We start from the raw sequence: 56206 nt of genomic DNA, 5'->3' as shown, positions 1-56206 counted from the left end.
CCAGTTCTTCCTTCATGCCGCTCAAATCGGCCAGCGCTCCCACCGCACAGAACGTTGGCGCCTGGGTGTTGCCAAGTTCGATGATGTCTGGCGTCGATTCGGGGCTGGCAAGGGCCGTCTGGAGCTTCGGGACGATGCCGTCCCACTCCTGCTGCTCGATGGTGAGGGTGGATCCCTGGAACTTGTTTTCGAACTCCTGCTTCAACCACGCCTGGGCCTTGTCCGACACGGAGTCTTTCATGAACCAGACCCGCAGCTTTGCCGGAGTGGAGAGGCTGTCCGAAGACGCGGAGCCCGAGGCCTCGCCACATGCGGACAGCAAGGCTGCTGCACCCAGGGCTCCGCCCAGACCGAGCAAACCACGTCGACTAAGTTCTTTCATCGCTTCCTCCACTTTGGACTCACAGGGTCGATTGACCATGCAGCAAACGAAATCATGGAGCGTAGATGCTTCGGAAGAGGGTCAAACTTAGTTCAGAATCGAAGTTAGTTGCGGCTCGGTTTGGCGCGCCCCGGACGCACGCGGCCCACTCGTCAGCGCTCGACGCCGGCCGGCTGGTTCGACGCCGGCACCAACCGTGCGGCCAGATCAGGCGCCGCACCGCCGTCGTCGAACGGGAACATGGGCCGCGCTATCCTGTGGTGGCCCAGCCGGGGCAGGTCCTGGTCCACGCCGCCTGGGGTGAGCGCCAGCATCCAGTCCGCCGCCATGGCGAAGAGCTCTGGCTCGAGGTAGCCGATCTTGACCACCACAACGTCGGCTGTCCGGGCATCCAAGCCGTTCCGGAGGAAGTCCGATTCCAGGTGATACGGCTTGCGGCGCCGGGTCACGATGACTCGCAGGCCGCCGACGCGGATGACAGCCTCGTCAATGGCCACGGGGTCGCCGTGGGCCAGATGCTCCACAATGCCGTCCAGCCGCGCCGGACCGGACTGGGTGGTGTCCACGCGGGCGCCGACATCCACCGAGACGGAGCCTCCGACGCCAGCCGCAATGCAGGCCTCCAGGGCGCCGGCATCCGGGATCGAGGCATAGATCGCCTGGAGCGTTCCGGCCGCGATGGGTGGATGCTCAAGGAGTCTGTGCAGGGTCCAGGTGACGTCCCCGGCTCCCCCGGCAGTGGGGTTGTCCCCTGAATCGCTGATGAAATACGGGCGCTTCGTGCTTGCCTCCGCAGCCGCGAGGCATTCAGCGAGCGGCGCTGAGGGCGCTACGAAACGGAACTCGTCCCGTCTGTTCCACATGTCGACGGCGAGCCCGCCCGCATGGCGTGCGACGGCGTCGGCGTCGTCGCCGGTGACCATCACCACGGCCCGGTTGCGCGGCTCATCGGCCCAGGCATAACCGATCCACAGCGCGGCGTCGAGCACGCCGGGCAGCCCGGCGATCACGGCAACCTCCTCATATAACGACTTGGCCGGTTCCAATCGGGTGCTGGTCTTTTCACCGGGCAGCAGAATGGGGACCGGAACCCAGGCCTTGATCGGGCGGCGGGTGGCCTCCGGCAGTGCCAAGCGCTCCAGCAGGTTCGCGGCGGCGCGTTCCTTGGTTTCGAGCCAGTCCTCGTGCGGTGCCATGCGGTAGCAACTGGGGATGTCCAATTGGTGCGCCAAAGTCCAGGAAACGTTGCCGTGCAGGTCCATGCCGCTGGACACCAGCACGTCCGGTCCGAGCAGACCGCGCAGGGCCAGGAGCAAATCCGCCTCGGGATCATCTATGCCATCGACGCTCATGGCACCGTGGATGTCGAAATAGAGCCCGTCCACCGGGCCCTCCTCCAAGGCATCCGCCACTGCGGTAAGGATCGTCCGCTTCATCTCGGCGTAATCCGCGGAAGGGACGGCCCCGCCCGGGATGGAGCGGAAATGGACAAGCGGCAGCCAGTCCGCCGCCTCGCGCACCGGATGGCCCGGTGTGAAAAAAGGGTACTGGTCCAAGATCTCCTGGCCATCCCGCCGGACAAAGTCCTGCATGCGGGTCCGCGCAGGGGAATAGGTGCTGGCCTCGAGGGCGATTCCGGTAATGAGGATCCGGGGCTTCTTTTCCATCATGCCTGCCACCATATTGAGGTTCGCGGCGGTGCCGCGATGGTCCAGGCCCCCGCCGCGAAAGTTCAATGCCGAATGAAGTTCAACCAGCCCTTTTCGCCCGGAATCCTGCCTAACGTGGGCTCGCAAGTGACGGCAAGCGGAATCCACGGAAGAGGATCGAACAATGCAGATTGGGCTGAGCACGTACAGTTTGGCGGGAGCCTTGGCCGACGGACGGGTGGGCCTTTTGGACCTGCCGGGCTGGGCGGCATCCCATCAGGCCGGCCATCTCGAAGTGGCCGAGGCGGGACTGGGCGTGGACCTTTCCGCAGACCAGGCGGCGGCCGAGGGACTGCGCGAGCGTGCAGAGGAGTCCGGGATCGCCCTGGTCAACTATGTGGTGGGTGCGGATTTCCTCGGCACCGACCCGGCAGCTGAGATCGTCCGGGTGAAGACGCACTTGGACACGGCCCACCGGATGGGGATCAGCCGCTTCCGCCACGACGTTGTACCGTGGGCGTGGCGCCCCACCTCATACGCCGAATACCGCGATGCCTTTGAGAAGGTGCTCCCGGCGTCCCGGGAACTCGCCGAGCACGCCGCAACCCTGGGAATCACCACCAGCGTGGAAAACCATGGCATGGCCTTCAACGTCAGCGAACGGTTGCTGCAGTTGGTGCACGCCGTGGACCGCGAAAATTTCAAGATCACCCTGGACATCGGCAACTTCCTGTGCGTCGACGAGCGGCCGGAATCGGCCGTCGCAAAGCTCCTCCCCTACGCGTCTGTGGTGCATCTGAAGGATTTCTACCGCCGGAAGCGAAGCCCCGGCGGCGGATGGTTGCAAACGCTGGCAGGGGACCATATCCAAGGCTCCGTGTTCGGACTCGGGGACATGGACCTGCCGCGCGTCCTTCGCCTGATCAAGGACTTCGGCTTCAGTGGACCATGTTCCGTGGAATACGAGGGCCGCGAGGACTGCCTCACGGCTACCCCGGAATCGCTGCGCAACGCCGTCACACTGTGGGAGGGCTGCTGACATGGGGTCGCTGAACGTTGGAGTCATAGGGCTGGGGACCATCTCGGACATGCATCTGGACGCTTACCGTGATTCGCCGTCGGCGCACCTGGTGGCTGTCTGCGACATCGACGCTGCGCGGGCCGGGAGCCGGGCCGCGGAATACGGAGCAGCCAAAGTCTTCACGGACTACGAGGAGCTCTTGGCGGATCCCGGGATCGACGCCGTCAGCATCTGCACGCGCAATGACACGCACGCAGAAATTGTGATTGCGGCACTCAAAGCCGGCAAGCATGTGCTGATCGAGAAGCCCATGACAGCCTCTGTGGAGGAGGCTTTGGCTGTTGCTGCTGCCGCCCAGCGGAGCACAGCCGTTTTGCAGGTAGCTTATGTCCGCCGCTTCTCGCCCAACGCCGAGGTACTCAAGCGCTTTATCGACGCCGGTGACCTGGGGCAGATCTACTACGCCAAGGCCACATGCCTGCGCAGGGTGGGCAACCCCGGTGGCTGGTTCGCCGACAAAGGACTGTCCGGCGGTGGGCCACTGATCGATCTGGGCGTCCATTTCATCGACATTTGCTGGTGGCTCATGGGTTGCCCTTCCGTGTCCTCGGTTTCCGGGACGGTGTTCCACAAGATCGGTGCCCGGAACAATATCTCCAACTTCAGCCGGTATCTATCCGCCGATTTCGATCCGGCACGACAACCTGCGGACCCCGTGGAGGACCTTGCGACAGCGCTGATCAAGTTCAGCAACGGCGCAGTGATGCACTTCGACACCAGCTACTCGGTGCACGGCGCGGATGAAACCAGGGTCCAAATCTTCGGAGACAAAGGCGGCGCGCAACTGGAGCCCGCGTTGGAAATCTTCACCGAACAGCACGACACGCTGCTCGACATTTCGCCTGTGCTTGATTCGCCGACTTTTAGCACCGTGGCATACCGCAACGAGGTGGAGCAGTTCCTGGCGACGGCTCGGGGCGATGCCGCCGAGGCCGCTCCGGCCACCCACGGCCTTGAACTCATCAAAATCATCTCCGCGATCTACGAGTCCAGCAGGACGGGCCGCGAAGTGCAGCTGTAGCCGATCAGGCCTCACGTCCGCCGTCGCGCCCGACGTTGCGGTGGAGGTCCCTGTCCAGGCCGTGGCCGCTGGCGAGCTGCGCGAGCAGCTCGCCAAGTTGCGTGATCTGCTCGTCTGTCAGCGGGGCCAGAAGCTCCGCTTCATGCTGCTCGGCAATTCCGCGCAGTTCCCGCAGCATGCGAATGCCGGCTTCCGTGAGGTGGAGTTCATAGTTCCGCCGGTCCGTGCTGCTGCGCACCCTCTCCACGAGGCCGCGGTCCTGCAGCGAGTCGATGAGCGAAACCACCCGGCTGGGGACAGCGCCGAGCCTGTCCGCAAGGGAACGCTGGCTCAACCCGGGGGCTCGTCCGAGCAGGCGGATGACACCTGCGTCGCTCGGCGTGAGGCCGATCTCCCGTGTGCGGTCGGCAAAGCGGGACGACGCCACGGCGCCTAGCTGCGACAAGAGAAAAGCGGTCCGTTTCGGCCGGCCCGGTGTGGCTAAGTCCATGGATTCAGAATACATGCTTGACAGAACAATTCTATAGGTGAACCATTTCAATAGTGATGCAATTACGAAGGTTCAGCACTACGAGAAAGGTTCAGCCATGAGTAGTCGTTCGATTCCCGATGAAGGCCGTCCAACCCGTTCAGGTGGCCCACACCCCGGAGTCCTTGCCCTCGTCAGCCTCGGTATTTTCCTCGCCAGCCTCATCACGTCCGCAATCCTGACAGGCGGCCAAACGTTCGTCTCGCCCTTTGCGCCGTCGGGGCAAGTGGCCGCGTTCTTCCAGCAAAACGTCGTTGCGATGCGGGTCGGCGGCATGCTCCAATTCGGCTCCGCAGTGCCATTGGGGATCTACGCCGCCACCGCCTACGCCCGGCAGCTCCGGCTCGGCGTGCGCGTTCCCGGACCGGCCATTGGCTTCTTTGGCGGCGTCAGCGCAGCCATCTTCTTGATGTTGTCGGGTTCCGTGACGTGGCTGCTGAGCCGGCCCGAAATCACCTCGGATGTGACGCTCACGCATGCATTCGCGTTCCTCGCGTTCATCACCGGCGGGGTCAGCTTCGTCGTCGGAACCGGCCTCCTCGTGGCGGGCATGGCAGTCCCGGCCCTGATCCTTGGCTTCATGCCCCGTTGGCTGGCTTGGACCGGCCTGGTCATTGCCGCACTGTCCGAGTTGAGCTTTCTTTCCATGGCGATCGAGCCCCTTCAATTCCTGCTGCCGATCGGACGCTTCGGTGGCCTTCTCTGGCTGGTTGCCGCCGGCTTCCTGCTCCCACGCAACCGGGCTGCCGCGAACCAAGAGCCCCGCGGACACGCACCCGGCGCAAGCCAAATGCGCGGCCCAAGCCGGACAACGCCATGACGACGGCGGATCCCACCCGGCCGCTGTCCGGCAAGGTCGCGCTCGTCACCGGGGCGAGCCGCGGAATCGGGGCGGAGATCGCAACCGCGCTGGCTGGCGCCGGTGCAGACGTCGTCCTCGCCTCACGTGACAGCGCGGGCTTATCCCAGCGGCTCGCAGCCATTACTTCGAACGGCGGTCAAGCGGTGGCCATCCCCGCGGATGTGGGCAATGAGGACTCGGTGAAAGCCCTGCTGGCCCAGATCCGGGACCGATTCGGCCGGCTCGACGCCGCGGTCAACAATGCCGCAGGCGGCGGGCGGGCCCCGGCGCCGCTGGCCGAGTGGGCAAGCGCCGAGTTCGACAGTGCAATCTCGGTCAACCTGCGCGGAGTGTTCCTCTGCCTGAAATACGAAATCGAGCTCATGCTGGCAAGCGGAGACGGCGGGGCGATCGTCAACATGTCCTCCACCGCCGGCGAACAAGGCGTCGCCGGCATGAGCGGCTACGTGGCGAGCAAGTTCGGCGTCGGCGGCCTGACGCGGGTGGCCGCGCTCGACTACGCCCCGCACGGGATCCGGGTCAATGCCATCGCTCCCGGCCCCATCCTCACGGAGCGGCTTGCAGGAGCGGGCCAGGCAGCCCAGGACCGCGTCGCGGCGGCCGTCCCGCTGGGCCGGATCGGTTCCACGGCCGATGTTGCTGCCGCGGCCCTATGGCTCTGCTCGGACCAATCATCGTTCGTCACCGGAACTGTTCTGGCCGTCGACGGCGGCCGGTTGGCAGGAACGCCCGCGTTCAACACCGGACTGCACAGCTGAGTCCGACCTAGCCGGAACCGTTCCAGATGCGACGCCACCACGGCCGCTTGCCCGCAAGTTCCTGGTTCACGGCTTCCTGAACCGCGGTTGCCTGGGCGGCCGCCGCCCGGCGCTCGCGCCAGCGTTCCAGCTCGACGCCGACGTCGCGGGTTTTCGTGATCACCGGCGGGCCGCCCTGGAGTTGGCGCCGCGCGTCGATGACCCGGGCGTTAAAGTCCTCGACCAAATCGCGTACCTGCTTTTCCGAGTACAGTGCATCGAGCTTTGCATCCAGTTCGGCATCCTCGGTCCGGAGCAGAATGGCCTTCGGGCCAAGGCCGCTGAGGTGCTCGCGCTGGATGAGGCCTTTGACCCACCAATCGGGATCGTAGCGCTCCCCCAGCCCGGGGATCGGCTTGCCCGCGTACTTCAGGTTGTCGAACTTCCCTTGCGCCATGGCGTCGCGGATCAGGTATTCCACCCGCGCGGCGTCGTCCACCTTCTTGCGCTTCTGCCGCTCCCCTTCCTCGGCGGCCTCAAGTTCGGCTTCTTCCTCGGCCGTCATGCCTGTCGCGCGGGCGTTCCGCAGCTCCATGGCTCGCTCCAACCGGCGCTTGAACGCACTGCTTTCGCCGTTCACGGCTAATCACCGCCTTCGCTTGCGGAAATCCTGAATCTGCATCCAAGTATTCCGCAAACGGGAGACTGCCGGGATGGCTCCCGCGACCACGACCTCTGTTCACACCCAGCACAGCTCACTAACCTGACTGGTAACGGCTAGTTCAGGAAGAGGGTCACCATGGACGAACAGGGCATTCTCCACCGCATCCAATCACTGGTGGAGGAGGAGCGGGAACTCCGGGAGAAGGCAGAGGCGGCCCCGCCGGGTCCTGCACATGCCCCTGACCGCGTGAGGCTGGAGCGCATTGAACAGGATCTGGATCAGTGCTGGGACCTGTTGCGGCAAAGGCGGGCCAAGAGGCAGTACGGGGAGAACCCGAACGAAGCCAAACCACGGCCCCCAAAACAGGTGGAGGGCTACACCGGCTGAAGCCGCAGGTGACGCAGGACGACGACGGCGGGACGCTCCCGCCGTCGTCGTCCTGCCGTTAAAGCTCCCTACAGCGCCGCCCACCGGCATTCACACAGGCTCCTGACTAGCCTCGGATACTGAGGTAGATACCTGTGTGGTCCAGCTCGCCAAGCCCCTGGGAAACCATTGTCTGAAATGCACGGCGGACACTGTTGGAAACCGGAAGATCGAGTCCAGCTTCTGCCGCGACCTCGGCAATGAAGGTCAAGTCCTTTAGCTGGTTCTTCGCAGATCCGCCGCCTTCGAAATCGGCGTCGACCCAGCGTTGGCCCTTCTGCCGCAAGACTTCGGAATTTGCCAGGCCACCGGCAAGTATTGACTGCACGTCGCCAAGATCCAGCTCGGATGCCTCGGCTAGCGCCATGGCCTCCGAGATTGCCGTTACTGTTGCGGCCACCACGATCTGGTTGCAGGCCTTGACTATGGATCCGGCGCCCGTTTCTCCGAACCGCAAAACGGTGGAACTGTAGAGCCCGAAGAGTTGCCCGAGACCCTCAACGATGTCCAAAGGCCCGCCAGCCATGATGCTCAGCCGTCCCTCTTCGGCGCCGATAGTACCGCCACTGAGCGGGGCGTCGATGACGGTTACTCCATGGACTTTCCGGCATGTCGCGGCGAACGCCGCGACGGCAACAGGCGACACCGTGCCGTGCACCACCAGGATCGGGTTTTCAATCTTGCCCGTCCTCCAACCCGCAACGAGGCCGTCGGGTCCGTCAAGCAGTCCCTCGACCTGGGGCAGATCGGGTAGCACCGTTAGGACTACCTCGCTGGCGGCTTCCGCCGGAGAGTCCACGGCACGCCCTCCCGGGATCGCCTTGGCCTTGTGAGCCGTACGGTTCCAGAGTTTCAGTGGCACGCCGGCAGCGATCAAGTTCCGGGCAATCGGGGCGCCCATCGGTCCCGTACCCAGAAGGGCCACAGAAAAAGGAACAGCAGGGGACTCAGCGTTAGTTATCTGTGCCATGGCCTAGAACGGGATCAGTCCGGCCAGGGCGGGCAGGAAGGTACTAAACCACGGCACTGCCGCGAGCACCAGAAGTCCGACGAAAAGGGCAAGCAGATACGGCCAGAAGTGTTTGAGGCTGTTTTCCACTGTCTCCCGGGCGGTGGCACACGCTACATAGAAACCGACACCGGCCGGAGGGGCGAACGAGCCTATGCCCATGGAGATGATGAGCACCATGGCGTACTGCACGGGGTTGACGCCGAAATCGGTAGCGATGGGCAGCAGCAACGGAGCGAAAATCAGCACGGCTGGGAGGCCCTCGAGCAACTGTCCCATGATGACGAGCAGGATGACGGTGAACAGCATGAAGAGGACGGGGGAATCTCCAAGGCTGGACATGAGGTCGTGGATTTGCTGCGAGACACCGGCGAGTGCAAGGGTCTGGGCGAGCGGAGAAGCGGCGGCGATGATGAAGAGCACCATGCCCGCCGTCGTCGTCGTTTCCCGCAGCGTGTCACCAAGCAGTCGCTTGCTGCCCCGGCGGTAGGCCGCGGCCAGGACGAATGCGTAGGCGACGGCGACGGAGGAAACTTCCGTCGGCGTCGCGAAACCGCTCAGGATCCCGGCGACCATGCCAACAGGCAGGAGAAGCGTGGGAAGCGCGAAGAACGTGGCCGAACCGCGTGCCCGCCAGCTTGCCTTGGGGCTGGCGACTCCGCCCTGTTTGCGTGCCCGCAGGAACACGAGCACCATGACCACGAGCGCCAGGAATGCAGCAGGCACAAAACCGGCAAGAAACAGCGTGGTGGTCGAAATTGTGGTGATGGAGCCTAGGACGAGAAGGACGATACTGGGCGGGATGGTTTCACCCATGATGGCAGACGCCGATAGTACGGCGACAACCTCGCCGCGCGGATACTTGCGCTCTTCAAGCATGCCGCGCATCGTGGTGCCAACGGCTGCGACGTCGGCAACTTTGGACCCCGATATGCCGGAGAAAATGTACATGGTCACGACCACCACTTGGAGCAGTCCCCCGCGCAGGTGCCCGATAAGGGCGTCGACGAGCTTGGCCAACGGGAGGGTGAGTCCTGCGGAGTTCATGACTGTGCCGGCAAGGATGAAGAAGGGGATCGCCAACAACACGAATCCCTTTGCGCCCGAGGCCATGCCGATCGGAATAGCGCTGACTTCGGAAATTCCTCCGAGGTAGAGATAGATCCCGGAGGCCAGGGCGAGGACGAAGGCGATAGGAAGTCCGAGGAATAGCAGGACGAACAGAATCGCGAGCACCGTGCCAAGGAGGACGTTCGGCGAGGCATAGTAAAAGAGCGGCGGAGCCAGGAGCACGACGACGACAAGCGCCGCCGCGATGCCGGCTGCCGCCAGGACGGCCCGCTTTTGCTGCCGCCTAAGCTTGACGAGCGCGAACCAGGCGATAAGGACCATGCCCAGCGAGAACGGCATGGAGACCCAGAACACCGGGAGCTGCAGGATGGGGGTCTTTTCCTCGATTTGCTGGACCAGCGTAGGAACGAAAAGCGCGAAAGCACCGGCGCTCATCACGAAGACAAGCCAGTCCACCAGCGCAGCCAGATAGGGTTTCCACGCTGCGGGGAGCCTCATGATCAGGGCCTGCACAGACATGTGGGCTCCCTTGGGATACGCTATTGCCCCACCCATGAAGGCGATCGTCAGGAGCGCTATCTCGGAGACTTCCTGGGTCCAAAGAACCGAATCGCCGGTGATCACGCGGAACGTGATATTCAGCAGGATGACGACGAGCTCGGCGAGGATCGCGGCGCCCACAATCCACTCCAAGGTCCGGTCCAGCCAAATCGCGCCGCTCCAGCCCGAAGCGACGTGACCCGAGTGCAGGATCTCTTCAGCATCGGGCGGGAGGGCCTCTTCCAGGTCCCGGGAGGTGAGGGTGTGTTCCATTGTGTCCAGACTTTCGACATTGAGAGCGGAATTGATGTGGCTTGGTGGGCATTGGGGTGGGAACCCTGGAAGGCTCCCACCCCGTGACGGATTACTTGGCGGGCGCGAAGGCGACCGCTTGGTCGAAGAAGTCTTTTCCAATGAGCTTCGAGAAGTCCGGGTACAAGCTCTTCGAGACGGCTTTGAACTCTTCGATGCTGGAAGCGCTGAGCTCGTTAGCCTTCATGCCCTTGGCGGTCAACTCGTCCAACTGCCTCTTCGCTTGATCTGTGTCGTAGGTCGTTTTGAACGAGGCAGTTTCCGTCGAAGCGTCAGTGAGCGCTTTTTGCTGGTCCGCGCTGAGTGTCGCCCATTTCTTTGACGACAAGGCGAGTACCCAGGCGTCGTTGATGTGGTTGGTCAGCGAGACATACTTCTGCACTTCCGAGAACTTATTGGTCCACGGCACCTCGATCGGATTCTCCTGGCCGTCAATGGTGCCGGTTTGCAGGCCGGTAAAGACTTCTGAGAACGCCATGGTGGTGGGGCTTGCACCGAGCTTGCCGAAGAAGTCTGTCCACAACGTGTTGCCCGGTACGCGGATCTTCAGTCCCTTGAGGTCTGACGGCTGGGTAATAGGACGAACAGAGTTGGTGATTTCACGGCCTGTCCTGGTGAGGAAGCTCAGGGCGACTGTGTCCTTCTTGGCGAGCTTGTCCTTCAGGTCTTGACCCGGTTTACCTGCCAGGAACGCGGCCTCTTCGGTGGTGTCCTTGAAGAGGTAGGGGATGCTGATCGCGTTCATTTCCGGCACCACCGAGGCGTAAACCGAGGTTGAGAGGATCAGGGCGTCCAGCGAGCCGCCCTGCAGCCGCGTGACGGCGGCGTTCTGGTCGCCGCTGAAGCTCGTGCCATTGGGAACGACGGTAACCACGACCGATCCGTTGGATGTCTTCTTTACCTGGTCCGCGAAGTGCTGCGCAGACACGCCTACGGAGGAGGTGAGCGGGTCAGGAATCGACAATTGGATCTTGGCGACCGGTGCGGCCTGGCCGCCACTGGATGCGCCGGCGGCGGCACATCCAGCAAGGGCAGTTGCAGCCAAGCTGCAGGCGAGGACTCCGGTGATGGCGCGGGTCTTGGTGTTCATGCGATGCCTTTCTTCATTGGAAGGATGCGATCCGGATGACGGAAGCAAGGAGAGACGAGTCAAACGCCCACGGGGGCGGTCTGGGCGATGAACGCTTCGGTTTCGCGGCGCAGCTCAAGCGCCTGGGAAAGCGAGTCATCAATCACGACGTCGTCCCAGCGGACAATCGCTCCCTTGGCGACGTCGTTGCGCAGTTCCACGTGGTGGGCAAGGGCCACTGGCAAGGCCCCGGTAGCCACCGAGTGCTTGGCCGAAACCAGCTTGCCCCACACCGTAAATCCGCCCTCGCCGTCGAGGAATTCGCCGGCCTTGAGATCCTTCTTTGCGGTGGCGACCACGTCTCCGAAGAAACCAATGGGCGCGCCCGTAGCAATTCCCCGAAGCGCCGCATTTGCGATCGATACGTTGAGTTCGAGGCCGACGTAGTGGTACGGGCGGTAAAGAGCTGCGTACTGGCCGGTGGGGTCCGGGTGCCAGGGATATTCGTTGAAGCAGCCGGAGACGTAAGCGTTTGTTGCCTTGACGACGACGAAGACGCCCTCCTGCGTGTTGTGGCTGATCCAACTGCCATCACGGTTCACGCTGGACATGACGTCCACGCTGCCTTCGTGCGCGAGGGACCCCCCGACGTCGATTGGCCGGCAGATTGTGGCGATCTCCTCGACGTTGCCGGGCGTAAAGCTGAGCCCGGCGTCCGACGGTTCCAGGCCCGCGCCGTTGGCGACGGCTGCCATCTCAATGGCTGCTTTCGTGCCGTCGCGGAACGAGGTGTGCATGTACGGGTTGAGCTGTCCGGAGTCCGTGAGTTCCTTCGAGAATTCCCAGTTCTCCCAAACGTTGTCCGGGTTCATCTCGTGGTAGTGCTCAAGGTACTTGGCACCCTTGCCCGCGCAGACCACGTCGAATCCGCTGGTACGCGCCCAGTCCACCAATTCCATGATGAGGGCCGGCTGGTCGCCGTAGGCCATCGAATACACGACGCCGGCGGCTTCTGCGCGCTTGGCCAGAGCCGGGCCAGCCAACGCGTCAGCTTCAACGGTCACCATGATGATGTGCTTCTTGGTTTCGATGGCCCGCAGGGCGTGCCTGATTCCCACGATCGGGTTGCCCGTGGCTTCCACGATCACGTCGATGTCCACGTCGAACAGTTCGTCCGCGTTGGCCACGATAGCCGTGGTTCGGTTCTTGAGCGCCGTGGCAATGTCGGGGGCGATCTGCTCGGCCGGCCATTCAACCAAGGCGAAGGCCCCTTCTGCGCGCTTCACGTTGATATCGGCGATGGCGACGACGTGAATCCCCGGAATGTTGTTGGCCTGGGCGAGGTACATGGTGCCGTAACGTCCCGCGCCAATGAGGCCGACCCTGATGGGACGGCCTTCCTGCTCGCGGTCGCCAAGGAGTTTGTGAAGGTTCACTGGAGTCTCTCTTCATTGGGGTGCGATGCGAAGGAAACCTGGCCGCTTGAGCGGATGGCACAACTTCTTCGTCGCATACTGGCTGAAATCAATCCGGAGTGGAACCGGTTCCACTTTTGTACCACTCGGTGCTAAGCTGTGTCAACGGCTCCGAGCCAAGCGCATCCACGAGGAGGACTGCTGGCCACATGGAGCCGAAGCATGGACTTACGCCCAATGAATTCCCCCAAGGAGGAGTGGTGAAGAAGGCTCCGACCATCCGCGATGTCGCGGCGACTGCGGGAGTATCGGTCTCAGTGGTGTCACGGGTGCTGAACCCGGACTCAGGTCCCGTTGCGCCGGCTAAACGGCAGGAAGTCCTCAGGGTCATCGATGAACTGGGGTACCGTCCGCGGGCCGCGGCCCGCGAACTGAGCGCGGGCCACGCGCTCACCATTGGACTGGTGGTCACCGACCTCTCCAACCCGTTCTTCGCACGGCTCGCGGACCGCATTGTCTGGGAGGCCCGCGGCCATGGCGTCCAGGTGGTCTTGATGACAACGCAAGAGGATCCGCACTTGGAAGCGGATTCACTGGACACCCTCCTGGACCGCTCGGTCAGCGGAGTGATAGCAACCCCAACCGGTAGAAACATCGAAAAGTGGGCGCGTCTTCAGGATCTGGGGGTAAACGTAGTGTTCGTCGACAGGACCATCGAGGAACTCGCCGACGTGGACGTTGTCAGCATCGAGAACTTTGACTCCGCCCGACGCTCCACGGAGTACCTCATCGGCCTCGGCCACACCCGGATAGCACTCGTGACGGGCCCACGCAGCACGTCGACGGGGCGGTCAAGGATCAGCGGATACCGGGCCGCCCATGAGGACGCATCCCTCGCCGTCGATCCCCTTCTCATCCGCGACGTGCCGTTTCGTGGAGACTCGGGCGGTGACGCCGTCGGCTCCCTTCTTGCCATGTCGCAGCCCCCAACCGGTCTCATCGTGGCCAACACCGCCCAGGTTCAAAGTTCGGTCCGGCGGCTGGTCCAGGGCGGGATAAAGATCCCGGAAGAGCTCTCCTTGATCGTCTTCGATGACAACCCCTGGACCGAGCTGATGTCGCCGCCGCTCAGCGTCATCCGACAGCCGCTTGACATGCTCGCAGTTCATTCCCTTGAGCTCGTCCTGGGTCGAATGCAGGGCAAATTGCCCGACGGTCCCCGCCTCATCGAGGTCAAGGCCGATTTCCTGCCCCGCAACAGCTGCGCACCACTCACCCAAACCGCTATTCACTAAGGAGAACCCATGCCCGTCGTCGTCACCGCCACATTCACACCCAAGGATGGATCGTTCGACCAGGTCGTCGCCGCCCTGTCTCCGGCCATCGCGGAAGTCCATCGGGAGCCCGGCTGCCTGCTATACGCCATCCACGACTCACCGAACGGCCAGATCCTCATGATCGAGAAGTGGGAGTCCGCCGAATTGCTCGACGCCCACGGCGACGGCGAGCCGGTCAAGAGGCTCAACGCGGCCCTTGACGGTCTCCTTGAACGCCCGGTCGACGTGATGCGCCACGAGCCGATCCCTGCGGGCACTCCGCTCCAAGGCGCGCTCTAGAAGCAAGAAAAAACACAGGACGACGACGGCGGGAGGCTCCCGCCGTCTTCGTCCTGCTTTAGGATCCGCTCTACAGCGCCGACCAGCCACCGTCGGAAGCGAGGATGGCGCCGTTGACGTTGGTGCCGTCATCGCTGAGCAGGAAGGTGATGGACGCTGCCAACTGCGCGGCAGTCGCCGGGGTGGGGACAGTGGCCTGCATCAGCGGACCGAGGCGTTCGGCGGCCAACTGGGATCCCCACACCGCCTCGATGTTCGTAATGGTTGGCCCGGGAGCAACGGCGTTGAAACGCAACCCTTTCGGCCCGTACATCACGGCCGAGTTCTTGGTCAGGCCGACCACGGCGTGCTTCGACGCCGTGTAGGTGGCACCTGCGGCGGAGCCGCGCAGCCCGGCCTCGGAGGCGACGTTGACCACGGAGCCGGCGCCAGCCTCCAGCATCAGGGGCACCACCGCGCGGGTCAAGCGCATGAGGGCTGTGACGTTGATCCGGAAGACCCGCTCCCACATGGCGTCGTCCACTTCGTGAATCGGGGCGAAGTTATCCATGATGCCGGCGATGTTGGCGAGGGCGTCCACGCGGCCGCCGGCGGCAACGACGACGGCGGCAACGGTCTCCTCGGTGGAGATGTCTCCGGCCACGGGCACGAGGTCCAGGCTTCCGTTTTCGTCCACCAAGGCGTCCAGGCGCTCCTTGCTGATGTCGGCGGCGATGACCCGCCCGCCTTCCTTCGCGACGCGCAGGGCCGTAGCCTGGCCGATGCCCGAGCCCGCCCCGGTGACGATCACTGTCTTCCCGGCAAAACGGCCAGTGATGGCGGCTTCCTGCCATGCAGTCTCGTTGCCCATGTTGTTCCTCCCGAACGTGTTCGTGGCGTTTCCTTCACTTTATGACACTACGTGTCATTATGTAAGAGTGGATACTGGAGAGATGCCCTCAGACCATACGAAGCCCGGCGTCGGGCGCTCCACCGGACGCCCGGCGACAATTGATCCGGACGCCGTGGCCGGCGTCGCGCTCCGTCTTTTTGCCGAGAACGGCTACGAACGGACATCAATGGAGGACATCGCACGCGCAGCGGGAATCGGACGGAAGAGCCTCTACCGCTACTTCCCGAACAAAGCTGACCTCGTCTGGGGTGGCATGGAACCGGTGGTGGAAGCCTCGGGACAGGTGCTGGAGAACGCTCGCGCAGCGGACCAGTCCGACGGCGACCCTTCCGACAGCGGCATCCTCGCGGGACTGCGGGCGGCCGCCATCGCCGGGGCTTCGGCGATCCCGGACCTTTCCGTCACGCGGGGGCGCCTGCGCCTGATCGCAGAGCACCCTGAGCTGGCGAGCAGAAGCTACGATGCCCTGGCCCCACAGCGGGAACGGGCGCGGCTTTACCTCGTGGCGCAAGGCGTCAGCGAAAGCGCGGCGGGCTATCTGTGCGCAGCCTATCTCGGGGCGACCTTCGAGGCCTGGATGCAGTGGGCCGCCGGCACGGATGCTGACCCAGTCCCGTATTTGGTAGAGGCCCTGCGAGTGCTGCGGGTTCCGGCCGTCCGACCCGGCGGATAACCTATGCCTGGGAGGGCAAATGACCGTTCGAAGCGCGGGAATTCTGTTGTACCGTCGGAGCTCCACGGCGGAACTGGAAGTCTGGATAGCCCACATGGGCGGCCCGTTCTGGGCCCATAAGGATGCACGCGCCTGGTCCATTCCCAAAGGTGAATACCTCGAAGACGAGGATCCCCTTGTGGCCGCCAAGCGTGAATTCGCCGAGGAGATGGGCACTCCCCCGCCGGCCGTCGAATATCACCAGCTGGGCATCTTCCGGCAACCGTCGGGCAAACTCGTGGCGGCTTTCACTGCCGAGTCGGACTTCGACCCCGTGAGAATCGTGAGCAACACCTTCGAGCTGGAATGGCCGCGAGGATCCGGCATCGTCCGGAGCTACCCGGAGATCGACGACGCAGTTTGGGCCACGGAGGCAGTCGCCCGCGCCAAACTGGTGAGCGGGCAGGTGCCGATACTTGACGCGTTGATCCGGCACCTTGGGAACCACTAGGCCTGGACGATCGACTCGATTGGCCGCGGGGAAAGTATGGGATCCGCGTGACGGTGGAGAACCTTCCACTCACCGTCTTCCCGGCGGAAGATCGTCGTCACCCGAAGGGGTATCGGGGATACCTCATCAGACCCGCCAACCTTGGCCCGTGCCCATTCGATTTCGACGATGTACGCAAGCTCCGTCCCGACGTAACCCGAGATTCGTTCGAATCTGATGGGCTCGCCCTCCCTCAGCCCGGAGGACGCCCGATCCATGGTCGCCTCGACCGCACTCGAGCCCCGGACAGGCGGGCCGAGCGGATTAGCGAGCGTGACGTCGTCGCTCTTTGAGAAGAGCTTCTTCTGCTGCTCCGGGTCTCCTTTGACGAACGCATCAAGCGCTCGATGGTATTTCTCCACCATCAGATCGAGATCGGAATCCGGCATTGGTTCCTCCAGCCTCGCTTCGCCCTGGCGCTATACGCCAGGGCCATGTTCGGCCATCGTGGCACCGCTCAACAGGGATGTCCATAGAACGAATCTCCCTGCCCCAGACCGGTCAGGAATGGAGAAGCGGCACTTTCTGGCCGCGCCTAGAATGGCGGTCATGGACAACACCGTCCACGCCAGCTTCGTCCCGCAATGACTTCAGGAGTGAACATGAGCGACTCTTCCAACGAGGGAATCAAGACCGTGCTGCATCCCGTTTCCGATCTCGCCGCGGCGAAAGCTGTGTACACGGCTTTGCTCGGCATACCGCCGCAGGCCGACGGGCCGTATTACGTCGGCTTCGACGTCGCGGGCCAGCACATCGGGCTCGTTCCGGGAGGCGGACCGCAGGCCATGACCTCGCCTGTCGCTTACTGGCACGTCTCGGACATCGAGGCGAAGCTGGCCGAGGTGACTGCCGCCGGCGCTACCCTGAAGGAAGCAGCCCGCGACGTCGGGGGTGGCCGCCTGGTGGCCACCGTGACCGACCCCGACGGCAACGTCCTCGGGCTGCTTCAGGATCCTCAATAGCCAGCCAAACGCCGACGAAGACCGCGAAGACGACCCCGCGTAAAGATGGAGACACGATGAGCACGGCCACGAGCACGGACACGCAGTCGCCTGAGCTGCACACTGCCGACACCCACGATCTGATTCGCGTGCAGGGTGCACGGGAGAACAACCTCAAGGACATCAGCATCGAGCTGCCGAAGCGCCGGCTGACGGTGTTCACGGGCGTCTCCGGTTCGGGCAAGAGCTCCCTCGTTTTCGCCACGATCGCCGCGGAGTCGCAGCGCATGATCAACGAGACGTACAGCACCTTCGTGCAAGGGTTCATGCCGACCATGGCGCGCCCGGATGTGGACCTACTCGAAGGACTGACGACGGCGATCATCGTCGACCAGGAGCGGATGGGCGCGAACACCCGCTCCACCGTCGGCACCGCCACCGATGCGAACACCATGCTGCGCATGCTCTTCAGCCGGCTTGGCCAGCCGCACATCGGATCGCCCCAAGCGTTCTCGTTCAACGTCGCTTCGGTCTCGGGCGCGGGCGCGGTCACTTTCGAGCGCGGTGGCACGACGACGAAGGAGCGGCGGAGTTTCAGCATCACCGGCGGTATGTGCCCGCGCTGCGAAGGGCGGGGCTCGGTCACCGACTTCGATCTGACCGCACTGTACGACCGCGGCAAGTCGCTCGCTGAGGGCGCGCTCACCATCCCCGGCTACAGCATGGACGGCTGGTACGGCCGCATCTTCAGCGGCTCCGGCTTCTTCGACATGGATAAGCCGATCAGCAAGTACACCAAGAAGGAACTCCACGACCTGCTCCACAAGGAGCCAACCAAGATTAAGGTCGAGGGAATCAACCTGACCTACGAGGGCCTGATTCCCAAGATCCAGAAGTCCATGCTCTCCAAGGACCCGGAGGGAATGCAGCCACATATCCGCGCCTTCGTCGAGCGGGCCATCACCTTCACGACCTGTCCCGATTGCGATGGCACCCGGCTTACCGAGGCGGCCCGCTCGTCAAAGATCAAGGGAATCAGCATCGCGGACGCGTGCTCGATGCAGATCAGCGACCTTGCCGACTGGGTGCGCGGGCTCGACGAACCGTCGGTGGCACCACTCCTCAAAGGGCTGCGGCACCTCCTTGACTCGTTCGCTGAGATCGGGCTCGGCTATCTCTCGCTTGACCGGCCGGCAGGAACGCTCTCCGGCGGTGAGGCGCAGCGCACCAAGATGATCCGGCACCTGGGCTCCTCACTCACGGACGTCACCTACGTCTTCGACGAACCCACGATCGGATTGCACCCGCACGACATCGAGCGCATGAACAAGCTGCTGCTGCAACTGCGGGACAAGGGCAACACCGTGCTCGTCGTGGAGCACAAGCCGGAAGCGATCGCGATCGCCGACCACGTGGTCGACCTCGGTCCCGGCGCGGGCACCGCCGGTGGCGAAGTGGTCTTTGAAGGCACCCTCGAAGGGCTGCGTTCCAGCGGCACCCTGACCGGGCGCCACCTTGAGGATCGCTCAACCCTCAAGAAGACGGTGCGGACATCCGGCGGCGCACTCGAGATCCGCGGAGCGAGCGAGAACAACCTGCGCGACGTCGACATCGACATTCCGCTCGGGGTCCTGGTTGTGGTCACGGGCGTCGCCGGTTCGGGGAAGAGTTCGTTGATCCACGGCTCACTGTCCAAGCGGGACGGCGTCGTTTCGATAGATCAAGGGGCTATCAAGGGCTCACGGCGGAGCAACCCCGCGACGTACACCGGGCTGCTCGAGCCCATCCGCAAGGCGTTCGCGAAGGCCAATGGCGTGAAACCGGCGCTGTTCAGCGCCAATTCCGAGGGCGCATGCCCCACCTGCAACGGCGCGGGCGTCATATACACGGATCTCGGGTTCATGGACACGGTCGCCACTCCGTGCGAGGAATGCGAAGGCAAGAGGTTCCAGGCATCGGTGCTTGAATACCGCCTCGGCGGCCGCAACATCGCGGAGGTGTTGGCGATGTCCGTGAAAGAAGCCGAGGAGTTCTTCTCCGCGGGCGAATCCAGGATCCCGGCGGCCCACGCGATCCTGCAGCGGCTCGCCGACGTCGGACTTGGCTACCTCAGCCTCGGCCAACCGCTCACCACCCTTTCCGGCGGCGAGCGGCAGCGGATCAAGCTGGCCACTCACATGGGCGAAAAGGGCGGCGTGCTCGTTCTGGACGAGCCCACCTCGGGCCTGCATCTCGCCGACGTCGAACAGCTGCTCGGCTTGCTCGACCGGCTCGTAGACTCCGGGAAGTCTGTCATCGTCATCGAGCACCACCAGGCGGTCATGGCGCATGCCGATTGGATCGTCGACCTCGGCCCGGGCGCGGGTCACGACGGCGGCCGGATCGTTTTCGAGGGCACCCCCGCCGATCTCGTCGCAGCCCGCTCCACCCTCACCGGCGAGCACCTGGCGGCTTACGTGGGCGGGTGAGCTAGCAAGACGGCGGCTCAGCTCTTGGCTGCGCCCGGTGAGTGGATGAAGAGGCTGGCGAGCGCGGTGAGAAGAAGCGACGCCGCGATGATAAAGCTGGTCTGCATACCGTGGACGAAGTTCGTGCGGTCTGCGATGAGAGCGCCGAAGACGGCGATGGCGACCGCGCCGCCCACTTGGCGGAAGGTGTTGAATACCGCGCTTGCCGTGCCCGCTTTTTCGCTCGGGACGCTCGCGAGTACGACGGCGGTGACCTGCGGCATCGCGATCGATCCTCCCGAACCCGTGAAAATCAAGAAGATACCGACGAGTAGCGGCGACCCCAGCGGCGCAGTGAGAAGCATCGCGGTGAGCCCCACCACCATGGACGTCAATCCGACGACCACCGGCACCCGCGTCCCGAAGCGGTTCGAGAGGGTTCCGCTGACGATGTTACCGACGATGCTGAACGCCGCCGAAGGAAGGAAAGTGAACCCGGCCTGAAGAGGTGTCAGCCCGAGGTGCTGTTGGAGAAAGAGACTGACCACAAAGACGGTCCCGAAGTGGCCAACCATGAACGCGAAACCGACCGAGAGCGAAATTCTCATGCCAGTGGAGCGAAACAGCTCGAGCGGCATCATCGGGTGCCGGCCGCGCGCCTGGATCAAAAGGAAAGCCGCGAGACTAACCCCTGCGAGCACCAGGCTACCGATGACGGGTACCGTGTCGAAGCCCTCGGTCCCTCCCGTAATGAGGCCGTACATCAACCCGGTCAAGGCAACGATCGCCGCGGCCTGGCCTGGCCAGTCGAACGGAGTCGGCCTTCGCGGGGACGTGGCGACGGAAGCCAGGAGTACAAGCATCGCGATGCAGACGGGAAGGTTGATCCCGAACACGAGCCGCCAGTCCAGCGTGGTGAGGAGGCCGCCGACAAGCGGGCCTACGGCTCCGGCGACTGCCCCGCCAACCGCCCAGATCCCGAGGGCATGTGCGCGACGGCGGGGATCGGGAAAGGCTTGCCGAATCAGCGCCATCGACGCCGGCAGCATGATCGATGCGGCACCTCCTTGGAGGAAGCGGGCGGCAATGAGCACTCCCGACGTCGGCGCGAGTGCGCACGCGACCGACGCCACCAGAAACAGTGCGATACCCCATCCCAGCGCCCTTTTCGCGCCGATCCGATCCGACAGGTTCCCTGCGAACAGCAACAACGCGGCGAACATCAGCGTGTAGCCGTCGATGACCCATTGCAGGCCTGCCGTTCCGCCCCCGAGTTCTTTGCCGATGCTGGTGAGCGCGACATTGACGATCAGGATGTCGAGGGTGATCAGGAAGAACCCTAGCGACGCAATGATGAGCGTGAGCCGTGCCCGGGGAGCATCGGCCATGGCTGAGGGAGGAACCGGAGCCGGAAAAGTGGTTTCGGGACGAGTCATGGTTTAAGGAAACAGCCCATGCAGAAAACAAGGGAGTCTCTGTCCTGAGGGGTACTGGCAGTGACCCCCTCAGAGGCGCCGTTACCGCGAAAGTTGAGCGCCGCCGTCGGGCACCCGCCGTCGGGCGCTTAAGCCACCAGCTCCGCGGCAGCGCTGTCCATGTGCTCGAGGATGGTCTTGCGTGCCAGGGATGCATCACCGGTCTCGATGGCCGCCACGATGTCGTGGTGACGCTCGACGCTCATGTTCTTGACGCCCTTTTCCAGTCCGGCGAACATGATGGACATCCGGATGGATCCCTCCAGCGATTCCCAGGAATGGAGCAGGGTCTCGTTGCCCGTGAGACGGCACATGGTGCGGTGGAATTCCAGATCGGACTCGATCCGTTCCTCGAGGCTTCCTTTGGCCGCGGCGGCCATGGCGTCGATGGCGGAGCGCAGCGAAGTGATCACCTGTTGGCGGTCCGGCAACTCGCAGAGCGTGCGCGCAGCAAGGGACTCCAGGGCTGCCCGCACGGAGTAGATATCGCGGATTTCCTTGGCGTCGAGATGGCGGACGGAGAGCCGGCCGCGGGGTCCTGCGGACAGCAGGCCTTCTTGCTCGAGTTGCCGCAAGGCTTCCCGGAGCGTCCCGCGGCTGATCTGGAGCATGTCCGACAGCTCGGTTTCCACCAAATGGCGCCCCGGCGCCAGCTCGCCGCTGGTGATGGCGGTGCGCAGAGCAGAGAGCGCCTGCTCACGCAGGCTTTTCTTTTCCAGTCCCAGAAGGGGTGCTGTTGCTCCGGCCATTATGTCCGTCCTCAATGTCAGTGGTCGACTGTTTACAGTCGGTGTGTTAACTGTTGATCTTACGGCAGGAGCGCGGAACCGGCCCACGCCCGCTCCGCGCTCCTGCCAACGAATTACCAGGCTCAGCCCAGTTCAGCGAGGACCTTCGCCACGATCCGCTGTACCGACAATCCGTAGCGCCCGTGCAGGGTGGGCAGTGCACCGGCGTCGAGGAACTCGTCCGGAAGCGCCACGGGAACCACCCGCTTGCCCAGCCCAGCCGTGACAATGGCCGAGGCCACGGTTTCGAATAGGCCGCCCACCACGCTGTGGTTCTCCAGCGTGACGGCCAGGCGATCGGTGTTCAGTTCCGCCAAGACGGTGGCGGCGTCGAACGGCTTGATAGTGGGGGCGTGCACGACGGCGACATCCACCTTGTGCGCGGCGAGCGCCTCCGCTGCCTGCAGCGCGCGCATGGTCATCAACCCGCTCGAGACGAACACGACGTCGTTGCCGCCGCGCAGCACCTTCGCCTTGCCGAGTTCGAACGTGTAGTCGTACTCGTCCAGCACGGTGGGGACGTTGCCGCGCAAGAGGCGCAGGTACGTCGGGCCGTCGCTGGCGGCCAGCTGCGGCACCGCTTGTTCGATGTCCACGGAGTCGCACGGATCGACGATGGTCAGATTGGGCATGCCGCGGAAGATCGCCATGTCCTCCGTGGCCTGGTGGCTGGGGCCGTAGCCCGTTGTCAGCCCAGGGAGTCCGCCGACGATGTTCACGTTCAGGTTCGGCTCAGCGATGTCGAGGCACAGGAAGTCGTAGGCCCGGCGCGCGGCAAATACGGAATAGGTCGAGGCGAACGGTATTAGGCCGGTCTCGGCGAACCCTGCCGCCGCACCGAAGAGCAACTGCTCGGCCATGCCCATCTGGAAGAACCGCTCCGGGAAGGCCTGCGCGAAAATATGCATGTCCGTGTATTTGCCCAGGTCGGCGGTGAGTCCGACGATTCGCGGGTCAGCTTCGGCGGCCTTCACCAACGCGTGGCCGAAAGGCGCGGAAGAAGTCTTTTGGCCCGGATCCGCGAAGGACGCGATCATGGCCGACGTTTTCAGCTTGGGTGCTGCGCCTTTCGGTGCTGTGCCTGTCGAAGCGGTGCCCTTCGAAGGGGTGGCGATGCTCATCGGCCGGCCTTCCCGTTGGATCCTGCGGTCAGTTGCTTGCGGCAGAGCTGCCATTCGTGTTCTTCGATGCGCATGAAGTGCGCCTTTTCGCGTTCCTCGAGCAACGGCACGCCGCGCCCCACCTTCGTGTCGCACAGGATCACGGAAGGACGCCCGACGGCGGCCGCCTGGGCGGCTGCGTTGTCGAACGCCGCCAGCAACGCACCGACGTCGTTCCCGTCCACCCGCTGCGTGTACCAGCCGAAAGCTTCCCACTTTTCCGTCACGGGCTCGGTACGAAGGACCGTGTCCGTCTTGCCGTCGGCTTGCAGGGCGTTGATGTCTACCATCGCAGTGAGGTTGCCGAGTTGGTGGTGGTGCGCGCCCATGGCGGCTTCCCAGGTGGACCCTTCGTCCAGCTCCCCGTCGGAGAGGAAGTTGTACACCCTCGCTCTGGAGCCCTCTTCGGATTGAGCGCGAAGCCGTAGGCCAAGGGCAATTCCGACAGCGATGGAGAGCCCGTGGCCAAGCGACCCCCCGGAGATTTCCATGCCCGGCGTGTACGTCGACATCCCGGACATGGGGAGGCGGGAATCGTCCGAGCCGTAGCTTTCGAGTTCCTCCACGGGAATGATCCCGGCCTCGGCCAGTGCTGCGTAGTGGCCGATTGCGTAATGGCCCGTGGAGAGCAGGAAACGGTCCCGGCCCTCCCACTCGGGATCATTGGCGCGGTAACGGAGCTGGTCCGCATAGACTGCGGCGAGCATGTCCGCCGCGCCGAGTGCCTGGCCGACATAGCCCTGGCCCTGGACTTCGCCCATGTTGAGGGCGTGGTGCCGGATCCGGTTGGCGGCTGCACCCACCCGTTCGATGCGCTCCATCGCGGTTTCTCCGATTCGCCTAGGTGTGCGTTGGTCCTGTGCCACAGTCATTAGACATTCACCGACTGGGGAGTGCTTTTGGTGGCCTCATCGGCCAATTGGCGCTCCCGCTTGCCCCAGGTTTCGCGGGTAGCCAAAGCTGCCCAGAGACCGATGGCCGCGTACAGGCCGAAGAGCAATGCCGGGCCCATCCATCCCATGGCGACGAAGAGCAGGGTGGTGATGAATGGGGTAAAGCCGGAGATCGTGGCCGAGATCTGGTACGCCAGGGAAGCGCCGGAGGCCCGGGTCTTCGCTTGGAACAGCTCGGGGAACCAGGCGCCCTGGGCACCGGCGAGGGAGTTCTGGCATACGCCGTAGGAGACGGCGATCGTGGCAATGATGAAGATGAACAAACCGGTGTTGACCAGCAGGAACATCGGGATGGCAAAGAGGACCGCAAAGGCGCAGGACCAGATGTAGACGGGACGCCGTCCGATCCTGTCTGTCAGCCGCGCCCAGGCCTGGGTTGCGAAGATGCCGATGGCCGAAGCGATGCAGAGGGCCACCAGGGTCTGGGTCTTGTCTGCCAGGTGCTGGCCGTTCAGGTAGGAAATCATGTATGTGATGGAGACGGCGTAGCCTGCGGTCTCGGCAATGCGGAGGCCGATTCCCTTGACGATGTTGCGCCAGTCGGTCTTCAGCACCTCCACGATGGGCGACTTCACGATTGCCCCGCTCTCCTTGACCTCGTCGAAGACCGGCGATTCCGGGACCTTGGAGCGGATGATCAGGCCCACGACAACCAACACCATGCTGGCGAGGAACGGAATGCGCCAGGCGAGTTCGCCGCCAAGCTGGACGCTGACGAGGAACGTCAGGTTGGCCAGCAGGAGTCCCACGGGGAATCCGGCCTGGACGATGCCGGTGTACTTTCCCTTCTTCTTCCAGGGAGCGTGCTCGTAGCTCATCAGGATGGCGCCGCCCCACTCGGCTCCGAAGGCCAGGCCTTGGACGATGCGGACGAACACGAGCAGCGCCGGCGCCAAGAGGCCCACCTGGCTGTACGTGGGAAGAAGGCCGATCAGGAACGTGGCCACGCCCATCAGGATCAGCGAGGCGACGAGGACGGGCTTGCGTCCCAGCTTGTCGCCCAGGTGGCCGCCGATGATTCCGCCGATGGGACGGGCAGCGAAGCCGACGCCGAGGGTCGCGAAAGCGGCGAGGGTTCCGGTCACGGGATCGCCCGTGGGGAAGAACGCCGTTCCGAAGTACAGGGCAGCCGCGGTGCCGAAGCCGATGAAGTCATAGGTTTCGATGACCGCGCCGACGCCGGAGCCGATGGCGACGCGCCTTGCGTCTTTGGTGCCGTGGACCGGACCGCGCATGGTCAGAGCTTCTTTGCTCATTGGTGAATCCCTTTCGAAGAGCGACTGAGGCTAGATGCTTCAGCACTGTCGACTGTTAACACATGATATGCCAGTGTGACCTGCATCATCTAGGTCTGTCAACAGTCAACTTCAAGGGTTGACTGTTAACAGTTAACTTAGCTACTATGGTTCCCATCACCACTGCCTTCGGGCACGACTGGAGGAAACGAAGATGTTCAACTCCCGACTCGGTTGCTCGTCCATCAGCTTCCGGCACCAGGATCTACCTACGGCATTGCGCACCATCAATGGCCTGGGCTTTGAGGAAATCGACCTCGGCGCACTGCCGGGCGTCTGCGATCACGTTCCCTATGAGCTTGATTCCGACGCCGTCGCCGCCGTGACTGCGGAGGTCGCCGCCTCGGGGTTGCGGGTCCGCTCGGTCAACGGCGACATAGGCGACCTCAATGCAGTGCTCGACGCCGGCCAGCGCATCGCCCGGCAAAGCCACCTTGATGCGCTGCTCACCCTTACCGCGAACACCGGCGCGAAGGCCCTGGTTCTCCCCTGCGGCGCCCTGGGGCACGATCCGGTCCGCAGCCTCGACGAGGACCTGGACACCATCGCAGCCCAGCTCATCGGTGCCGGACAACGTGCGGCGGAGTTCGGCGTCGAACTCTGGACTGAATCCCTGCACTTCCTTCGGTTCTGCTGGAACCTGGGCCGCGCAGAACAGCTGGCCGCGCGGCTGGCGGGCTCCGGCGTCGGGATTGTCATGGACTTCAGCCACATCGTCGCCGCGGGCGAAGACCCACTCGAGTACATCGAACACCATCGGGGCCGGATTGCCCACGTCCACCTGCGGGACGCGGTCCCGGGCAACATCAACCTCAGTATCGGAAACGGCCAGGCGGACTTCGCCGCCGGACTCAGCTCGCTGGCGGCCACCGGCTACGGCGGCCATTTCTCGCTCGAGCTCGAAACCCGCGACGTCACCCACGACGAACGCCCGGCAGCAGCCGCCAAAGCCGCCAGCTTCATCACAGACCTCATCTGACTTTCACAACAACAAACCCAAGGAGCATCATGACCACCACCATCCAGCGCACCGCTGTCCTCACCGGGGCAACCTCGGACCGGGGCATCGGCATCACCACCGCACGCCGCTACGCCAGTGACGGCTGGGCAGTGGTGATCCTGGACCTCGACGGCGAGAAGTCCGCCAAGGTCGCAGCGGAAATCGGCAACCAGTTCAACGTCCCTGCGTTCGGTTACGAGATCGACGTCGCCAACGAAGCTTCCGTCAACGCGGCGTACAAGGCAGTCGCCGCCGAGATCAGCGCAGGCAACCTTCCCGCCGTCGGCGCCCTCGCCAACATTGCCGGGATCACCTCCCCTGTGCCGTTCCTCGAAACCACGCTGGAACTCTGGCACAAGATCATGGACGTGAACGCCACCGGCACCTACCTGGTGACCAAGGCTTTCCTGCCGGACATGATCGCCAGCGGCTGGGGCCGCATCGTGAACATGTCCTCCGTCTCCGCCCAGCGCGGCGGCGGCGTCTTCGGCAAGGTCCCCTACTCCGCCGCGAAGGCAGCCATCCTCGGCTTCACCAAGGCGTTGGCCCGCGAAATCGGCGCAACCGGCGTCACCGTGAACGCCATTACTCCCGGCGCCGTGGACACCAACATCCGCGTCGGCAGCACCGACGAGCAGGAAGCCGCCATCAACGCAGGCATCCCCCTGGGCCGCAACGCCACTACCGAGGAAATCGCCGCCGTCATCACGTTCCTGTCTTCCGAGGAATCCGCCTACCTCACTGGCACCACCATCGACATCAACGGTGGAAGCCACATCCACTAGCAGTCCCCGCATCCGTAGCCGAAAGAGCCCACGATGACCAAAATCTTCAACGATCCCGCCGATTTCGCAGACGAAGCCCTCGCCGGTTTCTGCGACCTCCACTCCGGCCTGGTGCGCCAGGTTCCCGGCGGCGCAGTGCGCCGCCACCGCCCCGAGCAGCCCAAGGTCGCGGTCCTGGCCGGCGGCGGATCCGGGCACTACCCCGCATTCGCCGGACTCATCGGCGCGGGACTTGCCGACGGCGCCGTCGTGGGCAACATCTTCACCTCCCCGTCCTCGCAACAGGCCTACTCCGTCGCCAAGGCCGCGGATTCCGGCGCTGGCGTGGTGTTTACCTACGGCAACTACGCCGGGGACGTCCTGAACTTCGGCATGGCAAGCGAGCGCCTGGCTGCGGAAGGCATCGCCGTGGAAAACGTGCTGGTGACAGACGATATTGCGAGCGCACCGCCGTCGGAATCTGCCAAACGCCGCGGCATCGCGGGTGACTTCACGGTCTTCAAGGTCATGGGCGCCGCCGCCGAAGCGGGAGCCGGGCTTAGCGACGTCGTGCGCTTGGGCAGGAAGGCCAATAGCCTGACCCGTACCATCGGCAGCGCCTTCCACGGCTGCACCTTCCCCGGCGCAGAAGCGCCGCTGTTCACGCTCAAGGACAAGCAGATGGGACTTGGCCTGGGCATCCACGGCGAGCCCGGTTTGTTCGACACCGATCTCCCGCCAGCCAAGGAACTCGGCCAGGAACTTGTTGCCCGGCTGTTGGCGGAAACCCCGCACGGGGCGGGCAACCGCCTCGCCGTGATTCTCAACGGACTCGGTTCCACCAAGCACGAAGAACTCTTCGTCCTGTGGCTGACCGTGGCTCCGTTGCTGCGCGCGGCCGGTTACGCCTTGGTCATGCCGGAGGTCGGTGAACTGGTCACGAGCCTGGACATGTCCGGCGTCTCCCTCACTATCACGTGGCTGGACGCGGAACTTGAGCCGCTTTGGACGGCCCCCGCTGAAACGCCCGCTTACCGGCGCGGCAACGCCGATCTGCTGACCGGCGGCCAGCTTGCCGAGGAAGCGTTCGACGGCGGCCCTGTCGCCGTGGAATTTGCGGCCACCCTGGACTCGCGCAACTATGCCGCGAGCTGCGCGGAAGCGCTCGAGGCGGCCCGGAAAGCACTGCACGACGCCGAATCGCACCTTGGCGACATGGACGCGGTAGCGGGCGACGGCGACCACGGCCGCGGGATGGTCCGCGGCATCGATGCCGCCACTGCGGCAGCTGCAAAGGCGCTGGCCGATGGTGCCGGAGCCGGCGATATGTTGGGAGCCGCCGGCGACGCTTGGGCGGATAAAGCCGGCGGAACGTCGGGCGTCCTGTGGGGCGCAGGCCTCCGGGCATTCGGCGAATCCCTTGGCAATGACGAGGCGCCGGAACCGGCTGGACTCGCCGCCGCCGTGACAGCGTTCGCTGCGCGGATCACTGATCTGGGCAAGGCCGAGCTAGGTGACAAGACCATGGTCGATGCTCTCCTCCCCTTCGCCGAAACCTTCAGGAAGCGCACCTCCGAGGGTGTCCTTCCGGAGGTTGCCTGGACTGAAGCTGCCGCAGCGGCCACCTCGGCCGCGGAAGCCACGGCCTCGCTCCGCCCGCTCAAAGGACGGGCCCGGCCGCTCGCCGAGAAGAGCCTTGGCACGGCCGACCCCGGAGCTACTTCGCTGGCCATGATCTTCACAGTCATGGGCCCGCACCTTGTGAGTGCGAAAGACGCAGCAAAGCACGCCGGAGCGATCGCATGACCACGAAAGGACAGACCATGGGTTTCCGACTCATCCTGGGCGCCGACGAAGCAGGCGTGGACTACAAAGACCGGATCATGGCGGACTTGCGGGACGATCCGCGGGTCAGTGAAATCATCGACATCGGCGTGAACCGCGGCGACTCCCCGGAGGACTTCACCACGCCCTATCCGTACGTTGGGATCAAGGCGGGCGAGCTCATCCGGGATGGCCATGCTGACCGGGCGATCCTGTTCTGCGGCACGGGAATCGGCGTGGCGATCGCAGCGAACAAGGTGGACGGAATCCGCGCCACCACTGCCCACGATTCCTTCTCCGCGGAGCGATCCATCCTGTCCAACGATTGCCAGGTACTCACCATGGGCCAGCGCGTAGTCGGGGTGGAACTGGCCAGCAGGCTGGCACGGGAATGGCTCGGCTACGCCTTCGACCCAGCCTCGGCGTCGGCCGACAAGGTCAAGGTGCTCACGGATTTCGAGGGCTGCTGAGTCCCGTCCCCCGGTCCCAACTGACTCGCATTTGTTGTCGTTTAGGGGTCTCATAACGACAACAACTGCGAGCTACTTGGGTCTTACACCATCCGGGGTGGGCCTGAATTTGGGCTAGGCGTAGGGTGGAATGTGGACGATAGGAGCACTTCATGAAGAAAATCCTCATGGTACTGACCAGCGTTTCCGAGCTCGGTGATACGGGAAAAAAGACCGGCTACAACGTGGCGGAGGCTGCACATCCTTGGAAGGTCTTCAAAGATTCCGGGCACTTCGTCGACTTCGCATCCATCCAAGGCGGCAAGCCCCCGCGCGATGAAGTGGACTCGCAAGATCCCATCCAGGTTGCCTTCACGGAGGACGAGGCCACACGCGCCGGTCTCTACAACACTGCCCGCGTGGACGTCGTTGATCCGGGCCAGTACGACGCAGTCTTCCTCGTGGGGGGCCACGGCACCATGTGGGACTTCCCGGACAGCGAAGGCCTACAGAACCTGGTTGCCAGCGTCTACGACGCCGGTGGTGTGGTGGGCGCGGTCTGCCACGGACCCGCGGGTTTGGTGAACGTGGACCTGGCCGACGGGTTCCGGCTCGTCGGCGGCCGGGAGGTGGCCGCCTTCACCAACGACGAAGAAGTTGCCGCAGGAATGGACAAGGTCATCCCGTTCTTCTTGGCCGACCGGCTCAAGGAACAGGGCGCGATCCACGTCTTCGCCGACGTCTTCACAGAGAAGGTTGCGGTCTCCGAGCGCTTGGTGACCGGGCAGAACCCGGCCTCCGCCGCGGGCGTGGCGAAAGAGATGGAGAAACTCCTCGCGGAGGTCATCCACCAGGAAAAGGCCGAGGAACAGCACGAGGCGGAGGCCTTGCGCGCGGAGAAGGACGCCAAGAAAGAGGCCAAGAAAGCTGCTGCGGCAGGCACAGAGCACTAACATTTCTCATTTGCTCTTGACAAGCGCTCCCTGAACCGGTTCAGTAGACATAACAAAACCGGTTCAGTGACCCCGATCACCAAGTGGCAATGAGGCAAACATGACAGTGACCATCAACGACGTTGCGCAGGCAGCCGGCGTGAGCAAGGGCGCCGTCTCGTACGCGTTGAATGGGCAGCCAGGCGTCAGTGATGACACCCGGGAACGCATTCTCAGGGTAGCCCGGGAACTGGGGTGGAAGCCGAATCTTCGCGCAAAGAGCCTATCTTCAGCCAAAGCCTTCGCCGTGGGGCTCGTGGTGGCAAGGGACCCCAGGCTTTTGGGAACAGACCCCTTCTTCCCCGCGTTCATCGCCGGGATCGAGACCACGTTGGTTGAGCACGAATACGCGTTGGTCCTCACCGTTGCCGCGAGCGCCGACGCCGAAGAACTGGCCTATCGGAAGCTGGCTGCCGACAGCCGCGTGGACGGCGTCATCCTTACGGACATGAGGGTTGACGACTCCCGGATCGCCTTATTGCAGAGCCTCAAGATTCCGGCCGTCACCCTTAACCGGCCCGAAACTACCTCGCCGTTCCCTGCCGTCTGCATGGACGACACCGAAGGCATTGCGGCCGCCGTCGAGCATCTGGTTTCCCTGGGACACACCAGAATTGGGCACGTGGGCGGACCGCAGAGTTACATTCACGGCCGAAGCCGGCGGTTGGCCTGGCAAAACGCCATGTCGAAAGCCGGGCTCGAGGCCGGTTCCTTCATCGAGGCGGACTTCACCGCAGCCGGTGGATTGGCGGCTACCGCGGAACTGCTTCGCTCGGCCCAACGGCCCACTGCGATCATCTACGCGAACGACCTGATGGCCACTGCCGGACAGTCCTACGCCCAGTCCCTCGGACTGACCGTTCCCGATGATCTGTCCATCACGGGCTACGACGACACAGAGCTCGCTACCTACCTCAACCCTCCGTTGACCACTGTCCCCGCCGATCCGCTGCTCTGGGGGCGTGTTGCCGCCCAGCAGTTGCTGAGCCTGCTCGGCGGAGCTCCTGCGGAAGACATCTATCTGCCGTCCCCGAAGCTGGTTGTCCGCGCCTCCACCGGGCCGGCCCCCAGCATGCCGAAAAACTAACCGCCTCCCACGTCCAGTCTTACGAATATCGATTTACCCGCAATTGGGTGGGGTTATTTGCCATTCCCGCTTGAAGGCAATGCCGCCACAGCCTGTCAATTTTTACCCGCAAAAGGAGTTGCAATGAAGCACGGAAAAATTAGTTCGAGATTCCTCTCCCTTACCGCTATTGCCGTTATCGGAGCCGGCCTGGCAGCATGCGGTGGAGGCGCCTCCAGCAACACAGCCTCTGGAGCCAACTCTGCCACCGCGGCCAAGGGTCCCATCAAGATCTGGTACTCCAACAACGAGTTCGAGGTGAAGTGGGGCAAGGACATGGTGGCCTCATGGAACGCTGCCCATCCCGACCAGCAAGTCGATGCGCAGGAAATCCCGGCAGGCAAGAGCTCCGAAGAGGTCATCGGGGCAGCAATTACCGCCGGCAATGCTCCCTGCCTGGTCTTCAACACCGCCCCGGTGGCGGTGCCGCAGTTCCAGAAGCAGGGTGGCCTGGTCCCGCTCGACTCGTTCCCGGACGGCGCCCAGTACATCAAGGACCGCACCGGCGACCTCGCCAATCAGTACAAGTCATCTGACGGCAAGACGTACCAGCTTCCATGGAAGTCCAACCCGGTGGTCCTCTTCTACAACAAGGACGTCTTCGCGAAGGCCGGCCTGGACCCGGAAAAGCCCAAGCTTGCCACTCAGTCTGAGTTCCTTGACACTGCCCGCACCCTCGTGAAGTCCGGGGCCGTTGCCAATGCCGTGTGGCCTTCCCCCACGAGCGATTTCTACCAGCCTTGGTTCGACTTCTACCCGTTCTACGCCGCCAATTCGGGCGGCACTACGCTGCTCAAGGATGGCAAGTCCACCTTTGATAGCGATCAAGGCAAGCAGGTCGCCACTATGTTCCAGACCCTCTACAAGGAGAACCTGGCATCCAAGGAAGCGTACAAGGGTGACTCCTTCGCGGACGGCAAGGCCGGCATGTCCCTCGCGGGCCCCTGGGCCGTCGCCGCTTACAAGGGCAAGGTGAACTGGGGCACGGTCCCGGTCCCGGGTGCTCAAGCCCAGACCAACGGCTCCACCTTCTCTGACGCCAAGAACATCGCCATGTACTCCTCGTGCAAGAACCAGGGCACCGCATGGGAGGTCATGAAGTTCGCCACCAGCAAGGAACAAGACGGCAAGCTCCTCTCCGGTACCGGCCAGATGCCGATGCGCAAGGACTTGGCCACCACCTACGCGGACTACTTCAGCCAGAACCCGGCTTACAAGACCTTCGCCGACGAAGCCGCACGCACCGTGGAAGTCCCCAACGTCTCCAACTCAGTCCAGATCTGGCAGACCTTCCGTGACGCTTGGAGCAAGTCCGTGATCTTCGGCAACCAGAGCATCGACGACGCTTTCAAGGGTGCCTCTGACAAGATCAACCAACTGGCAGCCCAGAAGTAGCAGGCGAATCCCCATGTCACTTCGCTCAGCTGGGGGTCCCGCTACGGGAGACACTGCCGGGCGGACCGTGGACCAGCGGCAGGCGCCCAGGAAACGCAAAAACTTCCTGGGCCGCCAGCCGCTGGGACTGCTGTTCAGCGCCCCCTACGTCATCTTCGTCCTTGGAGTGCTGGCATATCCGCTTGGGTACGCCGTCTACATCTCCTTCCACCAGTTCTTCTTCACCGCTCCGGGCGTCCAGGTTGACCGGCCCTTCGTGGGGTTGGACAACTACATCAGCGTCCTGTCCGATCCTGAAGTACAGCGTTCCTTCGCCAACATCGGCATCTTCCTGGTCATCAACGTGCCGCTGACAGTGGGCCTGTCCCTGGTCCTGGCCAACGCCTTGAACCGCGTGACGCGGCTCAGGACCTTCTTCCGGGTCAGCTACTACGTCCCGTACGTCACGGCGAGCGTCGCCGTCGTCGGCGTCTGGCTGTTCCTGTTCCAGCAGAACGGGCTGGTCAACGCCATTCTGGGCCCGCTGGCCCCGAACCCCTCGTGGTTGACGAACTCCTGGCTGGCAATGCCAACCGTTGCTTTGTACGTGACGTGGAAGCAGTTGGGATTCTTCATCCTGCTGTACCTAGCCGCACTACAGAACATCCCCGACGAGCTCTACGAGTCCGCCTCGGTGGACGGCGGGAACAAATGGGTCCAGTTCTGGAACATCACCGTTCCGGGAGTGCGCTCGGCCAGCGTGCTGGTGACCCTGCTCGCCACCATCACCGGAGCGAACCTGTTCACCGAGCCCTATCTGCTCACTGGCGGAGGCGGCCCGGACGGAGCCTCGACGTCGCCGGTGTTCCTGATGTACCAGAAGGGAATCCTGCAGGGGAATCCCGATGTGGCGGCAGCGCTGGGTGTGGTGCTGGTGATCGGCGTGTTGCTGATCGCCCTGATCCAGAAACGCCTCGTAGGCGGAAAGGAGGACTGACGTGTCGATTTTCAATAAGGCGCCTCTCAGGAATGACGACGACGACGCCCGCCGGCCACGTGCCGGCACTCCCGAAGGAGCGACTTCCGAAGCCCCGACAACCGTAGCTGCCGCCTCCCGCAAGGGCAGTTCCGTGGCGAAGCGCAAGAACCTGGGCGTGGGCAGCTTCGTGCTGCTGGCCCTGGGAGCCTTCGTCTTCCTCTTCCCGTTCTACTACATGTTCATCGGCTCGCTCCAAACCAATCCGGACACCTCCGTGGGTGGCGCGTTCCCTAGTCCGGCAAACATCACCGGCGAGAACTACAGCAACATCAACAACTCGATCGACCTGCTGAAAGGCCTGGTCAACTCGGGTGTTTTCACCGGTGGCGTCATCTTCTTCACTGTGGTGTTCGGGCTCCTGGTGGGCTACGCGCTCGCCCAGATGCAATTCCGCGGTAAAGGGTTTGTGTTCGGGATGATGCTGCTGGTGCAGATGATTCCGTTCCAGCTGCTGCTCATCCCGCTGTACGTCATGATTGTCCGGGACTACGGGCTCGCAGACACGTATCTCGGCATGATCCTCCCGTTCGCGATCAATTCCACCGCAGTGTTCGTCTTCCGCCAGTACTTCATGCAGCTGCCCTCCACCTTGTTCGAAGCCGCCCGCATCGACGGAGCCAGCGAGCTGAGGATCCTCTGGCAGATCGCGATCCCCCTGGTCCGGCCCGCCATTGTCACGGCAGTCCTGCTGACTTTCATCGGCCCGTGGAATGAGTTCCTGTGGCCGTTCCTCGTCACCAAGGACCAAGCCATTCAGCCGCTTGCGGTCTCCCTCGCGAACTACATCTCGAACATTGCCGCCACGGCATCAAACCCGTTCGGCGCCATCCTGGCCGGTGCCTGCGTTCTCGCGGCCCCCGCCGTCGCGCTGTTCATCTTCTTCCAGCGCCAATTCATTTCCACCAATATCGGATCAAGCGTAAAGGGCTAAGCTCTATGACTTCCTCAACTTCAGCACTCCCCACCGTCCCGTTCACGCTCACCCGCACCGGCGTCATCATGACCCCGGAGGACGGGAACGAGTTCGAAGCCGAAGGCGTCCTCAACCCGGCCAGCGGCCGCGGACCCGACGGCGAGCTGTACCTTCTGCCCCGCCTCGTGGCGAAGGGCAATGTTTCCCGCGTCGGGCTCGCCAAGGTGATCGTCGGCGACGACGGCGTTCCGTCCGGCGTCGAACGCCAGGGCGTTGTCCTGGCACCGGACGAAGGGTGGGAACGCGGCCTCAACAACGCGGGAACGGAAGATCCCCGCGTCACCTGGGTACCGTCCCTCGGCCGCCACCTGATGACGTATGTTGCCTACGGACCGCTTGGTCCCCGCCTGGCCTTCGCCCATTCTGAAGACCTGCGCACGTGGGACCGCCTGGGGCCCTGCCATTTCGAGTACCAGGCCGACCTTTCCATGGACTTGAACTTGTTCGCCAACAAGGACGCCGTATTCTTCCCGGAACCGGTCGACGATCCCGATGGCGTCCCCTCCTACGCTTTGCTGCACCGCCCCATGTGGGACCTTGGCTGGATCCGTGAGGGCGAAGGCGAGCACCTGCCGGCCGGCCTCGATGACAACCGCCCGGGTATCTGGATTTCCTACGTCGCAGTTGCCGACGTCGAGAGGGACATTCGCAACCTCGTTCACCTGCGCAAGCACAAGCTCGTGGCCCTGAGCGAGTTCCCCTTCGAAGAACTCAAGATCGGCGGCGGACCGGCACCGATCCGGGTCGATGAGGGCTGGCTCCTGATCTACCACGGTGTCTCCGGATCGATGGAAAAGTCCGCCTTCGACCACCAGCAGAACGTCAACTACACGGCCGCTGCGATGATCCTCGACAGTGACGATCCCTCCATCGTGATCGCCCGCAGCGACAAGCCGCTACTGGCACCGGAAACGGAAGACGAGATCTCGGGCATCGTCCCCAACGTCGTTTTCCCTACGGCAATAGAGAAAATCGGCGAGCAGCTGTTCGTCTTCTATGGCATGGCTGATTCGAAGATCGGCGTGGCGCGGCTGGACCGCGCTTAGGACCGGACCGCCACCAAGGAGCACCCCGCCCCAGCAGTCCAGCCCCTCTTCCACGCCCCTAGGAATTAGACATGACACCTTCTCTTGTTAGTCCACGGCTGAAATCCGCCCCGGTCGCAGTTGTTGCAACGCTGTCGATGCTCCTGGCCGGGGCGGGGGTTGCCTCAGCGGCACAGCCGGCCCAAGGTACGGCGACGCAGCCCGCTGCGTCGCAGGCACTGGCCACGGCGTCGGCACCGTTGACCAATCTGTCCCACCTGAATTTCCTGCTCGACACGGTGCCTCTTCACGCTGTGGATGGCCACACGACGTACCAGATCGGTGAACATCCCGCAGCACAAGCACCGTGGACGTATGCCAACAAGAATTCCGACGGCAGCTACACGCGGGTAGGCGGAGGTTCCAAGGACCCGGCCACAGGCTACTGGAGCCAGGGGGCCTTCAACGCGGACGACATTGCGCGCACCGCCGTCGTCTACTTGCGCCATTGGCAGCAGACCGGCGACGCCTCGAGCCGCACCCGCGCCTTCGACGTGCTGCGCGAGCTGACATATTTGCAGACGTCTTCCGGCCCCAACGCCGGCAACGTGGTCTTGTGGCAGCAAGCCGATGGCACACTCACGCCGAGTGCCAAGCCGGTGGAACTTCCAGACCCCAGCGATTCAGCCGAGTCCTATTGGCTTGCCCGGACTGTGTGGGCGCTCGGCGAAGGGTATGCGGCGTTCAAGTCTGCCGATCCCCAGTTTGCAGCGTTCCTGCAGTCCAGGCTGGACCTCGCCGTCGGGTCCGTGAACAAACAGTCCCTCGCCAAGTACGGCAAGTACGACGTTGCCGACGGCGCCAAGGTCCCAGCCTGGCTGATCACCGGAGGGGCGGATGCCTCGGCGGAAGCCGTGCTCGGACTCTCCGCCTACTCAAAGGCGGCGCCCGACGACGGCGCTGCCGCCACCGCGCTGAACCAGCTCACCGAAGGCATCGCCGCGATGTCCTCGGGATCTGTTCAGCAGTGGCCCTTTGGCGCGATTCTTCCGTGGAACCAGTCCCGAACCCTGTGGCACGCTTGGGGCGGAATGGCCGCGGCCGCCGTCGCGAACGCGTCCCCGTTGCTGCATCGCCCCGATCTGCTGACGGCAGCGGTCAAGGACTCCGCCCAATTCACTCCGCAACTCCTTGCCGCAGGCGGACCGGACAATGCCTGGAGCCCTACCCCGGGTGAGGCGCAGATAGCCTACGGCGTGGACTCGCGGGTTGAAGGACTCGTGGCGACCGCCAAGGCGGCGAATGCTCCCGGGCTGCTGGACGTCGCAGCAGTTGCTGCCGGCTGGTACTTCGGTGCCAACCGCAGTGGAAAGCCTGCCTACAACCCTGCAACCGGCACGGCGATCGACGGCATCGAAACCGACGGCCGCGTCAACCCTAACTCCGGGGCGGAATCCACCATCCACACGTTGTTGTCCATGCTCGCTTTGGATGCCAATCCGGAGCTCAAGGCCAAGGCCCTGGGGATCAGCAGCACCGTGGGGACAGACGGGCTCAAGGTGGCCGAAGCCGAATCCGGAACCATCACCGGCGGTGCAGTGGTCAAGCCTGCCTCCGCATGGACCGGTGAGGCGAACTGGTCCGGCGGCGCATACGTCGCCCTCAACGCGGGTGGCACCCTGAAGATCCCGGTCCCGGTATCGGAGCAGGCACGCAATGCGTACCCGATCGTGAACGAGCGCCCCGAAGCCGCCGGAACGACGTCGTGGACTTCCGGGAGCACTTTCCTGGGCACCACGCCCAACGGTGGCGCGGGCGAGCAAGGCATCACGGCAGCTCCGGGCAAGCTCCTCCCCATCTCCCTTGACCACGCAATACCAGGGGGCCAGGGCAGCGTGACCGCCAAGGCCGGAAGCGACGCGTCGATCGACGGTGTGCTGCTGCAGCCGCAGATCTCCTCGGTGTCAGTCTCCGGTTCCGGGGGCCAATCAACGCTGTACATTAGTGCAGCCCCGGGAAGCATCGAGCGAAAAGTGGACATGCCCCAAGGGTTCCATTTGAGCCAGCAGGCCTTTGACGCTTCCGGCCAGCCCGTCACACCAGGTCCAGACCAGAACGGCGCAGACCACTCCGGCCGCGTCACTGTAGCCCCGGGTGGGTTCACCTGGGTGACCCTGGTCCGCAACTAGTCCCCACCGGCTCCCAGCCTTCGCAAGCTCAGGCCGGGGCCCTCGCCGGTGTGGGCCCACGCCACCGGCTCCCAGCCTTCGCAAGTCCCCATCGCCACAGGAAGAACCCATGCAGAAAATCACCAAAGAAGCCCTGTTCCACAGCTACGAGGGAGCACTCACGTTCAGCAATCCGCTGACCGACACCATTTCCACCGACCAGTTTTCCGCGGAGTATCCCGAGCACCCGGAATGGGCTGTGGGCCCGTTCCGCAAGGACAATTCCCTGACGTTCCGGCAAGTCCAGGACTGGGCCGATCCGACAGGCATCGGCTGGACCGCGGATTCAATCTTCAATCCCTCCGTCATGGAGCGCGACGGCAAGCTCTACCTCTTCTACCGCGCATCCCCGCGCAAGGAATCGGTCTCCAGCCGTATCGGCGTCGCCGTCTACGATCCCGAAACCGGGTGGCAGGACAACCCCTCCAATCCAGTGATCTACCCTACCCAGGACAATGAGATCCTTGGCTGCGAAGATCCCAAGGTGTACCAGGCCAACGGCCGCTACTACATGTTCTACAACGGGATCTGGACGATCGACCGCAGCGAGGAGCAGGCTGGCCAGGACCCGGATGTCTATCCCCTTGGCGATGTAGGCTGCGACATCAATGTTGCAGTGTCCGACGACTTGATCCGTTGGGAAAAGCTCGGCCTGGCTGTCCCTTACGAGGTTTCACGGTTCTGGGCCAAGGGGGCCGTCATCCCCCGAAACGCCCGGGGCGAAGCCGTCAAGATCGGTGGCCACTATCTCATGTATCTGTCCGAGGGCTGCGGCGGAACCACCCATGTGGGACGCTCCGCCGACATGGTGAACTGGACGTTTGAACCCCAGGAGTACCTGGACCTTGGGCCGCTGGGCGGGTCACTGCACGAAGTGGCCTGCGCCATTGTTGACGACAGCGACGGCGAGGTCGACGGCGGCAAGCTGGTGCTGGACTTCTTCTACGGCGACGCGGACGGCCAATTCTCCGCCGCGCAGGCGCTCTATGACGTGAACCAGCCCTTCACCCAGAAGGCGATGCACAGAGGTGGCTCGCTGGCGTGGGGCGGACTCCTCAAGTTCGGCGGAAGCTGGATGTTCGCCCAAGGCTGGGATGCCCCTTCGGGATCGCGGGAGATGTACTTCTACCGCGCGGACCCGAGCTAGTGCCACACCCGGGCGCCATCGGCGCAGTCGTAGGTCTGGACATCGGAGGTTCAAAGACGCGCGGCATCAAATGGTTGGATGGCACTGCTGTTGCAGATACTTCGGCCGGCAGCGCAAACGTCCAGAACGTGAGCCGCACCCAAGCCCGCACCACCCTGGAGGGTGTCTTCGCCACCCTCCAGGGCGGGTCCGTTGCACGGGTGGTGGTTGGTTCCGGAGGGATCGACACCGCCGAAGACGCGAACGCACTGAAGGAACTGATCCAGCCGTTGGCTCCCGACGCTGTCGTCTCCGTTGTCCATGACACGCGCCTTCTGTTGGCTGCCGCAGGATGCAGCACTGGAATCGCCGTGATCGCCGGCACCGGATCGGCGGCCTGGGGCACCAACGGCGAGGATCAAGCGCGCGCGGGCGGCTGGGGTTACTTGCTTGGCGACGAAGGCAGCGGTTACTGGTTCGGTCGCGAAGCGGTGAGGTACAGCCTTGAGCGCATGAACAACGGGCTACGCCCCGACGCGCTGACGAAAGCGCTTTTGAAATCTTGTGGACTCCTCGGTCCGGAGGGTTTGATTGCCCTTTTCCATGGCGACGCGGGGCGCGAGTTTTGGGCTTCCAAATCACCGATTGTGTTTGAGTGCGCGGCCGCGGGGCATACCGCTTCCTTGGACATGATCCTCCAGGCAGGTACCGATCTTGCCTCCTTGGCGGCGAAGTGCGCGGGGCAACTCAACATCGAGGGACCGATCGTCCTCGGCGGAGGTCTAGGCATGAACCAGCCCCCATTACAGGCAGCCATGCGGATAGCCCTTGCCTCACGTGGCATCGACACTTTGCAGGTCCTCACCCGGGATCCGGTCTTCGGCGCACTGCAACTCGCATCCCATTAGACACCGCTGTGATGAGTCTCACTAGCAACAAACGCCGTTCTGGCTTGAGCAGTCCGTGCCTCGCTGTGCACTATGGAAAAGCTGTACGGCGGCTTTCGCATTGGCGCGATAGCCGGATATCCGGATTCATGAATGGAAGCACTGAACAATGACGTTTGAAACTGCCGACTCCGTAACCCTCAAGATTTGGGACCGCTCAACCACCCACCACACGCTGGATGCGCTGGTGCACGACTTCTCCGTGCGGCACAACACCTCCAAGTCCAGCATCGCGGTCACCTGCAGCGGGCCCAACACCTTCACCGTCAGCCTCAACGGCAGCGCGGCCAAGGCCACCGCGTTCGACGCCCACTCCCTGTAACAGCGCCCTTTCGGACGCAAAGCGACGACGGCGGGAGTCACCTCCCGCCGTCGTTCGCGTATCCGGGGTGCGTTCACCCCGCGCCGGGCATGTCAGGCGCGGGAGTGCTCGGAAAGGAGCGCGTCGATTTGGCCGGCCGCCTCCTGCATTCCCTCTTCCATACCCATGTCGATCATCTTCTTCATCTGCTCTTCTGATTCGAAGGTGGACAGGATGGTCATGCGGGTGCGGTCGCCGTCGATCTCTTCTAGGGTCACGGTCGCATGGCCGGCCCCGATCTCCTCGACGGGAGCTCCGTTTTCGTCGGCAAAGCCGTCGTCGAACTCCAGCCTGTTCGGAGCTTGGACGGCTGTGATGCGCCACCAGCCGCCGGCTTTCTCGCCGTCGGGACCGGTCATGTAATAGCTGGCCTTCCCGCCCGGCTCGAACTCGAACTGTTCGAACGTCGCGGGCCAAGTGGGTGGACCCCACCAGCGCTCAAGCTGGCGTGGGTCTTCCCAGATTTGCCAGACCTGTTCGGGGCTGGCATCGAACTCGGCGACGAGCGTCAAGCTCAACGCTTCGGGATTCTTGGTGGAACTGATAACCGTCATTGCGGAACCCTTCCTATTTTTCGGCGAGGATGTCTGCGATCCGATCGACGCGCTGCCGCCAGATCGCCTCGTACTCATCGAGCAGCTGACGGGCTTTCTGCAAGCCATCATGGTTGCCCCGCACGATCTGCTCCCTTCCACGCTTCTCCTTCGTTACAAGGGAGGCGCGCTCCAACACCGCCACGTGCTTCTGAACGGCGGCAAAACTCATGGCGTAGAGGGCTGCCAAGCCGGACACCGAATACTCCCCGACCGTCACCCGACGGACAATGTCCCGGCGCGTGGCATCGGAAAACGCCTGGAAGAGGCGGTCAATTTCGGTTTCACTGTGCTGATCTACAACCATTTGGTTGTAGGATATGCCGATGGCGGAGCGGAGTCAACGGCTATGGATAATCGCACTTAGTCGAACTTCAGCGGAGTCCAACCGAAGGGAATCGGGCCTCGCACTTTGGCCCGCTCCCGATCGGATTCGGCGGACCAACCCTGCCCGGAGCTTGCACCTGGAACACCACAGGCGCCGCGCGCCAACCGGAAACCCACATCCTCCAGGCCGGCATCGGGAGCACTACCCCGCCGTACCGACGCACGCACATTCCAGGCTTCGTCAGCCCAGCCACCGCCACGGAATACCCTGTAGTCTCCGTATCTGGCCGGATCCGCATAATCCCAGCACCACTCCCAGACATTGCCGAGCGTGTCGTAGTCGCCGAACCCGTTGGGAGCCTTTAACGCCACGTCGCTGGGCCCGGGCAGCCCATCCTTCGCCGTCCATGCAATCTCGTTGAGCGGACCATAGTGCGGGCCACCTGATCCGGCGCGGCAGGCATACTCCCATTCCGCCTCGGTGGGGAGCCGGTAGCCGTTGGCCCCGACGTTCCATTCGACGCTCCGGCCCGATCGCGCATATACCGGGCCGAGACCTTCCGCTTCAGACGCCGCGTTGCACCAATCGATGGCCTCGAACCAGGTGACGCCGTGTGCTGGACTCCGTGGGTCCGTCAGCTCGCGTCCGGCGGTTGCGGTGAATTCTGCCCGCGTTACTGCAGTCCTTCCAATCTCGAAGGCAACAAGGTCCGCCTGATTGGTGCGGCCGCTACGTGCATCGCGGAGTTCAATGTGGCCACCCGGAAGGCTGAGGAGCTCTGGCGGCTTGATATCCATGGGATCCAAGCCTAGTCCGCGCTCTCTTCACCTCACCCCGTAACAGCGAGTGTCACGCGAGGCAGGCTTTTGGCCGCGGCTGGCATCCGAGCTCCTGGATTTCCGGGGCTCTGCCGGACCCAAGGCCCCAAAAAGTTGCCCGGCGTGACACAACTACGCGGCCGGACGGGCAATTTTTCCGCGGCCAAGGACCGCAACAACCTCCGCAACCATGGCTTCCGCTTCATGGACCACGTCCGAGTAGTAGTAACGAAGCACGGTATAGCCCTGAACCACGGACGAGTTGGTACGGCGATGGTCTTTCTTTACCTGCCGCCAATCCGCATGGTGACGACCGTCGAGTTCCACCAAAAGCCAACCGTCCAGCAACAGATCCATGTAGCCCACGCCGTCGAGATAGAACTGTGGCTGGACGTGGATTCCGGCCCTCCGGAAGTAGGTCCGGGCCAGCGTCTCGAGCATCGAGTCAGCCCCGCGATCCACCCAGCGTAGAACCTCGCGTGCCTTGCCGTTTCGCTTTCCCGGCAGCCGCTCCCGCAGGAATCCCACTGTCATGTCACCCCGGGCCACTGCACACTCCACCATGACCAAGGATTCCTGCCAGGGCAGGCAGCGCAATGCATGGATCAGGACATCTGCCAGGGAAACCACTGGTCTGTGCGGATGCGCGGGGAGCAGCAAACCACCGTGATGCAGGACGTCGCAGGCACCTTGGTTGCGCCTCTGGTGTACGTGCAACGGCCCGGACTGGTCAATAACCCACAAGCCGTAGAACGGGGCCGCACTGACGCAGGTCCGTATTTGGCGGTTCCGGACAAGGGCAACATCGGCGACGGATGCCGAAGCCAGCGCGTAGACGCCGCGCGCCGGTTGTTCCACACCGCGGCGGACCGCACTCCTCAGCTGGCCGTCGGTGATGCCAAGACGCGCCAGCACGGGCCTTCGCGCCACACCCCCACAGAGGTCAAGCGCCTTTTCAACATCCATATAGCCATCGTGCGGGCCCCGGCAGGTCTGCGTCACCCTCGGCACGCCCTATGTGCAAAACCAAACGTCACGCCTGGCACGTTTTTAGCTGCCGGCCACCACCAACAACCCGGATTTCCGGGCTTCTCCCTGACCCAAGGGGCCAAAAAGTTGCCCGGCGTGACAGATTCCTAGACCTCAGCCACCGGCGCCGCGAACTGGGCTTCATACAGCCTTGAATAGGCCCCACCCGAGGCCAGCAGTTCCGCATGGGTGCCTTGTTCCACGATCTGGCCGGCTTCCATCACCAGGATGAGGTTGGCGTCGCGGATCGTGGAGAGGCGGTGCGCGATCACAAAGCTCGTCCGGTCAGAACGCAGGGCATTCATGGCTTTCTGAACCAGAACCTCGGTCCGGGTGTCCACGGAGCTCGTGGCCTCGTCCAGAATCAAGACTGACGGACGGGCCAGGAACGCACGGGCGATGGTGAGCAGCTGCTTCTCACCGGCGGAAACGTTGCTGCCTTCGTCGTCGAGCACTGTGTCGTAGCCCTCAGGGAGGGAGTGCACAAAACGGTCCACGTACGTTGCTTGCGCGGCCTCCAGAATCTCGGCTTCGGTGGCATCGGGCCGTCCATATGCGATGTTGTCCCGGATGGTCCCGCCGAAGAGCCACGTGTCCTGGAGGACCATGCCCATCCGCGAGCGCAGCTCGTAGCGGGACATCGAGGCGACGTCGACGCCGTCGAGCGTTATCCGCCCGGCGTCGAGCTCGTAGAAGCGCATCATGAGGTTCACAAGGGTGGTCTTGCCTGCTCCAGTGGGTCCGACGATCGCCACAGACTGGCCGGGTTCGGCTACCAGGCTCAGATCCTGGATCAGCGGCTTGTCCGCCGAGTAGGAGAAGGAAATGTTCTCGAACACCAAGCGCCCGCGCGTCACTTCGGGAACAGCCGAGGGCTCAGGATCAGCGCTTTGCTCTTCGGTATCGAGCAGCGAGAAGACGCGTTCCGCGGACGCGACACCCGACTGGAGCAGATTGGCCATTGAACCAAGCTGGGCCAGGGGCTGCGTGAACTGCCGGGAGTACTGGATGAAGGCCTGGACATCGCCCAACTGCATGGCACCGGAGGCTACCTGCAGGCCACCCACCACGGCGATCCCGACATAGACCAGGTTGCCGATGAATGTCAGTGCCGGCATGATCAAGCCGCTGATGAACTGGGCGCCGAAGCTGGCCGAGAACAACTCTGCATTTTTCTCGCGGAACCGCTCCTCAACTTCACGCTGGCGGCCGAACACCTTTACGAGCGCGTGGCCGGTGTAGGTTTCTTCGATCTGCCCGTTCAGCTCGCCGGTGTTCTTCCACTGGGCCACGAACAGCTTCTGCGAGCGCTTGGCAATCAGCACGGTGGTCACCAGCGTCAACGGCACCGTGACCAGGGTGATAAACGCCAGAATCGGCGAGAGCAGGAACATCATGAGGATGACGCCGGCCACCGTGAGCAGGGACGTGACCGCCTGGCTGATGGACTGTTGGAGGCTTTGCGAAATGTTGTCGACGTCGTTGGTCACGCGGCTGAGCAGCTCGCCGCGCTGCACCGAATCGAAATAGCGCAGCGGAAGCCGGTTGATTTTCGCTTCGATCTGTTCGCGGAGCCGGTACACCGTCCGCTGCACGACGCCGTTGAGCACGTACGCCTGAATCCAGCCGAACGCTGAGGCCAGGACATACAAGACCAGCACCCACAGCAGGATCGAGGACAACGCCCCGAAGTCGATTCCGATGCCGGGAGTCAGGTCCATGCCTTTCAACATGTCCGCTTTGGAGCCCTGGCCGGAAGCGCGCAATCCCTCGATGACCTGTTCCTTGCTCACCCCGGCCGGAAGTTGCTTGGAGACAACGCCGGCGAAGATCAGGTTGGTGCCTTGGCCCAGGAGCCGGGGGCCGATCACAGATAGGGTCACGCTCGCGACGGCGAGGAAGAGTACCAGGGTCAGCCACAAGCGCTCGGGCCGCAGCGTGCCCAGGAGACGCTTGGCCGAGGGCAGGAAGTTCATGGCTTTTTCGGCCGGGATGCTCATTCCGGCGAAGGGTCCGCCGCGGCCTGGCCCCATCGGGGGACGCTGCGGGCGGTTGGCGGTACTGGGTGCGCTGCTCATGCCGCCTCCTCCGCTGCCAGTTGCGAGGAAACTATCTCACGGTACGTTTCTGAAGTCTCCAACAACTCGTCGTGGGTTCCGCGCCCCACCAGCCGCCCGTCGTCGAGCACTAAAATCTGCTCAGCATCCGCGATGCTGGATACCCGCTGCGCAATGATGACCATGGTGGCGCCCGAAGTGTGGCGCTTGAGTGCCTGGCGGAGCCTGGCGTCGGTGGCCGTGTCCAACGATGAGAAGGAGTCGTCGAAGATGTAGAGCTCGGGCTGCTTCACGAGTGCCCGCGCGATGGCGAGTCGCTGGCGTTGTCCGCCGGAAACGTTGGTGCCGCCCTGCGAGATCGGAGCATCAAGGCCGCCCTCCATCTCCTCGACGAAGTCCTGGGCCTGGGCGATAGAAAGCGCCCGCCACAGTTCTTCCTCCGTGGCGTCGGGCTTGCCGTAGAGGAGGTTGCTGCGCACCGTGCCGGAGAACAGGTAGGGCTTTTGCGGGACCAGACCAATGTGCCCCCACAAAAGGTCCGGGTGCAGTTCGCGGACGTCGACGTCGTCGATCCGCACCGAGCCGCTGCTCGCGTCGAATAGCCGTGGCAGCAAATTCACCAAGGTAGTCTTGCCCGCGCCCGTGCTGCCGATGATCGCCGTCGTCTGCCCTGCGCGTGCCCGGAAGCTGATGCCGCTCAGGACGGGCTGCTCGGCACCTGGGTAGGCGAATCCGACGTCGAGCAATTCCAGCTCGCCGCGGCCGGCGGTCTCCGTCACTGGATTCTCGGGAGGCCGCACGCTCGATTGGGTCTCCAGCACCTGCCCGATGCGGTCCGCCGAAACAGCAGCGCGCGGGATCATGACGGCCATGAACGTCGCCATCATGACGGACATGAGGATCTGCATGAGGTAGCTCAGGAAGGCGATCAACGTGCCTACCTGCATGGAACCGTCGTCGATCCGGAACGACCCGAACCAGATCACGGCCACGCTGGAGACGTTGAGCACCAGCATCACTACCGGAAACATGAGGGCCATGAGCCGCCCGGCGCGCAGCGCCATCTCCGTGACGTCCTGGTTGGCCGAGGCGAAGCGTTCTGTCTCCATGTCCTCGCGCACGAACGCGCGCACCACGCGGATGCCTGCCAACTGTTCGCGGAGCACGCGGTTCACGGTGTCGATCCGGACCTGCATCTTGCGGAACAACGGCACCATCCGGCTCACAATGAGGCCCACAGCAACGAGCAATACGGGGACGCTCACGGCAATCAGCCAGGACAACTGGGCATCCTGCCGGACCGCCATGATCACCCCACCGATGCTGAGCATGGGCGCCGCAACCATGAGCGTGCAGGACATCAGGACGAGCTGCTGGACCTGCTGCACGTCGTTGGTTGAACGCGTGATCAGCGACGGCGCACCGAAGCGGGTGACCTCCTGCTCGGAGAACTCCCCCACCCTCGTGAAAATAGCGCCGCGCAAGTCCCGCCCCAGGCCCATGGCGGCTTTCGCGCCGAAGTACACAGCCGTGATCGAACACGCGATCTGCAGGAGGGTGATGAGCAACATGAGGCTGCCGGTGCCCAGGATGTACCCGGTATCCCCCTTGGCCACGCCTTCGTCAATGATGTCCGCATTCAGTGTGGGCAGGTACAGCGACGCGATGGACTGCGCCAACTGGAAAATGACGACGGCGATCAGCAGCCGCCGATGTGGCCGCAGATACTGAACGAGAAGTTTCCAGAGCATCGTTCTCCAACTCACGTAGTGATTCGAAGGCCAGTCTACGACTGGTTGCTGGGGGCAACTAGGGCTTTCCCTCAGGGCGAAGCGTAGCGGGATGCGTGCCGCCGTCGTACTCGGACAGTAGGCTGGAAACGCTCGGCAAGATCCGCTACGAAAGGACCGTAGTCATGGCTTACATCACCGTCGGAAATGAAAACAGCACCGAGATCGAGATCTACTACGAAGACCACGGGACCGGCCAGGCAGTGGTCCTTATCCACGGCTATCCCCTGGATGGTTCGTCCTGGGAAAAGCAGACCGCCGCACTGCTCAACGCCGGCTACCGCGTCGTCACCTACGACCGCCGCGGCTTCGGCAAGTCCGGCAAGCCGACCGTCGGCTACGACTACGACACCTTCGCCGCGGACCTGAACACGCTTCTGGAAGCACTGAATCTCAACGACGCCGTACTGGTGGGCTTCTCGATGGGTACAGGCGAAGTGGCCCGCTACCTTGGCACTTATGGCTCGGGCCGGGTGGCGAAGGCCGTGTTCCTTTCGTCCTTGGAGCCGTTCCTCCTTCAGACCGAGGACAACCCCGGAGGCGTCCCGCAGTCGGTGTTCGACGGACTTTCCGAAGCCGTCATTTCCGATCGCTACGCTTTCTTCACCGAATTCTTCAACAACTTCTACAACGCCTCCACTTTCCTCGGAACGCACCGCCTGAGCCATGAAGCAGTCACCGCCAGCTGGAACCTGGCAGCCCAGTCAGGTGCCTACGCCGCGGTGGCCGCGCAGCCCACGTGGCTCACCGATTTCCGCGCCGACATCCCCAAGATCGACGTGCCCGCCTTGATCGTGCACGGCACCGCGGACAACATCCTCCCCATCGACGTCACCGGCCGGCGGTTCGCAGAGGCTCTCCCCGGCGCCGAGTATGTGGAGATCGACGGCGCGCCGCACGGCTTGCTGTGGACGCATGGCGCTGAGGTCAACCAGGCCTTGCTCGGATTCCTCGCAAAGTAGGGAGATTCCTGACAAAAAATTAGGACGAAACTAACTGAATATCGCGGGAACCTTAACTCCTCTGGTCCAGTCTTAATGCAAGCACAGGCGGAACCCACCCGCCGGCGAAAGCACCAAAGCTGCAAGGGGAGCAGGAACGGCCATGAAGACAACCACAGCCCTGGACGAGGTTACCGCCATCAATGGCGTGATCACCGATCAGCAACCCGTTGACTTCCATACTCTGGGGCTCGCGGGCTGCATCGACCGATTGGCCGCGCCGCTCCGCCGACAAGGGACCGAAATCCACTGGGAGACACCGCACCATGGTGTCGAAATCTCGTCCGGCTCCGCTTCCTTGCTCTACCACGCCGCCAAGGAAGTCCTCAGCAACGCGTTCAAGTTCGCGCACGCCCACGACGTCACCGTCCGGCTCGCCGCCGTTTACCACGGGATCCGGCTGACAGTCACGGACAACGGCGCCGGCTTCGACAACCAGGCAACGCCCGCCGGCGCACACCACGGATTCGGTCTCCGCCTCATGTCCATCGCCGTCAGCGAAGTGGGCGGGGACGTCTCCGTCGTCTCCAGTCCAGGCAACGGAACCTGCGTAACCGTCACTTTGCCACTCGACTGATAACTGCCGATGCCCGACGGCGGCGGGCCCCGCCGTCGTCGTCACGCCACGCACCTTTTTGGTCGCTCCAACCTCCCTCCGACCGGGAATTCCGGGCCGATCCAGGTGCCGCGCCTCCAAAAACGTGCTCAGCGTGACGCCTGAGACATGACACCTGAGGAAATCGCCTTAGGAGAACTCCTTCAATGCCTCTGTGAGCAGCCCGCCCGGAGAACCCAGCCGCACGTGGACGCCGTCGGAGGCCACCAGTTCGCCAGCGATCACGACGGCGGTGACGTCGCTCGCCGTCGCGCTGAACGCGAACTGCTGCGGCATGGAACCGGCTGTCCGCACCGAGTCCGGAGCCACGGCCATGAGGTCGCACACCGCACCTACCTCAAGCGCAGACCCTATGGGTGTAGCCATGGAAGCCGTTGCTCCGATGGTGGCCGCGTGCAGCAGTTCCCGAGGTGAGAACCTGCCCCGTTGGCCGGAGCCGAGGCGTTCTCCGTGTTCCAAAGCGCGCATTTCGACCCAGGGATCGATCACGGCGTGTTGGTCGGTGCCCAGCGCGATGGTTGAGCCGGCGTCGGACAAGGCGCGAGCTGGTCCGATCCCGTCGGCGAGGTCGGCTTCGGTGCTGGGACACATCACCACGGTGGCGCCCGCGTCCCCGAGGAGCTGGATGTCTTCCGGCGTCAGGTGGGTCGCATGGACGGCGGAGAGCCGCCGGGACAGCAGGCCGTGCCGGGCAAGAAGTCCGGTGGGGGTGACTCCGTAAGCCCGCAGGCAGGCCTCGTTCTCAGCCGGTTGTTCGCTGAGGTGGATGTGGAGCGGAATGTCGGCAGGCAGTTGCCGCGCGACGGTCTTGAGTGCCTCCTCGGGCACTCCGCGGACGGAATGCAGGGCCGCTCCCACGCCAACCATTTCCGGCGGAAAGGTCCGCACTACCTCTGCCCGCAGTGAAGCGAGCCGGTCCAACCAAGCCTGGGTATCGGCGTCGCCAAACCGTGCCTGTTCCGGGCTCAGCGGTGTCCCGATCCCTCCCGCAAGATACAAGGTGTCCAGCAAGGTCAGACGGATCCCGGCCGCCACGGCCGCCCTCGCCAACGCCAATTCCATCGCGTGCGGCTCCGGGTAAGGCGTTCCTTCTCGCTGGTGGTGGACGTAGTGGAACTCGGCCACGCTGCTGAAGCCCGACACCACCATTTCAGTGAAGACTGCCGTAGCGAGCTTCTCGTATTTCTCCGGTGTCAGTTCCGCCGCGCTCCGATACATTTGCTCCCGCCAGACCCAGAAGTCACCGCGTCCATCATGCGTCCGCCCGCGCAGGATCCGGTGAAAAGCGTGCGAATGGGCGTTGGCCGCGGCGGGGAAGACCACACCGTTCAAGATTCGGTCACCCGTCTCGGGCTGGACCGCTGTAGAGATCCCGGCGATGCGGCCCTCGCGCACTTCCAGCCGAACACCGGTGGCTGCAACCGCGCCGCCGGCGCTGCCGCCGTCGGGGTTTACCAAGGCCGTTTCGCACCAGAACCCGCTCACAGGAGTCCCTCCAGAACGTCGGCAAGGGCCGCGGCGCCGGCTGAGGCGTCCTCGTCGGCCACGTATTCTTCCGGGGAATGCGAGATTCCGCTCGGGTTGCGGACGAAAAGCATCGCCGAGGGGACATGTCCAGCCAAGACTCCGGCGTCATGCCCGGCGCCGGTTGCCAGCACCGGCGCGCCGGGCAGGAGCTCGCCGATGCGTCTGCTGAGGGCGGAATCAAAATGCACGGTGTCGCTGTAGGACTCCTCGGTGAGGCTGACGGTGCATCCCTCGCTCGCCGCGATTTCCCGGGCCGCACGGTAGATCGATTCGATCAGTTGTGCCGTCACGGCGTCGTCGGGATGGCGAGCGTCAAGCCACAGATCCACGCGCGAGGCAATCACGTTGGTGCCCCCGGGAACCGGGGTCAAGCGACCGACCGTGGCCCGCGCATCCGGCTGCTTCGCCGCGGTGTCACGGACGGCGACGACGATCTGCGCGGCCGCGACCATCGGATCGGCACGGTCGGTCATGAGCGTGGTCCCGGCGTGGTTGCCTTGGCCGCTGACGCTCAGCTTCCAGCGGCCATGGCCCAGGATGGAGCTTCCGACGGCGATGGCCGGGCCGCTTTGGCCCAGCCCCTTCCCCTGTTCGACGTGGAGTTCGACGAAGTCGCCGATTCGAGCCAAGGCTTCCGGATCGGGGCCGACGTGCCGGGGATCCAGACCATTGCGACGGGCGACGTCGGCGAAAGTGTTGCCGTCCACGTCGCGAAGGTTCAGCGCCTTGTCGACGTCGATGGCGCCGGTCAATAGGCGCGAGCCCAGGCAGGCCACGCCAAAGCGGGATCCTTCCTCTTCCGGGAAGACCGTGATGGCCAGGGAACGCCCCGGCTCAAGACCGCGGGAAACGAGGATGTCGACGGCGGCGAGGGCGGAGGCGACGCCGAGCGGCCCGTCGAAGGCCCCTCCTCCGGGGACGGAGTCCAGGTGGCTTCCTGTGACGAGGGCGCCGTCCTGGGGTTTTCCCCACCAGGCCCAGATAATGCCGTTCCGGTCGGTCTCGACCCGAAGGCCCCTCCGTTGGGCTTGCTCGATGAACCACTGCCTGAGGTCGAGCTCGGGCGTCGAATAGACCGCCCTGGAGTATCCTCCGCGGACCGCATCGCGGCCCACGTCCTTGATTGAGTCAAGGAGCTGATTGACGGTTTCCACGTGTTCCTCCGATTAATGAAGACTGCCACCAAGTAAAAACCACATGCCACCCAATGACAAGACCCTGAACGTAGAAACACGACAATTAACCGGCCCGAAACACTACCGATACACCCTGACGTCACAGGATGTCTCAAATCCCGGAACTTCAGACAATTTCCACAAAACTATTGCCATCCGATGAAAGTTGATTTTTACTTAGTGGCAAGACATGGTGATCCAGACCACTTGAAAGCAGGCCAAGCAGTGGCAGCAGATTCCTCCACACGGACGGTCGAAAGGGCTTTGGCCCTCCTGAGCGCGGTCTGCACCGATGGCTCCATCAGCCTGAGCGACGCAGCACGCGTTGTTGACTTGTCGGCCAGCACCGCACTCCGTCTCCTCCGCACCTTGGAAGGCAGTGGATTCGTGAAGCGGGATCCGGGCGGAAACTTCCGTCCCGGCGCCAGCGTGATCCAATTGGGAGCCCTCGCGTTGGGACAGGAGTCCCTCGTATCGCTCTGCACGCCACACATGAAGCGGCTCGTGGCTGAAACGGGCGAGTCCTGCTATTTGAGCATTCCCGGTCCTGGGGAAACCGGAATCTACATTGCCATCGTCGAAGGTACCCGCTCTGTCCGGCACACCAGCTGGGTCGGCAGGAGCATTCCGCTGGAAGGATCGGCCGCTGGCAAGGTCCTCACCGGCGGGCAGAACGGCCGCGGCTTCGCCATCGTGCGAAGCGGCGTCGAAGACGACATCACGGCCGTCGCCGCACCCATTGTGATCGGCGGCCGCACCGTGGCAGCCCTCAGCATCGTCGCACCGAGCTACCGCTTGGACGAAGCGAAGGCCCAGACATTTGGCGAGGAACTGGCGAGGGTGGCGAACAGCATCCTCGTGGAACCCTCCGGAGACCATGAAGTGCCCCAGGAAAGCATGGAAAAGAAATGATCAAGTTCGAAAATGTCACCAAGGCGTACCCGGACGGGACGGTCGCCGTCGACGGCCTGAACCTCGAGGCGCCCACCGGCAAGTTGACCATCCTGGTTGGCCCATCCGGATGTGGCAAGACCACTTCGCTGAGGATGATCAACCGCCTCATCGAACCCACCAGCGGTACCATCTACCTCGATGACCAGCCGACGTCCGGCATGGACGCGGCCTTGCTGCGGCGCCGGATCGGCTACGTCATCCAGCACGCAGGCCTCTTCCCGCACCGCACCATCGTCGACAACGTGGCAACGATGCCCGTGCTGCTCGGCGAGAGCAGGCAGAAGGCCCGCATGAAAGCCCTCGAACTCATGGAGCGCGTCGGACTCCCTGCGAGCTTCGCCAAGCGCTACCCGTGGCAGCTCTCCGGCGGACAGCAGCAGCGCGTCGGCGTGGCCCGGGCTTTGGCTTCGGATCCGTCCTTCATGCTCATGGACGAACCCTTCAGCGCGGTTGACCCCGTGGTCCGCGCGCAGCTCCAGGAGGAGTTCCTCCGGCTGCAGCGAGAGATCGGCAAGACCATCATCATGGTCACCCACGACATCGACGAGGCCCTCAAGCTCGGCGACCAGGTTGCCGTGATGCGCGTCGGCGGAAAACTCGCCCAGATGGCGACCCCGTCGGAACTGCTGACCTCCCCTGCTGACGAATTCGTGGCCGACTTCGTCGGACGTGACCGTGGCTATCGTTCCCTCGGTTTCACCAACGCGGCCGGCACGGTAGCTGTTGCCGAAGAAGCTGTCGTCACCCTTGGCGCCTCTGCCGCCGAGGCACAAAGCAAGGCCACAGGAGCCTGGGTGCTGGTGGTCGACGGCGGACGGAAACCGCTCGGCTGGGCACAAGCGGATCTCATTCGCGGCGAACTCAAGAGGGAGCACCTTAACCTCAGCGGCACCTCCGCATCATCGTCCGGGACCATGCGTCAGTTGCTCGACGCCGCACTTTCCTCCCCGAGCCGTCGCGGCGTCGTCGTCAATGAACACGGCGAGCTCATCGGCACAGTGACGGCCACCGACGTCGTCAAGGCGATCGAGGCCGAGCCGCACCTGGAGACGGCGCGATGAACTTTGAATGGCTGGGCCGCCAGTCCGACAACATCGTGTTCCTCCTTGGCTGGCACGTGCTGCTCGCCGTCACGCCCCTCATCCTGGGCCTGCTGATCGCACTCCCGCTTGGCTGGTGGGCACACCGTAGCCGCCGGATCTACCCCCTTCTGGTGGGCGTGGCGGGCCTGCTGTACACGGTCCCTTCCCTCGCCCTGTTCGTCCTGCTGCCGCTGGTCCTTGGCACCAAGATCCTGGACCCGCTCAACATCGTGGCAGCTTTGACCATCTACACCGTGGCGCTGCTGGTCCGCGTAGTGGCTGATGCCCTGGATTCCGTCCCGGAAGACACCGTCCAAGCCGCCAAGGCCATGGGCTACCGCGGGTATCAGAGCCTGGTGAAAGTGGAGCTGCCCGTAGGCGTCCCCGTCATCAGCGCCGGACTCCGCGTCGCGGCGGTCTCCAACGTGAGCCTCGTTTCCGTGGCAGCGTTGCTAGGCATCCCGCAGCTCGGCTCGCTCTTCACCCAAGGCTTCCAGTTGCGGTTCTTCACCCCGATCATCGCCGGCATCATCCTCTGCGTGGTCCTGGCCATGGTCCTTGATGGACTGATCATCCTCCTCAACCGGTGGCTGACACCGTGGACCCCCAAGGTGGTGGCATCATGATCAACTACTTGTTCAATCCCGCGCATTGGAGCGGTGCCGACGGCATCCCCACCTTGATCGGTGAGCACCTCCTCTACTCCCTCATCGCCTTGGTCGTCGCGGCCATCATCGCAGTTCCGCTCGGCATCTACATCGGAGTCACGGGCAAGGGCGTCTTCATGATCGCAGGCCTGGCCAACGCACTCCGCGCCCTCCCCAGCGTGGGCCTGCTGATCCTCTTGGTCCTGCTGATCTCGCCCGCTTTCCCGTCCAAGATGGGCTACATCCTGCCGAGCCTCATAGTTCTGGTGCTCCTCGCGGTCCCACCGATCCTGACCAACACCTACGCCGGCGTCCGCGCGGTGGACGCTGCCGCCGTCGACGCCGCCAAGGGCATGGGCTTCCGCACCATGAAAATCCTCACGGACATCCAGCTCCCTTGCTCGCTCCCGCTTATGCTGTCCGGCGTCCGCAGCGCACTGCTGCAGATCATCTCGACGGCGACCATCGCGGCGTACATTTCGCTCGGCGGCCTCGGACGGCTGCTGATCGACGGCAAAGCACAGAACGACTACAGCCAGATGGTTGCCGGCGCCGTACTCGTTGCGCTGTTGGCCCTGTTCTTCGACCAATTGCTCGCCTTCATTACCCGCAGGGTCGTCTCACCCGGACTGACCCGGCGCACCGTCAAGGCGGCCGCCCCGGCCGCTACGTCCGACACCGTGAAAACCCCCGTCACGGTCTAGCTCCGTACCCCGTTCATGCTCGTCGGGCGCCGTGCCCGACGGCAGCAATACACCCCAACTTGGCCACCGCATGCCCTGCAACGGCCCTCCAAGAGAGATTGACATGAAAAAGTACCTGACTGGTTTCGCCCTGGCGGCAGCCACCGCCATCGCCCTGAGCGCTTGTGGCGGTGGGGATCCCATGAGTTCCACCAACAACAATTCCCAGGCCGCAGGATCGACGGACAGCATCATCGTGGGCTCAGCGGACTTCCCGGAAAGCCAGCTCATCGCGAAGATCTACGCCGAGGCCCTCAAAGCCAAGGGCGTCCAGGTCACGGAAAAGCCCAGCATCGGCAGCCGCGAAGTCACCATCCCCGCACTGAAGGACGGTTCCATCGACCTCATGCCGGAATATGGCGGGGCCCTGTTGCAGTACCTTGATGCCTCCACCAAAGCGGTCACCTCGGATGAAGTCACGAAAGAGCTGAGCACCAAGATCCCGTCCGGGCTCACCCAGCTGACAGCATCCAAGGCACAGGACAAGGACGTGTTGGCAGTCAAGAAGGAAACCGCCGACAAGTACAACCTCAAGTCCATCAGCGACCTCCAGCCTGCTGCCAAGGATCTCGTTCTCGGCGGCCCGCCGGAGTGGAAGACCCGTATTAATGGTGTTGCCGGCCTGAAGTCGGTCTACAACCTCGACTTCAAGGAATTCTCAGCGCTCGACGCCGGCGGCCCACTGACGCTGAACGCTCTCCTTTCCGGTCAAGTACAGGTTGCCGACCTTTTCAGCACCGATCCCGCAATCGCTGCCAACAACCTGGTTGCCCTCGAAGACAACAAGAACCTGTTCTTGTCCGAGAACATCGTTCCGGTCATCAACCAGAAGAAGGCCAGCGACACCGTCAAGAGCGTGCTGGACAAGGTGTCCGCCGCGTTGACCACCGATGACCTGATCCAGATGAACGGCAGGACGGCCAAGTTCGAGGACATGGGACAGATCGCCCAGGACTGGCTCAAGTCCAAGAACCTGGCCTAGTTCGAGCAAGAAGCAACTAGACCAGAAGACTGAGGAGTACAAAGAATGGCATCCGCCGATTTCACTACCGGAGCCCGTCCTGTCCGGGCCGCGCGCGGCA

Annotated in this window: 56 protein-coding genes (1 of these 56 cut by a window edge); 32 read left to right on the top strand and 24 right to left on the bottom strand. The window is 63.7% G+C overall.

The window, feature by feature from the left end:
• The 3 genes in view from QRN59_RS19670 to QRN59_RS19665 are tightly spaced (at most 52 nt apart) and all read right to left on the bottom strand, a layout consistent with a single transcriptional unit that may run on beyond the window.
• Positions 1 to 382, bottom strand: the beginning of a protein-coding gene (locus QRN59_RS19670) for an extracellular solute-binding protein (RefSeq protein ID WP_284984146.1). The gene continues 917 nt to the left of window position 1, outside the view; only the first 382 of its 1299 coding nucleotides appear in the window; its start codon is at positions 380 to 382; the stop codon falls past the left edge of the window.
• Between the two features lie 52 nt (positions 383 to 434).
• Entirely contained in the window at positions 435 to 602 is a 168-nt protein-coding gene (locus tag QRN59_RS24680) for a hypothetical protein (protein ID WP_502871091.1), read from the bottom strand.
• Complete coding sequence (locus tag QRN59_RS19665) at positions 535 to 2118, bottom strand: M81 family metallopeptidase (protein ID WP_350225250.1); 1584 nt, start codon at positions 2116 to 2118, stop codon at positions 535 to 537. The genes QRN59_RS24680 and QRN59_RS19665 overlap by 68 nt, the downstream gene beginning before the upstream one ends.
• A 97-nt stretch (positions 2119 to 2215) precedes the next feature.
• On the opposite strand from QRN59_RS19665, the gene QRN59_RS19660 reads away from it, so the two are divergent.
• Both QRN59_RS19660 and QRN59_RS19655 read left to right on the top strand, forming a co-directional pair.
• Complete coding sequence (locus QRN59_RS19660; protein ID WP_284984145.1) at positions 2216 to 3070, top strand: sugar phosphate isomerase/epimerase family protein; 855 nt, start codon at positions 2216 to 2218, stop codon at positions 3068 to 3070.
• A 1-nt stretch (position 3071) separates the two neighbouring features.
• Positions 3072 to 4133: a Gfo/Idh/MocA family protein gene (locus tag QRN59_RS19655; protein WP_284984144.1), complete on the top strand. Its 1062-nt coding sequence runs from the start codon at positions 3072 to 3074 to the stop codon at positions 4131 to 4133.
• A gap of 4 nt (positions 4134 to 4137) precedes the next feature.
• Here the strand turns inward: QRN59_RS19655 and QRN59_RS19650 are convergent, their stop codons facing one another.
• Positions 4138 to 4623, bottom strand: coding sequence for a MarR family winged helix-turn-helix transcriptional regulator (locus QRN59_RS19650; protein ID WP_284984143.1), 486 nt, complete (start codon positions 4621 to 4623; stop codon positions 4138 to 4140).
• 97 nt (positions 4624 to 4720) lie between these two features.
• Here QRN59_RS19650 and QRN59_RS19645 point away from each other — a divergent pair, with 97 nt between their 5' ends.
• Entirely contained in the window at positions 4721 to 5482 is a 762-nt protein-coding gene (locus QRN59_RS19645; RefSeq protein ID WP_284984142.1) for a hypothetical protein, read from the top strand.
• Positions 5479 to 6282 carry an SDR family NAD(P)-dependent oxidoreductase gene (locus tag QRN59_RS19640; RefSeq protein ID WP_284984141.1) on the top strand — a complete coding sequence of 268 codons (804 nt, stop codon included), beginning with the start codon at positions 5479 to 5481 and terminating at the stop codon, positions 6280 to 6282. The genes QRN59_RS19645 and QRN59_RS19640 overlap by 4 nt, the downstream gene beginning before the upstream one ends.
• 7 nt (positions 6283 to 6289) lie before the next feature.
• Here the strand turns inward: QRN59_RS19640 and QRN59_RS19635 are convergent, their stop codons facing one another.
• A complete protein-coding gene (locus QRN59_RS19635) occupies positions 6290 to 6901 on the bottom strand; it encodes a DnaJ family domain-containing protein (RefSeq protein ID WP_284984140.1) in 612 nt (203 codons plus the stop codon).
• Positions 6902 to 7060: 159 nt separating this feature from the next.
• Here QRN59_RS19635 and QRN59_RS19630 point away from each other — a divergent pair, with 159 nt between their 5' ends.
• The gene (locus QRN59_RS19630; RefSeq protein ID WP_284984139.1) at positions 7061 to 7312 is read left to right on the top strand and encodes a DUF2630 family protein; all 252 of its coding nucleotides are present in this window, start codon (positions 7061 to 7063) and stop codon (positions 7310 to 7312) included.
• Between the two features lie 106 nt (positions 7313 to 7418).
• On the opposite strand, the gene QRN59_RS19625 is transcribed toward QRN59_RS19630, so the two are convergent.
• The 4 genes from QRN59_RS19625 to QRN59_RS19610 all read right to left on the bottom strand — a co-directional run bounded on the left by QRN59_RS19625 (position 7419) and on the right by QRN59_RS19610 (position 12788).
• Positions 7419 to 8321 (bottom strand): NAD(P)-dependent oxidoreductase, encoded by a 903-nt coding sequence (locus tag QRN59_RS19625; protein WP_284984138.1) that lies wholly within the window; start codon positions 8319 to 8321, stop codon positions 7419 to 7421.
• 3 nt (positions 8322 to 8324) lie between these two features.
• A complete protein-coding gene (locus tag QRN59_RS19620; protein ID WP_284984137.1) occupies positions 8325 to 10244 on the bottom strand; it encodes a TRAP transporter large permease in 1920 nt (639 codons plus the stop codon).
• Between the two features lie 91 nt (positions 10245 to 10335).
• Positions 10336 to 11373 carry a DctP family TRAP transporter solute-binding subunit gene (locus QRN59_RS19615; RefSeq protein ID WP_284984136.1) on the bottom strand — a complete coding sequence of 346 codons (1038 nt, stop codon included), beginning with the start codon at positions 11371 to 11373 and terminating at the stop codon, positions 10336 to 10338.
• Between the two features lie 59 nt (positions 11374 to 11432).
• Entirely contained in the window at positions 11433 to 12788 is a 1356-nt protein-coding gene (locus tag QRN59_RS19610; RefSeq protein ID WP_284984135.1) for an NAD(P)H-dependent oxidoreductase, read from the bottom strand.
• 239 nt (positions 12789 to 13027) lie between these two features.
• Between QRN59_RS19610 and QRN59_RS19605 the strand changes: the two genes are divergently transcribed.
• Complete coding sequence (locus QRN59_RS19605; RefSeq protein ID WP_284984134.1) at positions 13028 to 14062, top strand: LacI family DNA-binding transcriptional regulator; 1035 nt, start codon at positions 13028 to 13030, stop codon at positions 14060 to 14062.
• 9 nt (positions 14063 to 14071) lie between these two features.
• On the top strand, positions 14072 to 14383 hold the full coding sequence (locus QRN59_RS19600) for a putative quinol monooxygenase (RefSeq protein ID WP_284984133.1): 312 nt from the start codon (positions 14072 to 14074) through the stop codon (positions 14381 to 14383).
• Between the two features lie 70 nt (positions 14384 to 14453).
• Here QRN59_RS19600 and QRN59_RS19595 read toward each other — a convergent pair whose 3' ends face one another.
• Positions 14454 to 15233 (bottom strand): SDR family NAD(P)-dependent oxidoreductase, encoded by a 780-nt coding sequence (locus QRN59_RS19595; RefSeq protein ID WP_284984132.1) that lies wholly within the window; start codon positions 15231 to 15233, stop codon positions 14454 to 14456.
• Between the two features lie 82 nt (positions 15234 to 15315).
• Between QRN59_RS19595 and QRN59_RS19590 the strand changes: the two genes are divergently transcribed.
• Complete coding sequence (locus QRN59_RS19590) at positions 15316 to 15948, top strand: TetR family transcriptional regulator (RefSeq protein WP_284984131.1); 633 nt, start codon at positions 15316 to 15318, stop codon at positions 15946 to 15948.
• A gap of 19 nt (positions 15949 to 15967) precedes the next feature.
• The gene (locus tag QRN59_RS19585) at positions 15968 to 16438 is read left to right on the top strand and encodes an NUDIX hydrolase (protein ID WP_284984130.1); all 471 of its coding nucleotides are present in this window, start codon (positions 15968 to 15970) and stop codon (positions 16436 to 16438) included.
• Here QRN59_RS19585 and QRN59_RS19580 read toward each other — a convergent pair.
• Positions 16435 to 16866, bottom strand: coding sequence for a YybH family protein (locus tag QRN59_RS19580; RefSeq protein WP_284984129.1), 432 nt, complete (start codon positions 16864 to 16866; stop codon positions 16435 to 16437). The two genes, QRN59_RS19585 and QRN59_RS19580, sit on opposite strands and share 4 nt — an antisense overlap.
• Before the next feature lie 213 nt (positions 16867 to 17079).
• On the opposite strand from QRN59_RS19580, the gene QRN59_RS19575 reads away from it, so the two are divergent.
• Both QRN59_RS19575 and QRN59_RS19570 read left to right on the top strand, forming a co-directional pair.
• Positions 17080 to 17439: a VOC family protein gene (locus QRN59_RS19575; protein ID WP_284984128.1), complete on the top strand. Its 360-nt coding sequence runs from the start codon at positions 17080 to 17082 to the stop codon at positions 17437 to 17439.
• A gap of 56 nt (positions 17440 to 17495) precedes the next feature.
• Positions 17496 to 19886 carry an ATP-binding cassette domain-containing protein gene (locus QRN59_RS19570; protein WP_284984127.1) on the top strand — a complete coding sequence of 797 codons (2391 nt, stop codon included), beginning with the start codon at positions 17496 to 17498 and terminating at the stop codon, positions 19884 to 19886.
• Between the two features lie 17 nt (positions 19887 to 19903).
• Here the strand turns inward: QRN59_RS19570 and QRN59_RS19565 are convergent, their stop codons facing one another.
• From QRN59_RS19565 to QRN59_RS19545, 5 genes are all read right to left on the bottom strand, one after another.
• Positions 19904 to 21301, bottom strand: coding sequence for an MFS transporter (locus tag QRN59_RS19565; protein ID WP_284984126.1), 1398 nt, complete (start codon positions 21299 to 21301; stop codon positions 19904 to 19906).
• A 128-nt stretch (positions 21302 to 21429) separates the two neighbouring features.
• Positions 21430 to 22089: a GntR family transcriptional regulator gene (locus tag QRN59_RS19560; protein ID WP_284984125.1), complete on the bottom strand. Its 660-nt coding sequence runs from the start codon at positions 22087 to 22089 to the stop codon at positions 21430 to 21432.
• 122 nt (positions 22090 to 22211) lie between these two features.
• Positions 22212 to 23249, bottom strand: a complete 1038-nt coding sequence (locus QRN59_RS19555) for a transketolase family protein (protein ID WP_502871090.1) — start codon at positions 23247 to 23249, stop codon at positions 22212 to 22214.
• On the bottom strand, positions 23246 to 24109 hold the full coding sequence (locus tag QRN59_RS19550) for a transketolase (RefSeq protein WP_284984124.1): 864 nt from the start codon (positions 24107 to 24109) through the stop codon (positions 23246 to 23248). The genes QRN59_RS19555 and QRN59_RS19550 overlap by 4 nt, the downstream gene beginning before the upstream one ends.
• A 50-nt stretch (positions 24110 to 24159) precedes the next feature.
• Positions 24160 to 25497, bottom strand: coding sequence for an MFS transporter (locus QRN59_RS19545; protein WP_284984123.1), 1338 nt, complete (start codon positions 25495 to 25497; stop codon positions 24160 to 24162).
• A gap of 193 nt (positions 25498 to 25690) precedes the next feature.
• Here QRN59_RS19545 and QRN59_RS19540 point away from each other — a divergent pair, with 193 nt between their 5' ends.
• The 14 genes from QRN59_RS19540 to QRN59_RS19475 all read left to right on the top strand — a co-directional run bounded on the left by QRN59_RS19540 (position 25691) and on the right by QRN59_RS19475 (position 40725).
• Positions 25691 to 26515: a sugar phosphate isomerase/epimerase family protein gene (locus QRN59_RS19540; protein ID WP_284984122.1), complete on the top strand. Its 825-nt coding sequence runs from the start codon at positions 25691 to 25693 to the stop codon at positions 26513 to 26515.
• A 29-nt stretch (positions 26516 to 26544) separates the two neighbouring features.
• A complete protein-coding gene (locus QRN59_RS19535) occupies positions 26545 to 27321 on the top strand; it encodes an SDR family NAD(P)-dependent oxidoreductase (RefSeq protein WP_284984121.1) in 777 nt (258 codons plus the stop codon).
• 33 nt (positions 27322 to 27354) lie between these two features.
• Positions 27355 to 29106: a dihydroxyacetone kinase family protein gene (locus QRN59_RS19530; protein ID WP_284984120.1), complete on the top strand. Its 1752-nt coding sequence runs from the start codon at positions 27355 to 27357 to the stop codon at positions 29104 to 29106.
• Entirely contained in the window at positions 29103 to 29594 is a 492-nt protein-coding gene (locus tag QRN59_RS19525; RefSeq protein WP_284984119.1) for an RpiB/LacA/LacB family sugar-phosphate isomerase, read from the top strand. The genes QRN59_RS19530 and QRN59_RS19525 overlap by 4 nt, the downstream gene beginning before the upstream one ends.
• A gap of 152 nt (positions 29595 to 29746) precedes the next feature.
• Positions 29747 to 30526, top strand: coding sequence for a type 1 glutamine amidotransferase domain-containing protein (locus QRN59_RS19520; RefSeq protein ID WP_284984118.1), 780 nt, complete (start codon positions 29747 to 29749; stop codon positions 30524 to 30526).
• A 100-nt stretch (positions 30527 to 30626) separates the two neighbouring features.
• Positions 30627 to 31652: a LacI family DNA-binding transcriptional regulator gene (locus QRN59_RS19515; RefSeq protein ID WP_284984117.1), complete on the top strand. Its 1026-nt coding sequence runs from the start codon at positions 30627 to 30629 to the stop codon at positions 31650 to 31652.
• A gap of 123 nt (positions 31653 to 31775) precedes the next feature.
• Positions 31776 to 33086 (top strand): extracellular solute-binding protein, encoded by a 1311-nt coding sequence (locus QRN59_RS19510; RefSeq protein ID WP_284984116.1) that lies wholly within the window; start codon positions 31776 to 31778, stop codon positions 33084 to 33086.
• 13 nt (positions 33087 to 33099) lie between these two features.
• Positions 33100 to 34062 (top strand): carbohydrate ABC transporter permease, encoded by a 963-nt coding sequence (locus QRN59_RS19505; protein ID WP_284984115.1) that lies wholly within the window; start codon positions 33100 to 33102, stop codon positions 34060 to 34062.
• A 217-nt stretch (positions 34063 to 34279) separates the two neighbouring features.
• Positions 34280 to 35035, top strand: a complete 756-nt coding sequence (locus tag QRN59_RS19500) for a carbohydrate ABC transporter permease (RefSeq protein WP_284984184.1) — start codon at positions 34280 to 34282, stop codon at positions 35033 to 35035.
• Positions 35036 to 35040: 5 nt separating this feature from the next.
• Positions 35041 to 36123, top strand: coding sequence for a glycoside hydrolase family 130 protein (locus QRN59_RS19495; protein WP_284984114.1), 1083 nt, complete (start codon positions 35041 to 35043; stop codon positions 36121 to 36123).
• Positions 36124 to 36194: 71 nt separating this feature from the next.
• Positions 36195 to 38291 (top strand): hypothetical protein, encoded by a 2097-nt coding sequence (locus tag QRN59_RS19490; protein WP_284984113.1) that lies wholly within the window; start codon positions 36195 to 36197, stop codon positions 38289 to 38291.
• A 109-nt stretch (positions 38292 to 38400) separates the two neighbouring features.
• Entirely contained in the window at positions 38401 to 39477 is a 1077-nt protein-coding gene (locus QRN59_RS19485; protein ID WP_284984112.1) for a glycoside hydrolase family 130 protein, read from the top strand.
• Positions 39477 to 40364 (top strand): N-acetylglucosamine kinase, encoded by an 888-nt coding sequence (locus tag QRN59_RS19480; RefSeq protein WP_284984111.1) that lies wholly within the window; start codon positions 39477 to 39479, stop codon positions 40362 to 40364. Before QRN59_RS19485 ends, QRN59_RS19480 begins: the two co-directional genes overlap by 1 nt.
• A 148-nt stretch (positions 40365 to 40512) precedes the next feature.
• Positions 40513 to 40725 carry a hypothetical protein gene (locus QRN59_RS19475; protein WP_284984110.1) on the top strand — a complete coding sequence of 71 codons (213 nt, stop codon included), beginning with the start codon at positions 40513 to 40515 and terminating at the stop codon, positions 40723 to 40725.
• 92 nt (positions 40726 to 40817) lie between these two features.
• Here the strand turns inward: QRN59_RS19475 and QRN59_RS19470 are convergent, their stop codons facing one another.
• From QRN59_RS19470 to QRN59_RS19445, 6 genes are all read right to left on the bottom strand, one after another.
• Complete coding sequence (locus QRN59_RS19470) at positions 40818 to 41318, bottom strand: SRPBCC family protein (RefSeq protein WP_284984109.1); 501 nt, start codon at positions 41316 to 41318, stop codon at positions 40818 to 40820.
• Between the two features lie 13 nt (positions 41319 to 41331).
• The gene (locus QRN59_RS19465) at positions 41332 to 41664 is read right to left on the bottom strand and encodes an ArsR/SmtB family transcription factor (protein ID WP_284984108.1); all 333 of its coding nucleotides are present in this window, start codon (positions 41662 to 41664) and stop codon (positions 41332 to 41334) included.
• 56 nt (positions 41665 to 41720) lie between these two features.
• Positions 41721 to 42482, bottom strand: coding sequence for a formylglycine-generating enzyme family protein (locus QRN59_RS19460; protein WP_284984106.1), 762 nt, complete (start codon positions 42480 to 42482; stop codon positions 41721 to 41723).
• Positions 42483 to 42635: 153 nt separating this feature from the next.
• A complete protein-coding gene (locus QRN59_RS19455) occupies positions 42636 to 43469 on the bottom strand; it encodes a DUF559 domain-containing protein (protein WP_284984104.1) in 834 nt (277 codons plus the stop codon).
• 170 nt (positions 43470 to 43639) lie between these two features.
• On the bottom strand, positions 43640 to 45610 hold the full coding sequence (locus tag QRN59_RS19450) for an ABC transporter ATP-binding protein (RefSeq protein WP_284984102.1): 1971 nt from the start codon (positions 45608 to 45610) through the stop codon (positions 43640 to 43642).
• Positions 45607 to 47340, bottom strand: coding sequence for an ABC transporter ATP-binding protein (locus tag QRN59_RS19445; RefSeq protein ID WP_284984183.1), 1734 nt, complete (start codon positions 47338 to 47340; stop codon positions 45607 to 45609). Before QRN59_RS19445 ends, QRN59_RS19450 begins: the two co-directional genes overlap by 4 nt.
• A gap of 164 nt (positions 47341 to 47504) precedes the next feature.
• Here QRN59_RS19445 and QRN59_RS19440 point away from each other — a divergent pair, with 164 nt between their 5' ends.
• Both QRN59_RS19440 and QRN59_RS19435 read left to right on the top strand, forming a co-directional pair.
• Positions 47505 to 48341, top strand: a complete 837-nt coding sequence (locus tag QRN59_RS19440; protein WP_284984101.1) for an alpha/beta fold hydrolase — start codon at positions 47505 to 47507, stop codon at positions 48339 to 48341.
• Between the two features lie 142 nt (positions 48342 to 48483).
• Positions 48484 to 48957: a sensor histidine kinase gene (locus QRN59_RS19435; protein ID WP_284984099.1), complete on the top strand. Its 474-nt coding sequence runs from the start codon at positions 48484 to 48486 to the stop codon at positions 48955 to 48957.
• A 168-nt stretch (positions 48958 to 49125) separates the two neighbouring features.
• Here QRN59_RS19435 and QRN59_RS19430 read toward each other — a convergent pair whose 3' ends face one another.
• Together QRN59_RS19430 and QRN59_RS19425 are read right to left on the bottom strand one after the other, a co-directional pair.
• A complete protein-coding gene (locus QRN59_RS19430; protein WP_284984097.1) occupies positions 49126 to 50481 on the bottom strand; it encodes a formimidoylglutamate deiminase in 1356 nt (451 codons plus the stop codon).
• On the bottom strand, positions 50478 to 51677 hold the full coding sequence (locus QRN59_RS19425) for an allantoate amidohydrolase (RefSeq protein ID WP_284984095.1): 1200 nt from the start codon (positions 51675 to 51677) through the stop codon (positions 50478 to 50480). Before QRN59_RS19425 ends, QRN59_RS19430 begins: the two co-directional genes overlap by 4 nt.
• 201 nt (positions 51678 to 51878) lie before the next feature.
• On the opposite strand from QRN59_RS19425, the gene QRN59_RS19420 reads away from it, so the two are divergent.
• The 5 genes from QRN59_RS19420 to QRN59_RS19400 all read left to right on the top strand — a co-directional run bounded on the left by QRN59_RS19420 (position 51879) and on the right by QRN59_RS19400 (position 56106).
• Positions 51879 to 52610, top strand: coding sequence for an IclR family transcriptional regulator (locus tag QRN59_RS19420; RefSeq protein ID WP_502871093.1), 732 nt, complete (start codon positions 51879 to 51881; stop codon positions 52608 to 52610).
• Positions 52607 to 53713 carry an ABC transporter ATP-binding protein gene (locus tag QRN59_RS19415; protein WP_284984093.1) on the top strand — a complete coding sequence of 369 codons (1107 nt, stop codon included), beginning with the start codon at positions 52607 to 52609 and terminating at the stop codon, positions 53711 to 53713. Before QRN59_RS19420 ends, QRN59_RS19415 begins: the two co-directional genes overlap by 4 nt.
• Positions 53710 to 54360, top strand: coding sequence for an ABC transporter permease (locus QRN59_RS19410; RefSeq protein WP_284984092.1), 651 nt, complete (start codon positions 53710 to 53712; stop codon positions 54358 to 54360). Before QRN59_RS19415 ends, QRN59_RS19410 begins: the two co-directional genes overlap by 4 nt.
• Positions 54357 to 55085, top strand: a complete 729-nt coding sequence (locus QRN59_RS19405) for an ABC transporter permease (RefSeq protein WP_284984091.1) — start codon at positions 54357 to 54359, stop codon at positions 55083 to 55085. The genes QRN59_RS19410 and QRN59_RS19405 overlap by 4 nt, the downstream gene beginning before the upstream one ends.
• Positions 55086 to 55188: 103 nt before the next feature.
• Positions 55189 to 56106, top strand: a complete 918-nt coding sequence (locus tag QRN59_RS19400; protein WP_284984090.1) for an ABC transporter substrate-binding protein — start codon at positions 55189 to 55191, stop codon at positions 56104 to 56106.
• The last annotated feature ends 100 nt before the right edge of the window (positions 56107 to 56206 follow it).

Origin of the sequence: Arthrobacter sp. efr-133-TYG-118 (assembly GCF_030209755.1) — a bacterium.
GTDB lineage: Bacteria > Actinomycetota > Actinomycetes > Actinomycetales > Micrococcaceae > Arthrobacter.
Note: the sequence above shows the minus strand (reverse complement) of the source record. Positions and strands in the feature narration are given on the sequence as shown.

Excerpts from the sequence above, each read along its gene's own strand:
- QRN59_RS19660 (WP_284984145.1), top strand. The coding sequence starts at position 2,216 with ATGCAGATTGGGCTGAGCACGTACAGTTTGGCGGGAGCCTTGGCCGAC.
- QRN59_RS19655 (WP_284984144.1), top strand. The coding sequence starts at position 3,072 with ATGGGGTCGCTGAACGTTGGAGTCATAGGGCTGGGGACCATCTCGGAC.
- QRN59_RS19650 (WP_284984143.1), bottom strand. The coding sequence starts at position 4,623 with ATGGACTTAGCCACACCGGGCCGGCCGAAACGGACCGCTTTTCTCTTG.
- QRN59_RS19645 (WP_284984142.1), top strand. The coding sequence starts at position 4,721 with ATGAGTAGTCGTTCGATTCCCGATGAAGGCCGTCCAACCCGTTCAGGT.
- QRN59_RS19640 (WP_284984141.1), top strand. The coding sequence starts at position 5,479 with ATGACGACGGCGGATCCCACCCGGCCGCTGTCCGGCAAGGTCGCGCTC.
- QRN59_RS19630 (WP_284984139.1), top strand. The coding sequence starts at position 7,061 with ATGGACGAACAGGGCATTCTCCACCGCATCCAATCACTGGTGGAGGAG.
- QRN59_RS19625 (WP_284984138.1), bottom strand. The coding sequence starts at position 8,321 with ATGGCACAGATAACTAACGCTGAGTCCCCTGCTGTTCCTTTTTCTGTG.
- QRN59_RS19620 (WP_284984137.1), bottom strand. The coding sequence starts at position 10,244 with ATGGAACACACCCTCACCTCCCGGGACCTGGAAGAGGCCCTCCCGCCC.
- QRN59_RS19615 (WP_284984136.1), bottom strand. The coding sequence starts at position 11,373 with ATGAACACCAAGACCCGCGCCATCACCGGAGTCCTCGCCTGCAGCTTG.
- QRN59_RS19600 (WP_284984133.1), top strand. The coding sequence starts at position 14,072 with ATGCCCGTCGTCGTCACCGCCACATTCACACCCAAGGATGGATCGTTC.
- QRN59_RS19595 (WP_284984132.1), bottom strand. The coding sequence starts at position 15,233 with ATGGGCAACGAGACTGCATGGCAGGAAGCCGCCATCACTGGCCGTTTT.
- QRN59_RS19590 (WP_284984131.1), top strand. The coding sequence starts at position 15,316 with ATGCCCTCAGACCATACGAAGCCCGGCGTCGGGCGCTCCACCGGACGC.
- QRN59_RS19585 (WP_284984130.1), top strand. The coding sequence starts at position 15,968 with ATGACCGTTCGAAGCGCGGGAATTCTGTTGTACCGTCGGAGCTCCACG.
- QRN59_RS19580 (WP_284984129.1), bottom strand. The coding sequence starts at position 16,866 with ATGCCGGATTCCGATCTCGATCTGATGGTGGAGAAATACCATCGAGCG.
- QRN59_RS19575 (WP_284984128.1), top strand. The coding sequence starts at position 17,080 with ATGAGCGACTCTTCCAACGAGGGAATCAAGACCGTGCTGCATCCCGTT.
- QRN59_RS19570 (WP_284984127.1), top strand. The coding sequence starts at position 17,496 with ATGAGCACGGCCACGAGCACGGACACGCAGTCGCCTGAGCTGCACACT.
- QRN59_RS19565 (WP_284984126.1), bottom strand. The coding sequence starts at position 21,301 with ATGACTCGTCCCGAAACCACTTTTCCGGCTCCGGTTCCTCCCTCAGCC.
- QRN59_RS19560 (WP_284984125.1), bottom strand. The coding sequence starts at position 22,089 with ATGGCCGGAGCAACAGCACCCCTTCTGGGACTGGAAAAGAAAAGCCTG.
- QRN59_RS19555 (WP_502871090.1), bottom strand. The coding sequence starts at position 23,249 with ATGAGCATCGCCACCCCTTCGAAGGGCACCGCTTCGACAGGCACAGCA.
- QRN59_RS19550 (WP_284984124.1), bottom strand. The coding sequence starts at position 24,109 with ATGGAGCGCATCGAACGGGTGGGTGCAGCCGCCAACCGGATCCGGCAC.
- QRN59_RS19545 (WP_284984123.1), bottom strand. The coding sequence starts at position 25,497 with ATGAGCAAAGAAGCTCTGACCATGCGCGGTCCGGTCCACGGCACCAAA.
- QRN59_RS19540 (WP_284984122.1), top strand. The coding sequence starts at position 25,691 with ATGTTCAACTCCCGACTCGGTTGCTCGTCCATCAGCTTCCGGCACCAG.
- QRN59_RS19535 (WP_284984121.1), top strand. The coding sequence starts at position 26,545 with ATGACCACCACCATCCAGCGCACCGCTGTCCTCACCGGGGCAACCTCG.
- QRN59_RS19530 (WP_284984120.1), top strand. The coding sequence starts at position 27,355 with ATGACCAAAATCTTCAACGATCCCGCCGATTTCGCAGACGAAGCCCTC.
- QRN59_RS19525 (WP_284984119.1), top strand. The coding sequence starts at position 29,103 with ATGACCACGAAAGGACAGACCATGGGTTTCCGACTCATCCTGGGCGCC.
- QRN59_RS19520 (WP_284984118.1), top strand. The coding sequence starts at position 29,747 with ATGAAGAAAATCCTCATGGTACTGACCAGCGTTTCCGAGCTCGGTGAT.
- QRN59_RS19515 (WP_284984117.1), top strand. The coding sequence starts at position 30,627 with ATGACAGTGACCATCAACGACGTTGCGCAGGCAGCCGGCGTGAGCAAG.
- QRN59_RS19510 (WP_284984116.1), top strand. The coding sequence starts at position 31,776 with ATGAAGCACGGAAAAATTAGTTCGAGATTCCTCTCCCTTACCGCTATT.
- QRN59_RS19505 (WP_284984115.1), top strand. The coding sequence starts at position 33,100 with ATGTCACTTCGCTCAGCTGGGGGTCCCGCTACGGGAGACACTGCCGGG.
- QRN59_RS19500 (WP_284984184.1), top strand. The coding sequence starts at position 34,280 with ATGTTCATCGGCTCGCTCCAAACCAATCCGGACACCTCCGTGGGTGGC.
- QRN59_RS19495 (WP_284984114.1), top strand. The coding sequence starts at position 35,041 with ATGACTTCCTCAACTTCAGCACTCCCCACCGTCCCGTTCACGCTCACC.
- QRN59_RS19490 (WP_284984113.1), top strand. The coding sequence starts at position 36,195 with ATGACACCTTCTCTTGTTAGTCCACGGCTGAAATCCGCCCCGGTCGCA.
- QRN59_RS19485 (WP_284984112.1), top strand. The coding sequence starts at position 38,401 with ATGCAGAAAATCACCAAAGAAGCCCTGTTCCACAGCTACGAGGGAGCA.
- QRN59_RS19475 (WP_284984110.1), top strand. The coding sequence starts at position 40,513 with ATGACGTTTGAAACTGCCGACTCCGTAACCCTCAAGATTTGGGACCGC.
- QRN59_RS19470 (WP_284984109.1), bottom strand. The coding sequence starts at position 41,318 with ATGACGGTTATCAGTTCCACCAAGAATCCCGAAGCGTTGAGCTTGACG.
- QRN59_RS19465 (WP_284984108.1), bottom strand. The coding sequence starts at position 41,664 with ATGGTTGTAGATCAGCACAGTGAAACCGAAATTGACCGCCTCTTCCAG.
- QRN59_RS19460 (WP_284984106.1), bottom strand. The coding sequence starts at position 42,482 with ATGGATATCAAGCCGCCAGAGCTCCTCAGCCTTCCGGGTGGCCACATT.
- QRN59_RS19455 (WP_284984104.1), bottom strand. The coding sequence starts at position 43,469 with ATGGATGTTGAAAAGGCGCTTGACCTCTGTGGGGGTGTGGCGCGAAGG.
- QRN59_RS19450 (WP_284984102.1), bottom strand. The coding sequence starts at position 45,610 with ATGAGCAGCGCACCCAGTACCGCCAACCGCCCGCAGCGTCCCCCGATG.
- QRN59_RS19445 (WP_284984183.1), bottom strand. The coding sequence starts at position 47,340 with ATGCTCTGGAAACTTCTCGTTCAGTATCTGCGGCCACATCGGCGGCTG.
- QRN59_RS19440 (WP_284984101.1), top strand. The coding sequence starts at position 47,505 with ATGGCTTACATCACCGTCGGAAATGAAAACAGCACCGAGATCGAGATC.
- QRN59_RS19435 (WP_284984099.1), top strand. The coding sequence starts at position 48,484 with ATGAAGACAACCACAGCCCTGGACGAGGTTACCGCCATCAATGGCGTG.
- QRN59_RS19415 (WP_284984093.1), top strand. The coding sequence starts at position 52,607 with ATGATCAAGTTCGAAAATGTCACCAAGGCGTACCCGGACGGGACGGTC.
- QRN59_RS19410 (WP_284984092.1), top strand. The coding sequence starts at position 53,710 with ATGAACTTTGAATGGCTGGGCCGCCAGTCCGACAACATCGTGTTCCTC.
- QRN59_RS19405 (WP_284984091.1), top strand. The coding sequence starts at position 54,357 with ATGATCAACTACTTGTTCAATCCCGCGCATTGGAGCGGTGCCGACGGC.
- QRN59_RS19400 (WP_284984090.1), top strand. The coding sequence starts at position 55,189 with ATGAAAAAGTACCTGACTGGTTTCGCCCTGGCGGCAGCCACCGCCATC.